Consider the following 57,671-nt stretch of genomic DNA (forward strand, 5'->3'; position numbering starts at 1 on the left):
TAGAAAGTAACGAAGACATCCACCTCAGTGCAGATGGGCAGATCAACCAGATTGCACAAGGAAGCATCAACACCAGCACGCAAGACAGCATCATCGGACATGCCAGCAAAAAGATCAGTTTATTTGCAGCGCAAGAAGGGGCACGACTCTATGCAGGCAAAGGCAAGATCGAGATTCAAGCTCAAGGGGATGGTGCTGATCTGATTGCAAGAAAGGGTGTGCAGATTATTTCGACGGAAGATCGAATTGAAATTAAAGCGGCAAAAAAAATAGTGTTGATCGGTGGTGGCTCACAGATTGAAATTAGCAGTTCGGGAGTTTTACCGACCACAGCTGGTAAGTTTGAGGTTAAGGCAGGGCAGCATCAATTTGTGGGGGGAGCAAAGGTGCCGTTGAATTTTCCACTCATGCCAAATGAAATAAGACAACAGATTGCAATTAAATATCATGATGATGAGCCTGTTAAAGGTGTAAACTTTAAAATGAAATACGCAAATGGTCAGATATTTTCAGGTGTGACTAATGATGAAGGGATAGCTGATATAAGAGATGCGCCTGATGGTGAAGCAGAGATTATTTTTGGGGAAGATGCTAGATCTTATGAAGTTGTAGCACAAGCAGAAGAAAATATTAATTTTAAAGCAGATTGGAACATCTCAGATCTAGAAGAATCATACCAACAAGCACTTAAGGATTCTAAAAAATGAGTGCAGAAAATAAAATAGCTATAATTCAAATTGGTTCAGAGCTTTGGTCGAATACCAAGGCTGCCGGCAGTTGGGTAGGTGGAGCCTTACAAGGTGAATTTAACGAAAAATCAACTTTAGGTCAGATCGTATTTGATGCAGTTATTAGTATGTTTCCTGTCGCAGGTGAAGCCACAGCTGTTAGGGATTTAATCGCTATTTCAAATCGCATGGCAGGTAGTGAACAAGAGAAAAATAAAGTCCTGAACTGGGTTAGTATTATTTTGTGTTTATTGCCACTCATTCCAATATTTGGTGGTGTGTTAAAAGGTATTGGGCGCTTACTCATTACTGTGATTAAAGATGCCAGTAAAGCCGCAGAAGTAGCAATTGCAATTTTGGCTTTTTTAAGAAAAATGGGTTATGGAGACCCAATTAAATTTATAAACGCACTTAAATTTTCAAAATACCAAACTAAAATATTATCCGAGTTTAAAAAATTTATTGCGCGATTAAAATCCTCGATTCAGTTTTTCTTATCAAAAACGAGAGTCGTTCTACCTAAGCATGTACAACAACAATTAAACTCATTTTTACCTGAGTTAGATAAGCTTGCCAAACTCGCAGATAAAATGATTCCTTCTGCAATTAAAGAGTTGGACAGTGCTTTAAATAAAGTCCGATCTGAAATGATCAACCAGATGAATAAAGCTGGTGCGAAGATAGGTGGTGGAGAAACTAAGGTTTTAACCACAGAAGCACGTTTAGCCTCTACGGCAAAAAAGACGATTGCAAGCAAAGGGCATAAACCTGCACCATTGAGTCATTATATTCATAAAGAGGGATGGCCAGATTTGAGGGCATATAAAAAAGATGGTCCCCTAGGTGAAAAAATTTTTCCAGATATTCACTCATTTAGTATTAAAGTGCCAATTCAACCTAAATTATTAAAAGCAGGTTCAAAAGTTCCACTATTTCGAGTGGTCGAAAGAGTAAATCCTAGCAAATCTGGGGGATATTGGGCAGAAAAAATGTCAGAAAATGGTAAAGCGTGGCGTTTGGACTGTGCAGTAAAAGGGGCATGGAGTACTAATGGTGCTTATGTTGTTTTAGATCATGTACCTACTATTGCTGAAATGAGAAAGTTAGGCATAAGAGTATCTGATGATTGGGATGGTTTACGTGTCTGGCGTGGAAAGATTGCAGAACAGCTTGATAATGAGAGTAGCTTAGAAAAAGGTCATCAAGCTACTAATCTGTTACTACCGGGTGGTGATATTCAAATTTTTATAAACTTTAGAGATCCTCATAATTTACCTGTTAAAGAATACATCGATAAAATCCTCAAAGAAAAACCGACAAACTGGAACGATTCAAAAATACCAACTCAAAGTGAAACAATGGTGGAGTATTTGGAAAAGCGTGAACGATCAGCGAAAATTGTACAACAAGGTCAAGTATTAAGAGGAATTTCTTCAACTACACGTGCAGGTGTTGAATATCAACAAAATAAACAGACTGAGAAGCGTTAATCTATGTTAAACCCAAAATTTATGGCACCAATGCAAGAGCAAGAATCACGAAATAAAGCATTTTATTTAATTAAGAAATACACGAGTTATACGTTTTTAGATCAGATACGTGTCTTATACCAACAATTTTTAGATGCTTTTGAAAGACAATTAAGAAATCCACCGAAAAAAGTGCTTCAACACCAATTCTCAGATCACCTACAAAAAAGACACGAAGGAGAATATATTCATTTTTTGGAGAAAATGGTTCAACTAGAACAAGGATTGAATTTATTAAAGACAACAAAATATAAGAAAGAAGCTTATATTACATTCTTAGGACCTGACATTTCAGACAGAATGTTTGATAGATATGCTGATGAAAATGGTATTGTTGATGATCCTTTTTATATTTTGCTGGGTTTGGGATATTCAAAAAGTACTGATCTTTTTATGCCAATAGATCCTAGAATGTATTCTGTATCCACTAAGGTGGATCACTCTAATTATGTAAATTTAGTTTTGATTGCATTAAGTTTGCGCAGTCTGTGTACAAGATCTCTAGCTTCTGTTAAAACAGATCGTGATCCTTTTGCATATTTAGATAAAGAGACTATGCGGGCTTCAATAAAATGGTCATATGAGACAATTTTTTTCTCTAAAGAATGGCCACCGTTAAGAGTTTATCCTGAACCGATTCCTATGTGTCCACCTTTTAATTTAGACTCAAAAGAAGAAATAGCTACGGGTGAAGAAGTATATATCACAGGTATTTATGAGCCATGGTTGCCAATTAATGGAAAAGTAGGTTGTCCTAACTATTTTTTGGAAGGTACTACAGCAACTCAATATCAGTTAGATGGTACTGACGATTGGTATGATGTTAAATGGCGTTTAATTTGGGAAGACAATCGCTATATAGATGGAACTATACCCGAGGAAGAAAAGAATTATATTTTTGATATAGAAAATATAGGAAAACAATCCAATCAACCCGAAACTGAATCAACTGAAAAATTAAGTATAGCGGCTGGGCAGGTTTGTCCTAAAGCTGGCTATTGGTATACAACAGCGAAATCAAATTCACGGCAATACTTTAAACAGGGTGAGATCTTTCCAAATTATGAAAGTGATTGGGGAGATGTGTATTGGCAGTTTGATGGAGAAGAATAAAACTATATCGTTCAAGGTGGAAACTTTCGCTTTGATGGAAGTTTAATAAAAAACCCGCTTTCGCGGGTTTTTTTGATCTCAACGAGATTACATATTCGGATAGTTCGGACCACCCGCACCCTCAGGTACAACCCAAGTGATGTTCTGTGACGGATCTTTAATATCACAAGTCTTACAGTGAACACAGTTCACAGCATTAATTTGGAAACGCTTAGAACTATCATCATTTTCCATGATTTCGTATACACCAGCAGGGCAGTAGCGCTGAGCAGGCTCACTAAGATTTTATCCGAGTTTAAAAATTTTATTGCGCCATTAAAATCCTCGATTCAGTTTTTCTTATCAAAAACGGGCGTTGTTCTACCTAAGCATGTACAACAACAATTAAACTCATTTTTACCTGAGTTAGATAAACTTGCCAAACTCGCAGATAAAATGATTCGTTCTGCAATTAAAGAGTTGGATAGTGCATTAAATAAAGTTCGATCTGAAATGATCAACCAGATGAATAAAGCTGGTGCAAAGATAGGTGGTGGAGAAACTAAGGTTTTAACCACGGAAGCACGTTTAGCTTCTACTGCTAGAAAAACGATTCCAAGTAAAGGGCATAAACCAGCATCTTTAAGTCACTATAATCATAAGGACGGATGGCCAGATTTAAGAAAGTTTTACAATACAGATAGTAAAAAATATGACGTAATTGCTTCTTTTAGTAAGAGTGCCAATATTGAAGCTAATATATATAAGCCGGGCACAAAAATTGATTGGAAGTGAATCATAGATAAACGATATCCAAATAAGTCTGGAGCATATTGGGCAGACAAAATGCCACATAATGGCACAGCATGGCGTTTCGACTATGCAGTAAAAAGTGGCTGGTCGAAGAATGGAATATTTGTTTCCTTAGATCGTATCCCTACAGTTGCCGAGTTGAAAAAATTAGGAATTCCCGTTCCTAAGAATTGGCAGGGACTTAAAACATGGGAAGGTAAAGTCGCAGAACAATTTGATATGGATAAGATGGAAGGAAGTAAATTACTTTTACCTGGAGGGGAAAAGCAAATTTATATTGATTTTAGGCATTCTGATAATGCACCAATTAAAGCGTATATCGATAAAATGATCGAAATTCAAAAAACCAATTGGAATGATGCCATTCTTCCAAAAAAATTAGAAGATACGGTTGCGTATTTGGCGGCAAGAGAAAAAGCACAGAAAACTGTTCAACAGGGTCAGGTAGCTCGTGGTGTGTCTGCGACAGGTCGAGCAAATACTAAGCATGAGCAAAGTAAGGCGAATTAAGGGAATTTATGATGTATATCATTGATCAGAAAGCGAGAGACCAAACTTTTTATCTCATGAAAAAATATACCAGTTATCGGTATTTATATGTTGCATATGAACTGGAGAAAGAATTTGTAGACGCATTTGAGCAACAATTAAGGCATCCTCCTCTAAACTTATTGAATGAACCTGAAGGCTTTAAGGAGAGTCATGAAGAAGAATTATTATATTATTTGAGTGATCTAAGTGATACAGAAAAAGGTTTAACGGAACTGAGAAAAAGCAAATTCAAAAAAGAAGCATATGATCTTTATTTTGAAGGGAATATTCAGGGGAGGATTTTTGGTCGCTATGGTGATGAACATGGCTTGCTATATGATGTTTTTTATCAAAACCTAGGCATAGGTCAAGAGCCAAATGGAAATATTTTTATTGAACATGACCACACACGACATATTTTAAAATTATTGATAGCAAGAGCTATGGAGGGTATCACAGTTAATACTTTGTATAACGTTTCATATGATGTACCAAATAATAATCGAATTTATTATAAGAAATGGAGCTATGAATCTTTATTTAGTAAACTAAACTGGCCACCATGTAAGCAAATCGTTGAACCGATCATCCCTTGCCCAAATTATAATGAAAGCTCAAAAGGTCAAATTCATTCAGGTGAAGAAATCCAAATTTCAGGCATTTATGAACCATGGTTCGAAAAACCTGTCTATCAAAAATTAACCAATGATTCTGACTATAATATTTATGTTGGATGTCCAAACTACTTTTTAGAAGGGACAGAAGCAACCCAATATAAATTGGAAGGGACCGATGATTGGTACGATGTTAAATGGCGTTTAATTTGGGAAGACAATCGCTATATAGATGGAACCATACCCGAGGAAGAAAAGAATTATATTTTTGATATAGAAAATATAGGAAAACAATCCAATCAACCCGAAACTGAATCAACTGAAAAATTAAGTATAGCGGCTGGGCAGGTTTGTCCTAAAGCTGGCTATTGGTATACAACAGCGAAATCAAATTCACGGCAATACTTTAAACAGGGTGAGATCTTTCCAAATTATGAAAGTGATTGGGGCGAGGTGTACTGGCAGTTTGATGGAGAAGAATAAAACTATATCGCTCAAGGTGAAAACTTTCGCATTGATGGAAGTTTAATAAAAAACCCGCTTTCGCGGGTTTTTTTGATCTCAAACGAGATTACATATTCGGATAGTTCGGACCACCCGTACCCTCAGGCACAACCCAAGTAGAGTAAAGCCGATTGGCGACGCTATTTTGCGGTATTTGCATCATGGAATCATAATGGTGAGGTTGTTAAATACCGAGTGCCAAGGGGTGGGATCAATGTATGGGAAGGTCCAGCCGCAAGTCAGACTTTTAAAAATAGTGCGGGTAAAGTTGAAAAAGTGAATAGCAAAGGCGAGATATTTGTACTTGAAGGTGGTGGCATACAAATTGTTCTGGACCCAAAAGATTTAGTACGAGCAAATGTAAGTAAGCGTGAAGCAACCCCTTGGGGCTATGACAGTGGTTTAATTGTTGAAACGAAAACCAGCATGGTTGGTGTGCCGCGTTTAGAGCAGAATTGGTATGGAGATAAAAAATAATGTCGCAATCATCTGAAATTCGTCCGCAGGAAATTTTCCTACTTGAACGCTATAGTTCGGCTGAATATTTTAAAGAACTGGTAGATGCTTTTAAAAATATGCTCGACGCAGCGGAAAATGCACTTGAGCTGTTTATGCAGGATTTACCTTATGATTATCGAAATCAACATATTTCACAACAACCTGACATAGTTTGGGGTGAGCATGTATTGCCTAATTTCAGATCAACTCTTGAGAGCTTGAATTATGGATATAAACGTTTATTAGAGGGTGATTTATCTGCTTTGCAATATGCAGGGAATGTGGTGACTGACTTTAGAAATCAAAGAATAGACTATTTCCCTGATTGGATGGATGAGGGTAATTTAGCCTTATTTGATCAATGGCAAAGTAAAGCTAGTAAGTTATCATCTAATATTAAAGCTACAGTTTTTGGTAGCTGGCCTATGACTTTTTTAAAAGAAGACTATGATTCAGATTATTTAGGAGAGTTAAACTTACCATCATCTTTACCAATATATAAGTTAAACCAAAATGTTACGGTAAAAACAGGCGAAACTGTGCCACAGGATGGTATTTACATTCCTGAAATACAGGAAGCAAGTGCACAGCTGCTGCTTAAAGGGCATGATGCGATAGAAGCATTAGTGGGACTTGATCCAGATTGCCCACAATATGATCATGAGGAAGATACGGAATGGGTATTGGTTGAACGAATTGCAGACGAGGGTGGGTCATCTGAGACTATTCAAGCTGAAAATTTAAAAGGTTTTGCTGGGCAGACTTGTCAACAGACAGGTAATTGGTGGAGTCCTGCAAATCAATTGCAATCCCGTTATTTTGAACAGGGAGAAGTATTTCCGAAGATTGAGAATAATAGCTGGGGAGAAACGATTTGGTATTTAGAAGTTACTAATAAGAAATAATTTATATATAAAAGATTGGATTGTCAAAATAATGATAAAGTTTTGATGAAGGTAAAATTCTATCTGAGATCAAATCTGATTGGGATAAGGAGTTTTAGTAGTTTGATAGTGATGACTAACTTATGCTTAGAAGCTGTTCTAAATTAACTCGTTTTCAAAAACAATCAATTGCCCTAATTTATTATGTTACTTCACGATCTTATTTGGAAATGTTACTGACCAAACTGGATGAGTTGATTCAACATACTGGTGGAGTAATTGATTTAGCTGATCAGCAGTATCGTGACCGTGTTTTATTGCAAGAAGGTTGGGGAATGGGGGATACTTCAGCTAATTGGAGTACCTATGCTTACCCATCTTTACTCGATTTCAGATTAGGTCTAATCAGAATTATTGAAGAAACGAAACAGGAAAAATATGGCTGGACACCTGCATATAATACAGCACGTATGTTAGGCGAGTTTCGACCGAACTGGATGTCAGAAGAAGAAGAAGCTGATTTTAAATTGCGTTTTGATGAATTATATAGATTATGTAGTTATTACGACTCTTGCGTAAAGCCTCCAAGATCATGGAGTTTATATGGTTTATTTGAAGTGATTAAAGAACTGGGAATTTTTGAATATAAAGTACCTAAATTTAAGCTTCGTACAGACATACGTGTAAATAGTGGGGAAATTATTCCAAAAACAGGGGTATATATTCCTGTGGGTGATCGATATGGCGTACCACAATTTGCTTGGACTTATCGTGATGAAAATAGTTTTACACGTGGGCAATTAGAAGAGTGTGAAACATTAAATGCTTTAGGAAAGGACTTATTTTCTAAGTTTAATGAATATACAGCATGGACTCCTTCTGAAGAGTTAAGGGCGTTCACAATTGAAAATATTAAAAATAAGCGAATAGAAGATGATTGGGATTATTTAAAATCAGATCGAGAAGTACAATTGGAACTAACCCCATCATTAATCTCAAGAAATGCATTTACTAGCTTTGATTCTAGCTGGTATTTCGTTGAGTTAATAGAAGGTGAGTTTGAGGAAATTGGTGGTGAGGATGTAGATACTTTTACTACACCTGATTTAAAAGTTATAGGTGGAGAATTATGCCCAAGAACAGGTTATTGGATTTTATCTAATGATAAAGGAAAACGACTGTATTTCACCAAAGGAACCATAATGAATAAATCTAGTAAAGATTGGGGCGAAGAATATTGGGTATATGACGGTGAAGAATAGAAAGTCATTCTAGGCTTTTATTTAATTGAAAGCTTTGCATGCTACCTCTTATGTTGAAATCTTTGAACTCAGAACAGATCAATGGGGGCAGTGCGTGCAGGAGAAGGTATACTCATCTCTACCTACAAACAGGAACAAGCGAAAGACCTCAGTGAAGTGGCAAAAATCAACAAACTGATCCACTGAGCTTACTCGAAAACCTACAGGGCTACCTCAAAAACTTAGAGATCGAGAGGACCAAAGCAAAGCCGCTATCTTCAAACAAGCGATCATGCTCTTGGCTTCACCAAGTTCAATTGCCGTAGAAAGTAACGAAGACATCCACCTCAGTGCAGATGGACAGATCAACCAAATTGCACAAGGAAGCATTAACACCAGCACGCAAGACAGCATCATCGGACATGCCAGCAAAAAGATCAGTTTATTTGCAGCGCAAGAAGGGGCACGACTGTATGCAGGCAAAGGCAAGATCGAGATTCAAGCTCAAGGGGATGGTGCTGATCTGATTGCTAGAAAGGGTGTGCAGATTATTTCCACGGAAGATCGAATTGAAATTAAAGCGGCAAAAAAAATAGTGTTGATCGGTGGCGGCTCACAGATTGAAATTAGCAGTTCGGGAGTTTTACCGACCACAGGTGGTAAGTTTGAGGTAAAGGCGGGGCAGCACCTGTTTAAAGATGGACAAAATCTATCAACTAAACCTCCAGCTCTTCCTGTCCCAAATCAACCTTATGTTTTGCAATATCTTGTGAAAAATAAAGAAAACGTTGCTATTCCTAATAAGCCTTATTTCATTATTGATCAAGACGGCAATTTACAGAAAGGTAGAACTGATGACTATGGTTTTATGAATCTTAAAACCACTGCTGAATCTCAATCTATTGCTACACATGTAATGATGAATGAAATTGAGGAAGCTCAAGATGCTGGAGAAGAAGAGTAATATAAAATGACTAAGAAATATTCTAAATTACAGCTCAAAGTAAATGCCCCATTAAAATTAAAAGATTTAATTTATAAGTTTTTGGTCACCAACAATTCACTTAAAAAAGTCACTTTTAGCGAATCCGGATATTTTGATAGTAATGGTTTTACTAAATCATATGAGATATATAACGAGAATACAGCGCTGATCTATGAAATTTATTATCGAGAGGAAGTGATCCAAAAGGTATCCGCTAAGGCCTATCCAAAACAAAACCAATGGAGCTTATATGAATTAAAAGTCACGACTGAGATGACTAAAAATATAAAAGAAAATCTCAAGGAAATACACCTTAATGATGGGGAAGTGGCATGGTACCTTGTCAAAAGTGACGAAAGTGTTCTGAGTTGGTCGAGACAAGTATTTAAAAAGCCTTTATCGCCATCTGATTGGGATATTCTTAGGGCAAATAACCCTCACATGCCTAATTTAATTTCAGTAGGTCTACTTCAACCAGGTCAATTAATCATTTTATCTAATTCAACGACAGCTAAAAAACTGCCTGAATATAAAAAATTAGCTCAACAGGCACAAAAAAACCTAGATGAGATGAATAGGGATAAGCATTTTGATGTACTGTTTTACGCGCAAAATTTTGAGTTTATCAATAGTGCGCTTTTAAATGATGACTATGTGGGGATGAGTACTGAGCCTGTTAATAACGCAGATGGTAGTATGATTGGCTCAATCTATACAACTGCAAAAAACGTTGTGGATGGCTCAATACTTTTCGTTGAAGAAGCTAAAAATAAAACTTTAGGTTCATACTCTCAAATTGTGAAGAATTATGTAGCTGAACATGAAAAAAAATCACGTCTATCAAATGATAAACATTTTGCAAAATTTCAAGCTGCCAACGCACCACTTTTTAAAGACTTTGAAAATAGGATTTCAAAAAATATATTTCAATGGGACACAGGAATTAAGACCAATAACTTACGACGCCAATTAAAAAATACAGCTTTTGTTAAAGGGGCTAACTATCAAGGGGGCATACCTGGATATTTGAAAAATATGAATGAGGTAGGTCGCATCAGTAAAAATCTGAGGTGGGGCGGTAATTTGATGATTGGTGTGAGTATTGGTGAAGGTGGCTATAATATTTACAAATCCGCAGAAACAGGAGATGCTAAGCAAATTAGAAAAGCTGTATTGGTTGAGCCTTTGAAAGTAGGAGGAAGTATATATGGAGGAACAAAAGGAGCTGCTATCGGTGCTGCTGCTTTAATAATTGGTGTAGGGACTGGTGGTATTGGACTAGTTGTTATAGGGGCTTGTGCTGTTTTAGGTGGATTAGGAGGAGGTATTATTGGCGGTAAAATCGGTGAAACTATAGGAAATGGTGCTGATCGTAGTATAAATTGGATGATAGATTAAAATGTTTGAAAAAACTTTGGAGATAATATTTGCTCTTACAGGTGCTCTTTGGCTTTCAATCTCATTGATAACAAGTTTCAAAAGCTATGCATACGTTAAAAAAAATCTAGGTTCTATCTCAGAATTATTGTTTGGCAATCCTAAGTATTTTAAAAAATTAGATTTAACTAATTTTTTTTTGATAGAGACAACAACAGCAATTATTGCAGCTGCTAGGTTTAGAGAATTAAAAATATTAAAACGAGACACTGTTTTCTCAAAAGGGCTATTTCCTTTAGCTCCTAATCTTAATGATAAAAATCTTAACTTATTATTAAAAAAACATGGGCAATGGTATAATTCTGTCGTAAAGAATATAATTATTTCAGCATTTTGTTTACTTCTATTAGGAACTATATTATTAATTTTAAAGTAAATAGTTAATAGCTTGAATGTTCTAATTTTTTCTGTAAAGCGAACAAGGTTTAGAAAGTATAATTAAATTTTCTATTTAAAAATGGCTTTGTTGCATAAATATGTAAGCATCTGATTTAAATAAATTTAATTTTGGATCAAAAAATAATCAAAACTTTTAAAATCATATAGTTATCAAATCTTTGTGCAACAAAGCCCTGTCAAACTAGAATATAAACCGAGATAAACAAGATAGAGAAAACTATGAATTACGAAGTAAATCCTAAAGCTGCATATTTATTAGAACAATTTAGCTCGTTAGAATTTTTTGATACTATGCGAAATAACTATGGTTTTTTTTAGATAGTTTAGAAGAACTATTTGAAATCTATATGCATAATTTACCCTATAATTTACGAAGTTTACCCTATCCAGAACAAGCAGATATTCAATGGGGTGGGACTGTTTTGCCTAATTTAAGAAATACGATGGATCGTATAGAGTCTGCGTACGCAAAAATAAAAACAGGTGATTTTACTTATTTACGTTGTACTGGAGAAATACGCTCTAATGATAAAGGTTTGAGTGAGTTTTCTCCACATTGGATGGATGATTTACCTACAGATAAAGTAAAACAATGTTGGGATTATTATTCAATTGCCAAAAGTTATGCTTCAATTATTTCAAATACTTATCCAACCTATTGGAATATTGATGAGCTTGTTATTGATTATCCTGAAGCTGATATATTTCATGAAATCAATCTAGTTTTACCTGACTCTTATCCAATTTATAGGATAAATCCAGAAATAATAGTTAAATCTAATGAGAACGTTGGGAAAACAGGTATCTATATTTGTGAAGAAGATAGAAACAGAATTGAGTTTATGGCAGCAAGTGAGGAGGAAGGTAGAGGAATAGGAAGTGTTATAGCTACTGGAATGGATCGTGAAACATTTGAGACTTTTTTTGGCGATTGTACTTGGGTACTAGTTGAACGCATTGCAGATGAAGGTGGTTCATCTGAGACAATTCAAGTTGAAAACTTAAAAGGTTTTGCTGGTCAGACTTGTCAACGGACAGGTAATTGGTGGAGTCCTGCAAATCAATTGCAATCCCGTTATTTTGAACAGGGAGAGGTATTTCCGAAGATTGAGAATAATAGCTGGGGAGAAACGATTTGGTATTTAGAAGTGACGAATAAGAAGTAAATATGTGTTATAGCGTAAATCCTAAAGCTGCATATTTATTAGAACAATTTAGCTCGCTAGCATTTTTTGAAACTATGCGAGATAACTACCGTCTTTTTTTAGATAGTTTAGAAGAACTATTTGAAATCTATATGCATAATTTACCATATAGTTTACGAAGTTTACCTCATCCTGAGCAAGCAGATATTCAATGGGGAGAAACTGTTTTGCCTAATTTAAGAAATACAATGGACTATATAAACGAGTGTTATGTAAAAATAAAATCAGGGGATTTTACATATTTGGATTGTGTGGGTGATGTTCGTTCCAATGATAAAGGCTTAAGTGAATTTTCTCCACATTGGATGGATGATTTACCTAAAGATAGAGTAGAAAAATGTTGGGATTACTATTCAATTGCCAAAAGTTATGCTTCGATTATTGGGAATACTTATCCCACATATTGGGAAAAAGGATTTTTGGAAGAAAATTTTCCAAGTTTAAGCAGATTTAATAATATAGATGTAATGTTACCAGTTTCTTATCCTATTTATAGGATAAATCCAGAAGTGAAAGTGGATTCTAGAGAAAAGATAATAAAAACAGGTATTTATGTTTGTAGTGGATTTGACAATAATTTAAAATTTTTAGCAGCTAGTCCAGAAGATGATAATGGTTTTGCTCCACGATATGAGATTCAAGATCAAGAAACTGGAAGAAACATATATTATGAGACCACATGGACTTTAGTAGAGCGCATTGCAGATGAAGGTGGGTCATCTGAGACAATTCAAATAGAAAACTTAAAAGGTTTAGCTGGTCAGGCTTGCCAACGAACAGGCAATTGGTGGAGTCCTGCAAATCAATTGCAATCCCGTTATTTTGAACAGGGAGAGGTATTTCCGAAGATTGAGAATAATAGCTGGGGAGAAACGATTTGGTATTTAGAAGTTACTAATAAGAAATAATTTATATATAAAAGATTGGATTGTCAAAATAATGATAAAGTTTTGATGAAGGTAAAATTCTATCTGAGATCAAATCTGATTGGGATAAGGAGTTTTAGTAGTTTGATAGTGATGACTAACTTATGCTTAGAAGCTGTTCTAAATTAACTCGTTTTCAAAAACAATCAATTGCCCTAATTTATTATGTTACTTCACGATCTTATTTGGAAATGTTACTGACCAAACTGGATGAGTTGATTCAACATACTGGTGGAGTAATTGATTTGGCTGATCAGCAGTATCGTGACCGTGTCCTCTTGCAAGAGGGATGGGGAATGGGGGATAGCTCAGCCAATTGGAGTACCTATGCTTACCCATCTTTACTCGATTTCAGAATAGATTTAATTAGGATTATAGAACAGACGAAACAGGAAAAATATGGCTGGACAGCTGCATATAATACAGCACGCATGTTAGGCGAGTTTCAACCCAACTGGATGTCAGAAGAAGAAGAAACAGATTTTAAAACGCGCTTTGATGAATTATACAGATTATGTAGTTATTATGATTCTTGTGTAAAACCACCAAGATCATGGGATTTATATACTTTATTTGAAGTGATTAAAGAACTAGGAATTTTTGAACATAAAGTACCTAAATTTAAACTTCGTACAGATATACGAGTAAATAGTGGAGAACCTATATCAAAGACAGGGGTATATATTCCTATGGGTGATCGATATGGCGTACCACAATTTGCTTGGACTTATCGTGATGAAAATAGTCCTACACGTGGGCAATTAGAAGAGTGTGAAACATTAAATGCTTTAGGAAAGGACTTATTTTCTAAGTTTAATGAATACACAGCATGGACTCCTTCTGAAGAGTTAAGGGCGTTCACAATTGAAAATATTAAAAATAAGCGAATAGAAGATGATTGGGATTATTTAAAATCAGATCGAGAAGTACAATTGGAACTAGGGCCATCTTTATTAGCAAATAATGTTTTTTCTAAGGCTGATTGTAGTTGGTACTTTGTTGAATTAGTAGATGGGGAGTTTGAAGATATTGGCGGTGAGGATGTAGATACTTTTACTACACCTGATTTAAAAGTTGTAGGTGGAGAATTATGCCCAAGAACAGGTTATTGGATTTTATCTAATGATAAAGGAAAACGACTGTATTTCACCAAAGGAACCATAATGAATAAATCTAGTAAAGATTGGGGCGAAGAATATTGGGTATATGACGGTGAAGAATAGAAAGTCATTCTAGGCTTTTATTTAATTGAAAGCTTTGCATGCTACCCCTTATGATGAAATCTTTGAACTCAGAACAGATCAAAGGGGGCAGTGCGTGCAGGAGAAGGTATACTCATCTCTACCTACAAACAGGAACAAGCGAAAGACCTCAGTGAAGTGGCAAAAAATCAACAAACTGATCCACTGAGCTTACTCGAAAACCTACAGGGCTACCTCAAAAACTTAGTGAGCGAAGACCAAAGTAAAGCAGCTACCTTTAAACAAGCGATGATGCTCTTGGCTTCACCAAGTTCCATTGCCATAGAAAGTAATGAAGATATACATCTAAGTGTAGATGGGCAGATCAATCAGAAAAACAATTTGATGAATATGGCAAATTAAATAATCAATCTAAACAATAAATAGAGTTAGTGGTATTACGGTTGGTGAAGGATTTAAGTTACCGTTGTTTCGTTATCCTGAAGATAAGTCACCAGAATCTAACGATGATAAGCCTCACGGTAATTCATCTAATAATGGTCGTGGAAGAAATTAAATAGCTTATTAATTAAGATTTGTAAATGAGCACATCAACTTTATTTTTGAATAATCAAGAAATAGAAGAGTTAGTTCAGGATATTCCTCTTGATACGTCAATAATTTACGGTGAAGAAAAAAAAGAATTCGGAGTATGTCCTTATATTTCATTTTATATTGATCAAACAAAAATAAATCCTCAAGCTTTTCTTGAGAAGGTAATTGATATATATCATGAATTCGAAAATCAAATAATTGATAAACCATTTAATTTAAGATTTCGATGCGATACAGAAATTTGGAAAAATGCAAGCTCATGGATAAAAAATCGTGACGAAATGTTAACGGAAATGACAAAGGTATATAAAAAACATTTTATTTACTACGTTGGTGCAACATCTGCAGAATCTCCTAATCAAAGTGCACGTTGGGCCCTAGGTGCTAAAATTAGAGACACAAATGAACGTTATTCTAGTATTAAATTAACTTTTGGTGATCAATGGTATCAGTCAAATAAAATTATTTGGCATGCTTTTGTTGAAAAAATAATAAAAAAAATAAATCCAATTCAAGCATATAGCGGATATGAAATAGGTAATACTGGACAGTTTGCATATATTTCACCTGAGTATGAAACTGTTGAGCGTACTTTTTCAGATTATTTCTACGGACTCGATATTGATCATCCTGGTATGGAATTTTCCCATGATAATATGTTTATTGCAGAAGATCGTGATGGTTTGGGCGGTGGTATTCGTACTCCTACATGGTGCTTTTTACTTTCTCCCTATTGGCTAGACAAACTAGGATTAAGCGAAGAACAAATCCGAGAAAAGCTGAATGATCCACGCATAGAAATCACAAAAATAGAAGATGCTAGTGATCCTACAAAATTTAGTCTTTGGATACGCTTAGGCGAATTATCACTTTATCCAGTGGAACAGGGTGTCCCAGATTTATTGGTTAAGGCGAATGAGTTTATAAAACCGATTCGGTGCGACAACTTAAAACTCACCACCTTAGATACATGGGCTGATGATCCAAATCCTAGATTTGACGCTATAAGTGCAAAACAATGGATTGCTCGATTTGATGAAGACAGCACATGGCCAGAGCTTAAACATGTTGAAATAGAACCAGAATATGAAGAAAGAATAGAGATCGTACTTGCAGGGGAACACTGTCCACATTCAGGTTACTGGTTTACGCATGTAAAAGAAAATTCACGTCAATACTTTAAACAAGGAGAAATATTTCCTGACTTTGAAAGTGATTGGGGAGACGTGTATTGGCAGTTTGATGGTGAAAAATAAAATTTATAAATTGTTTTCGTCTAGATGTGATCGCAGGATTCGTCAAAATAAATGGTAGATTGCTTGGTTATGGTCATAACATTCAATCAGATTTGACTCAGGCTGATTCAGAAGCCATTGAAGAATGGGCGGATGATGGAAGCTTTAAAACAACTTTAAAATGGCATCCTCGTCTGCGCCAAGTCGCTGTGTATGATGCTTACAACGTGCCGACTTATTACTACTTTGATTTAGATGGTTTTACTTATCGTATTCGATTAGCAGCTGGTTGTGAAAAATGGTATTCACGTGATCAACAAAAACGCATCACCCGAGAAATTGATTACAGTGGTCGTGAAATTCAACAGCAATACAATGAAGAAGGACAACTGAGTAAAATCATTCAACCAAATGGCGGAGTGATTCGATTTGCTTATGATGAACATAAAAATCTAACTGAAATAAAAGATCCTGAAGGTCATATTTGGAAACGCGAATACAATGCAGATGGCTTGATGACCAAAGAAATCAATCCATTGGGTCACACAACACAATATAATTACAATGCCGAAGGTCAATTGATTGAAATTACTGATGCCAAAGGTGGTGTTAAGAAAATCCAATACAACGACCTTGGACAAATGATCTCCTATATCGATTGTTCGGGTAAAGGAAGTGCTTGGCAATATGATGAGGAAGGGCTACTTAAGCAACAACAAGCCGCAGACCAAACAGGTGTGCAATACATCTATAGTGATCAAGGTATAGACAAAGGACAACTTAAATCCATCATCTATCCAGATGGACAAAAAGAACACTTTGAACATGACCAAGAAGGAAGCCTTCTCAAACACATTGATACCAAAGGACAGGTGACTCAATACCACTACCATGCAGTGGGTCTATTAGAAAAACGCCTTGATGCCAACAAACACCAAATTGCCTATCAGTGGGATAAACAAGGGCGTATACAGAAACTTATCAACCAAAACCATGCAGAATATGTATTCGAATACAACAGTTATGGTTATCTCACACGAGAACAAGCCTTTGATGATGAAGAAAAACACTATAGTTACGATGAGCTTGGTCAACTTAGCCACATTCAACAACCGAATATCATCACACAATTTGGCTACTATGAAGACGGACAAATTGCGTCAAAAACCTACATCCACCGCGAAAGCAAACAACACCAAACAGAAGAGTTTACTTACAATCTGAATAGCCAGTTAATTCAAGCAAAGAACCAACAGAGCCAAAACGACTTCTACCATAATGCGATAGGACAATTGGTTAGAGAACACCAACACTACCAAGTGCCAAATCTGAAACCAATGACTGCAGTACTACGCTATGAATACGATGAACTCGGCAATCTCATCAAAACTGTTCGTCCGGATGGTCAGGAAATTAGCCACTTAACTTATGGATCAGGACATATCTACGGTATTGCCCTAAATAAAAAAGACATGGTTGGTTTTAAACGTGATGACCTACACCGAGAAACAGAACGTTACCTTGCCAATGGTTTAAGCCAAAGCAACCAATACAACGACGTTGGATTACTGATTGCACAGCGCATATATGTAGAACAAGAAACAGCCAATAGAACACAACATCAGGCACAACGCCAATACACTTATGATGCCAACTATTTGTTGACTCAAGTTCAAGATAGTCAAAAAGGTAAACTTAGTTATCAATACGATGCGATTGGTCGCTTAATACAAGCGCAAAGCTCAAAGCAAACTGAACGTTAACATTTTGACCCAGCGGGCAACTTAATAGATCCAGTTGCAACGCAAAGTGCAGAAATCAAAAACAACTTGGTGAAACACTATCAAGGCAAACACTACAAATACGATGCCCAAGGTAATGTGATTGAAACCCAGCAGGCAGATCAACAGTTGAAACTGAAGTGGGACAACTTAAATCGCTTAATCGAAAGCGACCACAACGGGCAAATCACTGAATATGGCTACGATGTCTTTGGGCGACGCCTGTATAAAGCCAACAAAGCAAATAACAGCCTGACCTTATTTGGTTGGGATGGTGATTTAATGATCTGGGAATCAAAAACCAGTTTATATCCAACAGATAAAAACAACACAGAACAAGGCAAGCAAAGCTATACCAAACACTATATCTATGAGCCGAATAGCTTTGTACCGCTATTCCAAGCAGGGTATCAACACTTTATACAACTGATAGAAACACCGAATTACGAAAGATTTAAAACAGAACCCTACTCAATCCATAAAGACCCAGTATGGAGAACAAACACAAAAAAAAATAGAGCGAAGTTGGAAGGAATTGCGTTTTATCACTGTGACCAAGTAGGAACACCTCAAGCATTGAGCAATGAACAAGGTGAATGTATTTGGGAGTTAACGCTGAATACATGGGGACAAAAACAACAGATCTAAGTGAAGCACCAAGAGAACCCATTAGAACAAAGTGATATCCGTTTCCAAGGGCAATATTACGATGAGGAAACAGGATTACATTACAACCGTTACAGATACTATGAACCGTATAGTGCACGTTATATCAGTAAAGACCCGATAGGGTTATTTGGTGGTATGAACACATCGGCTTATGTAAGTGATCCGAATCAGTGGGTTGATCCAATGGGCTTGCAGCCAGAAGAAGGAAAAAAATCGGGATTAGGTATTGGCTTTCTATTCCCAAATACAATGTCTGGGTTTGCTAGAAAACCCGAGGATGCTCGTACTTTAAGATCATTAGGTGTAATACGTAATAATAACTTGGCGGCAGCATCTGTAGCAGGCTATGGACCTTATGTTGTGGCAGGAACTGCGGCAGCTGGATCTGCTGCTGCACCAGTTGTAGGTAGAGTGGCTGCACCAATTGCCCAGAAAGTAGCACCGCTTATTGGTACTGGAGCACAATTAGAAGGTGCAGGTTTAACTGCGGCTACAGTAGCTAAAGCAGCAGGTACTTCAGCGTTAGTAGGTGGCGGTATGGATGCTGGTATCCAAGCATATACTTGTAGATGCGTTAAAGATATTAATCTTGTACGTACTGGAGGAGTCGCTGCCGTTAGTGCTGTAACGAGTGGATGGGGAGCTACAACATCAGCAGCAGCTGGTTTTGGGCAAGTTGGTTGGAAAAGTGTGGCATTAAATACCCCAAATATAGGGAAGTTTGTTAAGAATAATACTTCAGGCATGGTTATTTTTGCGAATGAGCAAGTCATGGGGCAAGCTGGTTCAAGAGCAGTTAAAGCTGCAACTGAAAAAGAAAAATCAACTAATAAATAAGGTGAAGTAATGTTAACAATTTTAGTGGAAATAATCATGGGGGTATTTATAGCGAATTTCAAAGCTACAGAACATCCGATTATTAATATTATTATACGAGGTATTATTATTGCTGTAGTTATGTTTTTATTGATGGTCTTCTCAGATCTATCAAATAGTAAAGACAGTTCTATTGGGCTAGCACTAGCTATAAGTATTGGAGTAGGGTTAATAATTAGCTTAGGAGTTTTTTTAATTGAGATAATAGCAAATTATATTGATAAGAAATAGTGATGGAATATATTTTAAATTAGGGTTCTTTCATAAATCATTTTTTACTCAGTTCTAAATTATAAATCCCTGCGATTAAACTGAATCTTAATCCCAATCTTTTGCCACGGTTGCGATATCGCTCAGCAAGGATTTTGAAGGTCTTCAAAATCCCAAATACATGCTCAATACCAATTCTTCTTTTATTGATTTCTTGGTTATAAAGTTTTAGCTACAGGATGTAATTTACAGCGCTTTTTTGCTTTTAATGGCAATAGACTATTTGGATACACCGTATAAATCCCTTGATAGCCTTTATCTGAAAGGATAAAAGACCCTTTAAGAATTTGATTCAGGTTACGTTTGAAGAGCTCGAAATCATGTACAGCACCACGACTCGTGCATAAACTCAGAACTTGCTGTGTTCTATAATGGATAATGGCTTCTACTTTAAAAGTATGTGCCTTCTTCTTACCACCATAGCTTTTCTTCTGTTTTTTTAGGTCTTTGTATTGGAATTTCTGTAGCATCTACGATCACCACATTCCAGTCGATACCTTAGCCTTCAGGCAAACTCTTGGGTAAATTAAATAGATTGGACTTGATCAGGCAATCCTCTACGTGGCGGACGATTCTTGAAGCAGTCGGCTCTGACACACCATAACTCGTTGCGACATGAAACAATGTTCGATATTCACGCCAATAACTTAAGCACAGAAGGATTTGATCTTCTACACTTAACTTAGATGGTCTACCTTTAGCAGGTACAAGCATTTTTAGCTGTTCAGTCATTAAATCAAAGGTTGACCATGAGATGCCTGTATATCGCTTAAACTGTGTTTCAGAAAGCTTCTTTGAGTCGATGTATTTCATTCGCACATTATGCATGAATATTTAAAATTATTCGGTACAAATAGTCAGCAAGGGATAGATCGTTTTTTGATTTATGAAAGAGATCTGTTTAAGAATTCAACTGCAGAGAAAAGTTATGTTTGAAAATATTGATATTGATGCTTTAAAGAAAAAAATAAATTAGCATCGTCCTCTCTCCCCCTGCAATGGTAAAAAATCTACAATATGTATCACATTATCAAAGCAATAGTTTTTTCTCCATACTCAATTTTTCTAGAAGTTCCAAAATAACGAAAAACAATTTGCTTCCTATTTAAGGCATTTAGAATAAAATTGGAAAGGGTACTATCACTTAATGCAAGACTAACACTGCCAAAAATCTCTTTACAATTTTCTAAATACCATTCTTCAAGCTCATTATCAGAGAACTTACCATAATCATGTTCAACAAAGGCATCAAATTTCTTTAGATACGATGTAAGACAAAGAGTGAAATAAGGATCAAGTCTTTCGGTCGCCCCTAAATCAGTAAAATCAATTGTTTTGTCAACAATTTTTTCTGGAAATAAATATAAATGCCCCGCATCAAACCAGAACTCAATCGCTATATAATCCCAATCAAGCAATGTGATTACTTGCGAGAATTCTTCGAAAAACATATGTATAGCTTTTTTACAATCAGAAGATAACTCATCACTGCCTTGATCCAACCTACCGACATGATCACTACTAAAAGTTAAAGAGTCATCATATTTCTCAATATCATATAATGCCATTACGCTTACTCCAGTCTTGTCCCTTTCTTATCCATATTTCTCAAAGTTACTCTCATTTCACGATTAAAGTTAACAAGGTACTTTGCTGCCTCTTCATTCGTCATATTTGGATAGGTACGATTTACGTTATTCAAATAATTTTCAATCCTTATACTGTAATATTGATGTGGCCCCCTATGATTTGATAATCGCACACCATTCTCTGCGCCGTTTATATTAAACCCACCCTTTGAAGATTTTTTGTACTAATGAATGGCTTTGTTGCACAAAGCTATTCTTAAGGGCTTCTTCAGCCATATAATTTTCAAATGAAGAAGCCTACACACAAAATCTACCGCATGTAGTGGTTTAATAAAGTTGGACACTAAATTAGGTGATAATGTATTCACCAAAGAGGTGCTCAATGAAAACAAGACGAACATTCACTCCAGAATTCAAATTAGAGGCAGCTAGCCTTGTGCTTGATCAAGGCTATTCAATTTCTCAAGCCTGTCGTGCTTTAGATGTTGGACAAACAGCATTAAAACGTTGGGTCGATCAACTTCAACTGGAACGTACAGGTCAAGCTCCAACAGCCACTGCTTTAACTCCCGAGCAAAGAGAAATACAGCAACTTAAAGCTCGTATTCATCAACTCGAACAGGAGAAGATTATTCTAAAAAAGGCTACAGCTCTCTTAATGTCAGACGAATTCAAACATATGTCTTGATCGATCAATTAAGAAAGCTAAGCTCTGTTAAATTATTATGTCACGCCTTTGGTGTACTTCGTTCAAGTTACTACCATTACTGTTCAAAAAGTAAAAGTTCGAATCCAGATCGCATCAAGCTTAAAGTGATGATCAAGAGTCTTTTTAGACAGAGTCGTTGCTCTCTCGGCAGTCGTGGAATTCGATCAATGCTACTGAATCAAGGTATTAGTGTTGGGCGCTATTTGGTACGTAAGTTGATGCGTGAATTGGGGCTTGTTTCCAAACAGCGTAAGAGGCACAAGTATCAAAGCAATGTTGATGATATTCCTGTTGCCCCAAATACATTAAATAGGCAATTTAAACCTGCTCAACCTAACCATGCTTGGAGCAGCGATATTACATATATTTGGACAGGTAAAACATGGGCTTACCTTGCTATCGTTCTTAATTTATATGCACGTCGAATCATTGGTTGGTCTATATCAGCAAAAGCAGATCAGCATTTAGTGATTAAGGCTTTAGATGAAGCATGGCATCGTAGAGGAAAGCCTGTTGGTGTCATCTTTCATTCTCTTGCGAAGCAATGCTTCTCAGGTAGCCAATATAAAAGTCATCTCGTTCGACAGAGGTTAGAGCATTATGACATGCGACAAAGTATGAGCCGAAAAGGTAACTGTTGGGATAATGCTCCAACAGAACGAATCTTCAGGAGCCTTAAGACTGAATGGATTCCTAAACTCGGATATCACTCAATTGAAGAAGCAAAGCTAGATATCGGTCTGTATCTGATGAAATATTACAATCAGATTCGACGACATCAATTTAATGATGGCATCAGCCCTTGTAAGGCTGAACAAAAACTTAAAACTATGTCCAATATTTGTTGACCTCTACACTGAATAAAGTTACTACAGAGTTAAATCAAGATAAAATCGATTTAAATAATAGGGTAAATATAACACTCAATAAAAAAACCGAGCAAAAAAGCTCGGTTTTTTATTGTACGTAATTTTATTTTTCAACAAACGCACGTTCAATCACATAATCACCAAGAACACCCATACGTGGAGATTCTTTTAAGCCATGTTGGTCAAGAAGTGCAGCTACATCGTCAAGGAATGCAGGAGAACCACATAACATTGCACGGTCAGTTTCAGGATTAAAACGAGGTAAGCCGATTTTCTCGAAAAGAGCACCAGTTTCAATCGCAGTTGTAACACGACCTTGAGTATGGAAGTCTTCACGTGTAACTGTTGGGTAATAAATTAACTTTTCTTTCGCACCAAGTTCCCCAAAGAACTCATGGTTTGGAATTTCATTTTGAATAAGGTCTTGATACGCCAACTCTGAGATATAACGTGTACCGTGTACAACGATGATTTTCTCGAAACGCTCATAAGTTTCTGGATCACGGATAGTCGAAAGGAAAGGAGCTAAACCAGTACCTGATGATAAAAGATACAAGTTTTTACCAGGATTTAAATCATCAAGAACAAGTGTACCAGTCGGTTTTTTAGAAACTAAAATTTCATCACCAACTTTTACTTTTTGTAGGATTGATGTCAAAGGACCATCTGGAACTTTAATAGAGAAAAACTCAAGTTCTTCTTCATAGTTCGCGCTAGCAATCGAATATGCACGCATTAAAGGCTTGCCATTGACTTCTAAACCAATCATCACAAATTGACCATTTTTAAAACGCAATGCTGTATCGCGAGTCGTTTTAAAACTGAATAATGTGTCATTCCAGTGGTGTACGTGAGTAATCTTTTCGACGTTAAAAGCAGCCATTAAAGGTCTCAATAAATTATCAAATTAGAACAGCTTGCTATTCTAAACTAAAACCATTCTCGATAAACTGAATATATTTAATTGAGCTTATCAAAAAAAGTGATTATGAATGAGCTGACTTTACCTGTGATTGGTATAATGAGATCTCCCTACAAAGAAAAGTTTGGTATTCCACGTCAGCCAAATTTAGTAAATGTTGAAAGTTATATTGAACTATTGGCGCCATATAATGATGAACTGGCTTTTGAAGGTATACATGATTTCAGTCACTTATGGCTGATTTGGCAGTTTCACGATAATAAAAATCAAGATAATCAAAAATTTAAGCCTCAAGTCAGACCACCACGTTTAGGTGGAAATAAAAAAGTGGGAGTCTTTGCGACAAGAAGCATGTACCGTCCAGCACCTATCGGCATGTCAGTCGTACAATTCAAAAAACTTTTTAAAGAAGGTGATTCTTTGAGATTGTATGTGTCTGGCAGTGATTTACTAGATGGAACACCCGTTATCGATATCAAACCATATATTCAATATTCTGATGCCGTGGTTGAGGCGACGAGCGGTTATGCACAGGATAAGCCAATTCAAAAAAAAGTTGTTTGGTCAAAAACTGCTGAAATTCAGCGAAATCAACTGTTGGATCAACAATGTGTCGCTGAAAGTTTAATCAAGGAATTGGAACAAGTTTTGTCATTTGATCCAAGACCATCTTATCAAAATGATCCTGAGCGAATTTATGGGCTAAGTTTCGGCCCCTTAATTGTCAAATTTAAAGTGGATACTGAGGTTGAGATCGTTGCACTGGAACTTTGTTCAAACGAATAAATTGTTGGACTGATGTATTTAAAGCTGAATTTGATCTAATGAATTTAATTGTAAATTCTGAATAGGCTAAAGGCTAATGTTGAATAAAGAATTTGCTATAGTTGGGCTCAAGGAATGGGGCAATTTGAATGAATTTTAATTTTGAAATTGATACAACATGGTGTTTAGAACAACTACTAAAAGATGGTCGTATTTTAGAGCGAGATAAGTTGCTCATTCAAACCCGACACCGCCAAAAAGATCAATTTAAATGGCATCCATTGCAGTGGATTGCTCATTTTGAATTGGTAGATCAAGTTCAACCTCAACATAAGTTAACACTGCAACGCTTATGTGAGTGGTTAGCATTAAAAACACAACTCCAATATTATGTGATTGACCCGCTTAAAGCAGATGTTGCAGCACTGACTCAGGTCATGTCACAAGAATATGCATTCAAAAATAAAATTCTAGCGGTGGAGGTGCATCCTGATCAGATCTTAATCGGTACAGATCAACCATTCTTGGATGATTGGGTTAAGAATTTAGAAAAGAGCTTAAGTCCTAAAAAAATTGTTAAGGTTTTACTGAATCCAGAGCAGTTACAACGTTACTTGATTGAATATTATCAAGTGAGCCGAGCAGTAAACTCTTCTCAATATTCAGGAGCTTACGACCGACAGAGCCGAGGTGTTGAATCCCTTTTACAATTGGGTGATAGTCAAAATCCTGATGCCAACGATCAGCACATCGTAAAATTAGTCGACTGGTTGCTTCAATTTGCCTTTGAACAGGGTGCGAGCGATATTCATCTTGAGCCTCGTGCGGAGAAAGGACGTGTTAGATTCCGTATCGATGGTGTGCTGCATACGATTTATAACATGCCCAGTAATACACTCACGGCAGTAATTTCTCGTATTAAAATTCTGGGGCGTATGAACGTTGCAGAAAAACGACGTCCTCAGGATGGGCGTTTAAAAACGCGTACACCTAAGGGTCAAGAAACTGAACTGCGTTTATCAACTCTGCCTACTGCAGCAGGCGAAAAAATGGTAATGCGAATTTTTGATCCTGAAGTATTAGTGAGGAGTTTCCAACAACTGGGTTTTGAAGGAAAACTGCTAGAACAATGGAATGCCATTACCAAAAATAGTCACGGTATCATTTTAGTGACAGGTCCAACTGGTTCAGGTAAAACCACAACCCTATATTCATCAATGAAACAACTTGCGACTGAGCAATTAAATGTTTGTACGATTGAAGATCCTATCGAGATGATAGAGCCGAGCTTTAATCAGATGCAGGTAAACCCTGCAATTGATCTTCTTTTTGCCGATGGTGTACGTGCCCTCATGCGCCAAGATCCAGACATTATCATGGTAGGGGAAATCCGAGACCAAGATACAGCGAATATGGCGATTCAAGCTGCGTTAACAGGTCATCTCGTACTTTCAACACTTCATACAAACGATGCACCTTCAAGCTTGACTCGTTTACATGATCTAGGGGTGCAGCCATTTTTAACAGCGGCAACAATCTTAGGGGTTTTGGCGCAAAGGCTAGTCAGAAAATTATGTTCTCATTGTAAAGAAAAACGGGAAATTAATGCTCAAGAATGGGAGCATCTGACCTATGGGTATTTAGTAAAGATGCCTGCTCAAGTGTATCATGCCAAAGGCTGTGAACATTGTCGTCACACAGGGTATAAGGGGCGGGTGGGTATATATGAATTTATGCCTGTGTCTCTAGAAACAAAACAAAAAATCAGTGCTAATCTTAATTTAGATGAATTACGTGCTCACGCAAAAAAAGAAGGTGTAGAGCCGTTGCGTATTGCGGGTGCTCGAAAAGTCCTTGAAGGGGTAACGACATTAGAAGAGGTGCTAAGAGTCGTACCACTAAGTTAATTGTCAAAGATTAATAAATATTCATATTTCTTAAGATTCGCTTCAGCTTTGTTTGTTTTAATAGCTTCATCGAAACAAACATCACTTGAAAAGGTATAGAAAATGAAAATGTTTAATCAAGCTTTAATTGCGACAGCTTTAGTCGGTGCAACTACATTTGCAATGGCTAATACGGCAGTGAACCAAAGTGCTGTTAATCATGCAGCCATTGCACCACAAGCAATTACGACTGTTAAAAGTGCTTTAACTGCCAAAGATGATACGCCAGTGAAATTAAAAGGCTATATTGTTAAGGCAACTGGTGATGAAAAATATCAATTCCGCGATAGCACAGGTGTGATCACGGTGGATATTGATGATGAACTTTGGCAAGGTAAACCAATCTCTGCAAAAACACCTGTTGTTTTAATTGGTGAAGTGGATATTGATTATAAGCCTGCTAAGCGTGTAGAAATTGATGTAGATCAAGTTCAATTTTAATGAGCTATTTACTGAATTGAGTATTTGATTTATGGCTTTTAAGTACTCAAACCAAAAAAACCACATTCTCCAGAAATGTGGTTTTTTTATGCATCTTTTTTTGAAAAACTTTATAGTGAATGAATTGTGGCTTAGTGAAGAGAGACATGCGTATATTATTAGCAGAAGATGATGTGTCACAAGCTGAAAGTATCAAAGCTTGGTTAGAAATGGATGGATATAGTGTTGATTGGGTCGAGCGTGGAGATCATGCGATATTAGCAATTGAGCAGCATCAATATGATTGTTTATTACTTGATCGTGGATTACCGAAAGCAACTGGTGATGACATTCTGACACATTTAAGAAAACACCAACACAATACACCAGTTATTTTTATTACAGCCCAAGACAGTATCCAAGATCGTGTTGGAGGACTTGATTTGGGGGCTAATGATTATCTAGTTAAACCATTCAGTTTAGATGAGCTCTCGGCGAGAGTGAGAGCACAATTACGTACTCAGCACAAAGGCACGTCTCAAATCCTAATGTATGGATCCGTGAGTTTGGACCCCCAAACCAAAGTTGTTAAATTGAATTCAGAAATTGTCAATCTCACAGCGAAAGAGTACCAAATTTTATATAAGTTGATGCAACATCCTGAACGTGTTGTGACACGTGAACAACTAGAAGAGTCCTTATATGCTTGGGGTGATGAAATCGAAAGTAATGCAGTTGAAGTTTTTATTTATCAGATTCGGAAAAAAATAGGCTCAACCATGATTAAAACGATTCGCGGATTAGGTTATAGAATGAATTTAGATCAGGCTTAAGGTAGAACAGCGTTGCATCAGCACCCTATTTCTTTACAACATCGTCTTGTTAAGTCTTCAATGCTCAGTTCGATGTTGGCGGGCGTTATCGCATTAATTCTTTTATTTGTGATCTCGCTTTACCAAAACATGCAGACCCATGACAATATGATGGATGAAATCGCCGATTTGATTTTGGTCAGTGATATTTCAAGTCATGTGGGAAATGAGTTAGATGATTTAAGTGAACAATTTGATATCAAATATGAATTAAAGCTCGATGAACTTATTTTGATTGAATCCCATGACCTTGCTTTCAATCAAATTGGTTCCAAGGTGTTTTTTCAGAATGATCACTTTGGTTTTGTTTGGCTAGAAGGACGATTATTTCGTTATTACAGTGAGCAAAGTGATCAGCAAATTCTAACTATGCTTCAACCCATGTCAGCGCGTGTTGATCAGTTATTCAAAAGTTTGCTGGGCTACGGTGGTGTTCTCATTATTTTATGGGGCATTCAATGGTTTATTCTACACTTTATTATACGACGTCAGTTTCGATCTATTCACCAACTTTCAAAATTAATATCGCAAAAGACTGTTAAGGATTTATCACCGATTACACCCTCAAAACCAGAACTAAAAGAACTACAACCTATTGTGCATCAAATAAACCAAATGATGGAGCGTTTAGATCGTGCAATTACTGCGGAACAACGCTTTACAGCAGATGCATCCCATGAATTAAGGTCGCCACTTTCAGCGATTCAAATGCGGTTACAACTTTTAAAACGAAAATACCAGTCTGATCATGAGGATTTGTCACAAGACTTAGAGCAGATTCTAAAAGATGTGAGTAGGGGCTCAAATATTTTAGAAAATTTACTTTTGTTGGCCAGACTTGATCCGTCTTCAACGCAAGATGTACCGATACAGTCCATAGATTTAGACCGTTTGACGAAAGAGGTTTTACATTCAGTACAACCTTTGAGCCAAGAAAAAAATATTCAGTTTAAAACTGAGTTAGGAAATCATGCGATTAAGGCAAATCCTGAGTTAATGTTTAGCTGCATTCGAAATTTAGTCGATAATGCAATCCGCTATACGCCACAGAATGGAATCGTTGATATTTTAATCAAACAAAATAATAATGAAATTCTATTTGTGATTGAAAATGAAGGTCACGGCATTGAGCAAACAGTGATTGATCGGCTGGGAGAAAGATTTTATCGTCAGTTAGGCACACGTACAACGGGCTCAGGATTAGGATTATCAATTTGCCGTAAAATTGTCGAATTACATCAAGCCGAGATTGTATTTAAGAAATCGAAGTTAGGTGGTTTAAAAGTTGAAATAAAATTTCATTAAAACCAATTGTCTATAAAGTTGAAGAAATAAAATTAAAGAAGCAGTATGCGCTGATTCATACTGCTTAGTTCCACGATTATTATTATCAAATTTTAGAATTTTTATTTTGTCAAAATGAGTCGATTATTTCGTGTGAGACGAAGGCGATATTCTTCTCCTGCATGCATGATGCGAATTTCTCTGCCTAGAGCAAATAGATTATTTGAGTGAAGCATTGGTAATGCTTGGTGGTTTTCGTTATTACGTGTGAATAAGCTAAATGGTGCGTTCATTCCTTGGACTCCGTGGTATGTGGTGAACGATTTAAATGATAATCATTATCGAATAGAGCTGTCAACGATAATTTTTCTCATTTATAAAAAAACATAAAATGCTTACAATTAAGCACTCATTTTTTGAAAGATAATCATGTCAAAAAAAACTCTTAATGTTTCTATAGCGTTGTTATTCCACAAAAATCAAGTTCTTGTCGGGTGGAGAGAAGTCTCTTTACATCAGGGGGATAAAGCTGAGTTTCCTGGAGGAAAAGTGGAGTTAGGTGAAACTCCTGAACAAGCTTGCAAGCGTGAAGTTCAAGAAGAGGTGGGAATTTTTCTAGATCATGTCTATTTATTCGATATTATTACGCATGAATATGAAGATCTAATCGTAAAATTGCACATTTATCAGGCTTATGTAGATCAGTCTCTACTAGATCATATTGAAAGTCCTTGGACATGGCATGATCGTTCAGCACTAACCATTTTGAATTTTCCTAAAGCCAATGATGCCATTGTTAAACGACTACTCTGGCCGAATAAAATTGCAATAAAAAATATAGATCGTCTCGATACAACCATTGATCTTAATCAAGTTAGCTATTTGAGAACTGAAAATGCTTTAGATTTTGCGCTGCAACTCAACCAGTATAATCAACTGGATCAGCTCATTATCAATCGTGATGTGTGGATGGGATTATCAGAATCAAATCAGAAAAAAGTATTTGCCGTACAATTTAAACATGATCAGTTGATGCAATTAAATTCTGATTCATTTATGGAGGAATGGAAGGGCATTAAACGCATCGCATCCTGTCATGACCATTCTAGTGTCAGTCGAGCTGTAGCGTTAGGTTTTGATGCAATATTTTTAAGTCCAGTACTGTGTACAACATCGCATCCTCAGCAAGCACCCTTAGGTTGGACGCAGTTTGAATTGTTATCAAAAGATATACATATACCAGTTTATGCGCTAGGCGGTATGAAGCCTGAATTATTAGATCAGGCCATACAACATGGAGCTTATGGAATTGCTGGTATTCGTGCTTTTTAAAGGCATTAAAAAAGCAAAACTCATGCTTACATCAAAATTTCTTGATTTGGTTTTGTGCTTCTTGGATGAGTTTTTGATTTTTTTGGAGTTGACCTGATTTCAAAATAATTTGCCAAAGTTGTCGCTTCATCGTTGCTGTTTGAGCATAACTGAGACCTCGTTTTGCCAATGATTCAGCATTTTTTGCCTCATTTTTTTGATTGGCAATCATCGCGAGATACATATAGGTCTCTGCAGATTGAGGGGCAAGTCTTTGTGCTTGGAGTGCGGCTTTCTCAGCTTCACTCCATTTTGCTTGACGAAATGCATGATGGGTTTGTTGCATTAGATTTTTAAATGCGGGAAGTTGGCGGCCATCATCGAATTTTTGAGTTGAGCTTTTCTGTTCAGGAATAACAATTTGTAATTGTTCCCGTTTAATCTTGGGTCGATCATAAGGCGTAATTTTAATACCATCGGCATCTTTTTGAGATGGTGTTGTTTTAGTCTCAGCTTGTTTAGGTTTCTGAGACGGTTGTGAGTTTTGAGGGGAGGTTAAAGTTTGGCAACCGCCTAAGAGTAATATGCTGGCGAATAGTACGCTAAAATTCAGTTTTGTCATTAACCTTAACTCCTCCTAAACTTATTTTAAGGATTATAACTTCCACTCGAAAGTACTCGAGTGGCATTCGTATTTAAATCCCGTTCCATTTCTGTTTCGCTCTCACGAATATATTGGTCGATGCTGTCTTCTGCTGGAATTTCTTCTGCATTCGTTTCAGGAACGTAAGTCGGCTCTACTTGGTAGTGTGGTAAGCCACATGCTGTTGCGCGACGAGGAACAGTATATTTAAGTATCGGTACATAGAGCGCACCTTGACAACCTTGTGCTGAAAGCTCACCGCTATTTGAGTCAATCCAATGCCACTGTACTTCATCAGGTTGACGTAAATTGACAGGTTTTTGCTTCAGTTGCTTCATTACGTTGGTCCACACGGGTAAAGCGCCAGATGAGCCCGTTAAGCCTGTCACTTTATTATCATCTAATCCAAGCCAGACAACTGCCAAATGATTACCTGAATACCCCGCGAACCACGAGTCCCTTGTATCATTGGTCGTACCTGATTTACCCGCTAGATTTAGATTCGGAGCGAGGCCGTTATAAGCAGCACGTCCTGTACCTGCCGACATCACACGTTGTAATCCGTAATTTAAAATATAAGCAGCCGATGGGTCGATCGTTTGTTGAACATTTAAACTGTAGCGATTAATGAGCTGCCCATTGGTATCAACAACTGTTCGGATAGATTTTGTAGGATATTTAAACCCTCCAGTTGCAAAGTTGCCATAAATATTCATGATTTCCATAGGCGACATTTCAACAGCCCCTAAGAAAATCGATGGGTAATTTGGAATAGGTGAAGTCACGCCAAACTTCATTAAATGATTGGTAAATGAAGAAAGTCCAAATTCTTGTCCTAAGCGAACTGTAGATAGGTTATACGAATTGGCTAAAGCTTGAACCATTGGGACGTAACCATACGAAGTTCCGCTATAATTTTTGGGTGTCCAAGTCTGATTGCGATCGACTGGCACACTAATTGGCGAGTCTTCGATTGCCGTCGCCCAGTTATAACGACCAGATTCCAAAGCAGTTAGGAAAATAACAGGTTTTAATAATGAGCCTACCTGACGTTTTGCATCAACTGCGCGGTTAAAACCTGTGAAGTCAGATACTGAACCTACGGCTGCAATCAATTCACCATTTTCAGGGTGAGAAACTAATACCGCGCCTTGAAGCTCTTTCAAGCGTGCAGGATTGGTCTTAGACAGTCTTGATACTGAATCTGTAAATGATTTTTGTACTTTGATTTGTGCGATTGGATCTAATGTGGTGAAAATTCGAAGACCTTGTTTCGTTAAATCGCTTTCTTGGTATTCTGTTTTGAGTTGACGACGAACGATGTCTAGGAAATCAGGGAAGCGAGCTGGGCCTAAAGTCGGTTTTTTAATCACGTTTAAAGGTTTAGCTGACTCAGTTTCATATTGCTCTTCAGTCAAATATCCCATGACTAACATATTGTTTAGAACAACATTACGGCGTTTTAATGCACTTTCAGGATTTCTCCAAGGATTGTATAAGCTAGGACCTTGAACGAGTCCGACAAGGAAAGCCTGTTGCGCTATACTCAATTCTCTAAGTGGTAAACCAAAATAAAATTGAGACGCTAAACCATAGCCATTGATCGAGTAATTACCATTTTGTCCTAAATTAACTTCATTCAAATATGCTTCCAGAATTTCATCTTTGTCATAATGAAACTCAAGCAACAAAGCCATAAAGGCTTCATTTACTTTACGTTTGATTGTACGTTCAGGGGTCAAATAAAAGTTTTTAACCAATTGCTGCGTGAGTGTAGAACCACCTTGACGCTTACCACCAGTAACGTTGCTTACAACTGCGCGTGCTGTACCACGAAACGAGACGCCGTGATGGTGATAGAAGTTACGGTCTTCAGTGGCAATAAGCGCTTGAATTAAAGGTTTAGGAACACGATTGAGTTTAATGAGAACACGGTCTTCGTTGTGTTGAGGGTAGATTCCCCCAACTAACATTGGTTCTAGACGGGCAATCCCCGTACTCGATGGTTTTGTTGCTTTAATCTCTGAAATTTGACTAGCGCCAAAACTGACTTGGAGGATTTGTTCTGGTTCTACACTATCACCAAAATCGAAACCACGCGTGTGGACATAAATGGTATTACCTTGAACCAAAAAATTACCTGGCTTGGTATAGTCTTCAGCGTTTTTATAACCCAACAGACCTAGCTCTTGAATGAAGTTTTGTTGCTCAACGGGTGCATTAGCATAAACTTCCAAGGGACGTGCATATACTTTCGCTGGAATATCCCAACGATTGCCTTCAAATTTATCGCGAATAATATTATCTAAACGGATTAGATAAATACTAAAAGCCACAAATGCAGAAATCACCAGCACTGAGAAAATCAATGCAATTAAGCCAATACCACGTTCAAACTTCATAGATCAAAAAGCAAAACTCTGTTTTATTGCGCTCATCATGCGAAGCTTTTTTATAATTTGCAATAATTAAACTGTGAATTTATGCCTTTTTTAGATAAATGTAATGATTTATCTAATTCAATATTAAGGAGAAAATTAAGATTTTAAGTTGGGGAAATGTGAAATTATTCGTGAAATTCATAACATGAAACAGGCTTGAAATATGTAAGTCACAGAATGATGATGATATGATACTCAACAATTCATCTGGAGCCGTAGCATACGTGCAACTTTCAGCAAAGTCATTTCGTAATATTGGATTAATTGGACGACCAGATAAATCATCTGTGGTTGAGACTTTAAGTCTAATTCATGACCATTTGATTAGTTTAGGTTTGCATCCAGTTTTTGATTCAGAAACCGCTAAATTGGTCCCTTATAAAAATTCGCAAACGGTCAGTCGAGCTTTATTGGGTGAAGTTACAGATTTGGTGATTGTCGTAGGTGGTGATGGTTCATTGCTTCAAGCGGCTAGATCTTTAGTGAAATACAATACTCCCGTCATCGGGGTAAACCGTGGGCGTTTAGGTTTCCTAACAGATATCAAACCGACAGAAGTGTTATTTAAATTAGATCAAGTCTTGAAAGGTGAGTTTCAGCTAGATCGCCGTTTTTTATTAGAAGTCGAAGTTCGTAGTAAAAATGAACTGATTTATGATGCAATAGCATTGAATGATGTGGTTCTGCATTCAGGTAAGTCAGTCCATATGATTGAGTTTGATCTTCATATTGATGGTCAATATGTTTATCGCCAACACAGTGATGGTTTGATTGTATCGACACCTACGGGTTCAACAGCATACGCACTTTCTGGTGGCGGTCCAATTTTGCACCCAAGTATGGATGCGATCGCGCTAGTGCCAATGCACCCGCATACGCTTTCTTCTCGTCCGATTGTGGTGGGTGGTCAAAGTGAAATTAAAATTCAAATTTGTAAGAATCGAGTGTTGCCAATGGTGAGTGCTGATGGGCAACACAGTGTTTCTTTAAATGAAGGTGATTGGTTGCATATTCGCAAACATCCTTTCAAACTTACTTTATTACATCCACCTGGATACGACTTTTATATGGCATGTCGTACCAAACTAGGATGGAATCAAGATTACGATTCATTTCATCAGCAGGACTAAACATGAATATTGAACAAATGTTATCAGTTTTGGATGCAGACATCGTTGCTCGTTTAAGAACTGCCGTTGAAATCGGTAAATGGCCAAACGGTGTAGCTTTAACTCAAGAGCAGCGTCAGATTTCAATGCAAGCAGTCATTGCTTGGGAAGCTAAAAATCTGCCAGAAACAGAAAGATCAGGGTATATTGATAAAGGTCATAAAGAGGAAGGTGATGAATGTGATTCACATGTTCCAGAGCCAGAATTTCAACCTATACGTTTTGTATAATCTTCTATGTTAAAAAAGACACCTGATAGTGTCTTTTTTTAATCCGAATTTAAACTCGATGACGTGACTGCCAGTATTCTTGAGCCAAGGTCTGTGCTTGTGTAAATGTTTCAGCCACATTCATAGTGTAGATTGCGATTGCCATAGTTTCAATAACAGCCACCTCTCCATAGCTATGGTGGGCATCACCTAACCATACGGCATTGAAAGTATCTAAGTTCAACTCTTCTTCAATTGCTGAACGATCAGCTGTGAGTTTCGGAAGTTCAAGCTCATACAGTTCACCGTCTCGTATACCGCAAATTAAGGTTTTTGCATCTGGGTTTCGTTCAAATTCACCGCCTTCACCTTTAATCACCGCACTGTTAACGTAACCTAATTTGGCAGCAGTCTGTTGATGAGAACTGCGATACGCAGGGTGAAATATCGCTTGCAAAGTGGCTTTGGCATTGAAGGGATTGATGAGTCGTGAAAGCGTATGAATGGGTGAGCGTAAGCCCATGATATTGCGTAATGCAATTAAATCACTCAAGGTAGGTGAAATGACTTCGAGTGGTATATAGGCAAAGTTATGCTGATTCAGTTCTGATGCCACTTCGTTTTCATTTTGACAAATGGTATAACCTAAATACTGTAAAACTTGTTCTGTATATAATCGATTGATGGTATGTCCAGAAGCCCCATGCATTACAATACGATGACCATGTTTTGCTAAGGTTAACGCCGATAAGATAAACCACGGATAGTGTTTGCGTTTCCCCGCGTAAGAAGACCAGTCTAGGTCGACATCAATAGCTCTAAATTTAAGTTGATCACGAGTCGCTTGCACAAAGCCAGCCAGTTCATCTACAGATTCTTCTTTCACTCGTAAAAGCATTAAAAAAGCACCCAGCTGAACGTCTAATACCTCATTTTTTAAAATCATCTCAAATGCTTGATAGGCTTCTTCATAGGTCAGTGATCGCGCACCATTTTTTCCTTTGCCAAGAATACGAACAAATTGCGCAAATGGATGTTCAAAGTCTTTATATAAATTACGTTTTGTATTCATGATCAATGCAGTTGGATGTTCTTAATGACATTGTAACGTGGAATGATGCTTCGAATAAAAGCTAAATATCAAATTCAATGATCAAGCATTATTTTTAGCTTTTGAGACTGACCAAATTGTATGAATTTTCAAGCGCTTTTGTCCATGACAACTGGAAAAAAACGGGATAGCATGAAAACTTATAAAAAAATGAAGTGTAAGGAACACAAGAATGTTGGCATATGATGCAGATTTAGAATTATTCCGTGATAATTTCAAACGTTTTATGAGTGAGCACGTTGCTCCTTATTATGAGCAGTGGGAACGCGAAGGAAAAATGCCACGTTCAGTGTGGAATGCACTTGGTGAAAATGGCTTCTTGTGCGTAGATGTTCCTGAAGAATATGGTGGTTATGGTGTTCCAACAGAATATTCTTTAATGTTGGTTGAAGAGTCGGCACGTGCAGGTTATAGCGCATTATCGACAGGTATTTCATGTCACTCAGAAATTGCAGCACCATATATTCTACATATCGCGAACGAAGAACAAAAAAAATACTGGTTGCCAAAAATGGTTTCTGGTGAAGTGGTCGGGGCAATTGGAATGACAGAGCCAGGTGCTGGTTCTGATTTACAAGCCATCCGTACGAATGCCATTTTGAATGGTAATCATTATGTTTTGAATGGCTCTAAAACTTTTATTTCAAATGGTCAGCATGCAGACTTGGTTGTGCTTGCCGTTAAAACAGATCCTCAGGCACGTGCTAAAGGCGTCTCACTTCTATTGGTTGATACTCATTTAGAAGGGTTTAAAAAAGGCACAAATCTCGACAAAATCGGTTTGCATTCCCAAGATACTTCGGAACTCTTTTTTGACAATGTCAAAGTTCCAGCTGATCAGCTTTTAGGTCAAGCGGGTCAGGGATTTGCATATTTGATGCAAGAATTACCACGTGAACGGACAGCGATTGCTGCGACAGCATTAGGAGCAATTCGAGGTTCAATCGATGTGACAGTTCAATATGTCCAAGAACGTCAGGCTTTTGGTCAAAAAATTGGACAATTCCAAAATTCTCGTTTTGTTTTAGCACAAGCGAAAATCGATGAACTGGCTACAGCCGCGTTTTATAATCAAAACCTAGCATTGTATAAAGAAGGGAAATTGGATGTTGAAACAGCAGCTGCATTAAAAAGTTTCAGTACAGATATGCAAATGAAAGTGGCGGATAATCTACTGCAACTCTTTGGTGGCTATGGCTATATGACGGAATATCCTATTTCACGCTTCTTTGTGGATGCACGTATTCAACGAATCTACGGCGGAACCAACGAAATCATGAAAGAAATCGTAGCACGTGGCATGCTAGGACGTTAATTTTTATCCGTATTTACATCTCGCTTGAGGAATACAAGCGAGATGTATTCGAATGTGTTTTCAATTTTAAAACTTATAGAACGAACTGATTTTAAAAAAAAAGATTAAAGCTATCCTATTCAATGTTCTTGTCTTTTTTCTAATTTATAGCGCGTATTGGATTGATGATTATTTCAACTGTATATTTTTAAGTCTTATTGCCATAAAGTTTGGTTGCTTAACATTTGAAAGCTAACTATTGTTATACTGTTTACATAACTGATTCTGTAAGGCGACATTACAATGATCAACGATGATCAAAACACGACGAATTCTTTAGACTTAGCTAAAATCCGCGAAGATATCGACTCAGTAGATCAACAACTCCAACAACTGATTAACCGTCGAGCACGACTTGCTGAAGCTGTAGCAAAAGCAAAATTTGCTTCTGAAGAAAATCCAATGTTTTATCGTCCTGAGCGTGAAGCACAAGTTTTGCGTAATGTGATGGAGCGTAATGAAGGTCCTTTATCTGACGTGACGATGGCGCGTTTGTTTAGAGAAATTATGTCTGCGTGTCTTGCTTTAGAAGCACCACAAAGCATTGCTTTCCTTGGTCCAGTAGGAACTTACACCCATTCGGCAGTACTGAAGCATTTTGGACATGATGCGGTTGTGCGCCCACTTCCTACAATTGATGAAGTGTTCCGTGAAGTCGAAGCAGGCAGTGCACATTATGGTTTAGTTCCTGTTGAGAACTCATCCGAAGGTGTGGTTAACCACACGCTTGATTGTTTTAAAGCGTCACATTTAAATGTGATTGGTGAAGTTGAATTACGTATTCATCATCAATTTTTGATTTCTTCAAATACGCGTAAAGACAGCATTAAACAAATCTATGCGCATCAACAAACTTTAGCTCAATGTCGTGGCTGGCTCGATGCTCATTATCCAGGTGTTGAACGTGTGGCTTTGAGTTCGAATGCTGAAGCTGCTCGCCGTATCCGTAATGAATGGCATTCTGCGGCAATCGCATCTGAAACAGCTGCGAGCTTATATGATTTAGAAATCTTACATAGCAATATTGAAGATAATCCAGAAAATACAACACGCTTCTTAGTTATTGGGCGTGAAAAAGTACCACAAAGTGGTAATGATAAAACTTCTTTATTGATCTCTGCACATGACCGTGCAGGTGCGTTATTAGAAATTTTAGCGCCGTTCGCTAAACATAACATTAGCTTGACCAGTATCGAAACAAGACCTGCTTTGCCTGAAAAATGGGCTTATGTATTCTTTATCGATTTAGAAGGGCATATCGAACAAGAGAACGTACGTGCGGCTGTCGAAGAAATTCGTCCATTAGTCAAAGAAATCCGTGTTCTTGGTTCATACCCAATTGCGGTACTTTAAAAAGAGTTGAAACTTAGATATGTCTCAACCTTTATTTAAAAAAGTTGCATTTATTGGGCTAGGATTGATTGGATCAAGTTTAGCACGTGTCATTCAAGCACATGGTCTTGCTGAAAATGTTGTGGCATCTACGCGATCTGTTCAAACGTTAGAAGATGCTAAAGCTTTAGGTTTGATTAGTGAAGGATATGCTGATGCCAAAGATGCAGTGGTTGATGCAGATTTAATTGTTCTTGCTTTACCCGTGAGAGCTACACAATCTGTATTGAACTCGATCAAATCTGTGATTACTCCTGATACTATAATTACAGATGTGGGCAGTACCAAAGGCAATGTGGTTGAGGCTGCAATTGCGGTTTTTGGTGAGCATTTACCCGCAGGTTTTGTTCCAGGGCATCCAATAGCTGGTGCTGAACATACTGGTGTTCATGCAGGTAAAGTAGATTTATTTGCTAACCACAAAGTGATATTAACGCCGTTAGCAACAAGTGCTGAGTGGGCAGTGCAAAAACTGATTCAGTTATGGCAAGCTGCTCAAGCTGAAGTAATTTGTATGGATGTGGAAAAGCATGATGAGGTGCTTGCGCATACAAGTCATCTGCCACATTTAATGGCATTCAATTTGGTTGAGCAACTTGCAAATCGTGAAGATAATCTGGACATTTTCCGTTATGCAGCAGGTGGTTTCAGAGACTTTTCTCGCATTGCGGCGAGTGATCCACAAATGTGGCATGACATATTCTTTGCCAATAAAAAAGCGATTTTGAATGCTGTTGATGGATTTGAGAACCAATTGGCTCATATTCGACAGCTCATTGAAAACGAAGATTCAAAAGCACTCATGGGATTGCTTGGACATGCTCAAGCAGCACGCCAACATTTTAACCATATGCTTGCCAAGAAACCTTTAATGGAGAACAAAACTGTGACACAGCAATTTACTATTCTGCCGGGTGCTAAATCATTTACTGGAAAATTTAGCGTGCCAGGTGACAAATCTGTGTCACACCGTTCAATCATGTTTGGTGCGATCGCTGAAGGTACAACACATGTTACTGGTTTCTTAGAAGGTGAAGATGCCTTAGCAACACTTCAAGCATTCCGTGATATGGGTGTAAATATTGAAGGTCCAAAAAATGGTGAAGTCACGATTCATGGTGTAGGAATGTATGGCCTTAAAGCTCCAGCAAGTGAGCTTTATATGGGTAACTCTGGGACTTCGATGCGTCTTCTGTCAGGGATGTTGTCTGCGCAAAAATTTGACTCAGTAATGACTGGTGATGCATCGTTGAGCAAACGTCCTATGGAACGTATTGCAAAGCCACTCCGTGAAATGGGTGCTCAAATTCAAACAACAGGTGAGCGTGGCACACCGCCAGTATCGATCACAGGTAATCAGCAACTTAAAGGTATTCATTACGATTTACCGATGGCTTCTGCACAAGTGAAGTCTGGCATTTTGCTCGCTGGTTTATGGGCAGAAGGTGTAACGTCGGTGACTGAGCCAGAACCTACACGTGATCACTCTGAGCGTATGTTACGTGCATTTGGGTATGATGTGAAAACTGAAGGTAACCGTATTTCTTTAAAAGGTGGTGGTAAGTTAGTTGGCACGAATATTCAAGTGCCTTCAGATATTTCATCTGCTGCGTTCTTTATGGTGGGTGCTGCCATTACTGAAAATTCAGATGTAACACTTGAGGCAGTGGGTATTAACCCTACTCGTACTGGTGTGATCGAAATTTTGAAGCAAATGGGGGCTGATATTTCAGTCGAGAATGAACGAATTGCAGGTGGTGAACCAATCGCTGATATTCGAATTCGTGGCACTCGTACTTTGAAAGGAATCCACATGCCTGAAGATCAAGTACCTTTAGCGATTGATGAATTCCCAGCATTATTTATTGCTGCAGCTTGTGCTGAAGGTCAAACAGTGTTAACTGGTGCAGCTGAACTTCGTGTAAAAGAGTCTGATCGAATCCAAGTGATGGCTGATGGATTGAAAACAATGGGTGTTGATTGTACGCCTACGGAAGACGGTATTATTATTGAAGGTAAAGGTAAGTCTGGTGATTGGTCTGCTATCTTTACAGGTGGTGAAATTGAGTCACATCATGATCATCGTATTGCCATGAGTTTCTCCATTGCGGGTCTGCGTACTTCAGGCGCAATTAAAATTGTGGGAACTGAAACCGTTGCAACAAGTTTCCCAACATTTACTCAACTCACTGAACAAGCGGGTTTATCTATTCAAGTTAGTGAATAATACGACCAAAGATTTGTATATTTCTTTTCAAACAGCCAAGCAAAAGCTTGGCTGTTTTGTTTATATTGCTTATTCTAATTCTATATAATTAAAAAGCCTTTGGATGAGGAAATGAAAAAATTACAATTTTTAGTTGATCAAACGAAATACGCTAAGGCTCATTCAAGTCATTCTCATGATAATGCACAAACTTACGTTACAGCATTGTTATCTGAACAGTTGGTGCAACATGGATTTTACACTCAAACTACGAATCCGCATGAATTAGAAGTCAGTGTCTCTGATCACCCAATCGCTTTAGGGGTGAACTGTAATCAACCAGATGGCGAAGGACATTTTGTATGTGAAATAAGTGCGCATGCAGATGAGGAACAGGATTGGTTCCAAAAAATTGAGACGCAGAGTGTGATTAAACAACTTGCGCAAGCAGTAGAGCAGACATTAAGAGAAGATGAGTCATTCCAGTCGCTAGAATGGAAATCTTAACGAGGAATAAAACAAACCCAATGTAAAGAATCTACACTGGGTTTTTCTGAAACACGTAATATTTATATTAAGCCGTAAGGAAGCGAGTGATCGCGACGCGAAGTTGCTTCAAATAACCTGTGAAGAAGTGATTAGCACCAGGTAGCACTGTAATAATATGGCGTTGAGGCTTTGCCCATTCAATTAAATCGGATAATAAAGTGACTTCATCTGCCTCACCATGAATAAACAGGATATCACCTTTAATTGCCGGAGTAACATAGTGACGGATACCAGCAACTGTGGCTGTTGGTAAACCACATAGAATGACTTGTTCAGGTTGAATTTCTTGAGGTAGTGCATGATATGCCTTCGCCATAACGTGTGCACCAAAACTAAAGCCTCCAACGTAGAAAGGCAATGTAAGGTGTTTTGCACGTACTTGACGAATGACTTCTAAAATATCTTCTGTTTCACCAAATCCTTCATCGTGAACCCCTTCACTTTGACCTGATCCACGGAAACTTGGACGATAAACGATATAACCACGCTCAAGGAACATTTGAGCTAGCAGAGTGGGAACTTTGTGCTGAGGAGTACCACCTTGAAGCGGGTGAGGGTGACAAACGACCGCAAATCCTTTTACTTCAGACTGAGGATAATCTACAAAAACCTCAATTTTGCCAACAGGGCCTTGAATGAACATTTGTTCAGACATAAAAATACCGATTAACGTGCAGGAGAATCGTATATTTTAACGTCAATAATTAAAAAAAACACAATTGGAAATAAAATAAGTCTACTGTTATAGTTTGATTAATTGTTTTTTGATCAGGTTTCTATGTTTGCCTTAATTTCTCCTGCTAAGACATTAGATTATGAGTCTACACTTCCAACTGATGAACATACTTTACCAAGATTGCTTGACCACTCACAACAGCTTATAGACGTAAGTCGTAAATTGTCTGCTTCAGAAATCGCCAAATTAATGAGTGTAAGTGAAAAAATTGCGAATCTGAACGTGGAACGCTTTAGAGATTGGCAATCAGACTTTGATTTATCAAATTCACGCCAAGCAATCTTTGCTTTTAAGGGCGATGTTTATACAGGTCTGGATGCGTATTCGCTTACGCAAGCTGATTTAGAATATGCTCAATGCCATTTAAGAATGCTATCGGGTCTCTATGGATTACTTCGACCACTGGATTTGATGATGCCTTATCGTTTAGAAATGGGCACGAAATTAGCAAATCCACGCGGTCACAATCTTTACGAATTTTGGGGAGATGAAATTACCCAATTGATCAACCAAGATTTATCAGAAGCCAAGAGTGATTTATTGGTCAATATCGCATCCGATGAATATTATAAATCGGTGAAAGAAAGCAAAATTGAAGCTGAAATTATCAAGCCCGTGTTTTTAGACCAGAAAAATGGGAAATATAAAGTGATAAGCTTCTATGCTAAAAAAGCGCGTGGATTGATGGCACGTTATATTATCGAAAATAAACCTAATACTGTGGATGATCTTAAATCATTCAATACAGACGGCTATTATTTCGATGCTGAAAGTTCTTTGAAAGGTGAGCTCATTTTTAAACGTGATGAGCAGGCGGCTTAAAAATAAATAGGCGGTAGCGGGGCCAGGTGTCTGATGATTGATTCATACTTAAACCAGTTGAGAAGATACTGGGCGGCTACTGCACAACACCTTGAACTATCCTCAGAGGATTCCATATCAATTCTTGATAGATTAGAAGTTCATTACAGTGAGCCTCATCGTCACTATCATACAGTGCAGCATATCGTTGAATGTATCGATCACTTACAATTGGTTCTACCAAATTTAAAAGATCCTTTATCAGTCTCTATAGCTCTTTGGTTTCATGATGTCATTTATGAGCCTAAGGCACACGATAATGAACAACAAAGTGCTGATATGATGCTGAACATCATATCTCCCCACATGGAGATGAGGAGATGTGAGAAAATTTATCAGTGGATATTAGCGACCAAAGAGCATCGTGCTTCAGTTGATTCAGACCTTAACTATTTACTTGATATTGATCTTGCAATTCTCGGTTCAAACGCCAAACGTTTTGAAGAATATCAGCAGCAAATTCATCAAGAATTCAGTTGGGTACCCTCTGAAATTTATACATTAAAACGAAATGAAGTTCTTAATAGCTTTTATCAAATAGAATCCATTTATAAAACAGCATATTTTCTTGACACTTTAGAAAATCAAGCCAAACAAAATTTAGAACGAGCATTAGTTAGCTGATTTGAAAGCAGTTAATGCGCGCTGTCGACTCATCTTTAAATCAACAATAGGTTTTGGATAATTGAGTTTAAGATTCGGATTTTTAGCGTAAGGCTCATGAATGATTTTCGCATCAAGATGAGCTAATTCAGGTACCCATTTGCGAATATAATCACCTTGACTATCAAATTTTTGTGATTGACTAATGGGGTTGAAAATACGGAAATAAGGTACAGCATCTGTACCTGTTGAAGCACACCATTGCCAGCCACCATTATTTGCCGCTAAATCTCCATCAATCAAATGTTGCATAAACCATTGTTCGCCTTTACGCCAGTCGATGAGCAAATTCTTACTAAGGAACATGGCGACAATCATTCTGACACGATTGTGCATCCAACCTGTTTGAAGCATTTGACGGATTCCAGCGTCCACAATTGGAATACCCGTTTGTCCAAATTTCCAAGCATTTAATTCATCGGGTGCATCACGCCATGGCACATTAGACGTATTTAAATTGAATGGTTGATATTTCGATAATCTTGGAAAATCAAATAGGATGTGTTGATAAAATTCTCGCCATAATAACTCATCTAACCAAGTTTGTTGACCATCAGAGTAGAGATGAAAATTGCCGTTTGAGCGACTAAAAATTGCAGCCAAACATTGTCGAATCGAAATAATTCCTAGATTTAAATACGGTGATAATTGACTGGTTGCATCAATGTTTGGAAAGTCGCGTTGTTGTTTGTACGTCTCTAAATTCTCGTCAACAAATTTCTCGAGCATTTGTAGTGCAAATGACTCTCCAACAGGCCATTGATATTTAATCTGAGCATCAGGATAAAAATCATGTATCGATGGAATTTTGGAAGTATGAAAGCGTTGTATAAGCTCATGAGGCTGTACTTTCGGTACAGCGAGTGGTTGAGGAACAGAGATATTCAAGATTTCATAGCATGCACGTTTATAAGCACCAAAAACTTGATAAGGCTGGCGACTCTTATTGCGAATTGATCCAAGTGGGAAAATTGTGCGGTCATGATAATACTCGACAGTCACTTGATGCGATTCTAATAAGGTCTGGACTTGCGCATCACGATGTAACTCATTCACGCCGATTTCAATGTTGGCGTGTATCGCAGTAATTTGATATTTATTTGCGAAAGTTAATAATCTAGCTGGTACATCGTCCCATTGGGTAACGATTTCCACCACAAGTGGGATATTGAATTGCTTTAACTCACTTTCAAGTGATTTAAGTTGGCGAAGATAAAAGTCAATTTTAATCACTGCATCATCATGCAATTTCCATTGTTGAGGCGAAAGTATCACCACCGCACAAGTATTCCCATGCCGGTTTGCCTCCATTAACGCCGTGTTATCCCTAACTCTTAAATCCTGACGAAACCAAATGAGATTCATATGATTAATATCCAAATATCCTCAGGAAATTATAAGAATTTGAATCATTTAAATCGTTAAGCATTGTAATTTTTTGCATAAAAAAAAGGCGAAGCAGAAGCTTCACCTTTTTGTCCTAAAATCCGTAGATCTTAGTGGTGGTGACCACCTACACCGTGAACGTGACCGTGATCTAACTCTTCTTGAGTTGCTTCACGGATTTCAACGATTTCAACATCAAATGTTAAGTCTTGACCAGCAAGCGGGAAGTTAGCATCAACGATTACGTTTTCGCCTTCAACCGCTTTAACAGTCACAATTTGAACGCCATCATCAGTTTGCGCTTGGAATTGCATACCAGCTTCGATGTTGTCTACGCCTTGGAACATTTGTTTAGGTACTTCTTGAACTAAATCAGTGTTGTACTCACCATAAGCTTCAGCAGCAGGAATCGTTACTGTAAATTTGTCACCAGTCGTTTTACCTAACATTGCTTTTTCTAAGCCAGGGATAATGTTGCCAGCGCCTTGCAAATATGCAAGTGGTTCACCTTGAGATTGATCGAGAGTTTCACCCTCTGCATTAGTCAATTTATAGTTAAATAAAACCACAAGGTCATTTGCAATAACTGTCATGTTAATGATCCATTCAAATATTTTAAGGGTACATCATAAAGTGAAAACCAATTTTTGTAGACAATTTTCTAAAAAAAATGCAGTTTCGATAATTTATAACGCTTAAATATTACATTGGGGCGTCTTTTAGATTTTTCAATGCAATTTGATTTTAGGTGCTATTTTTCTGGTCACAAAATCTTTGGCTGTGAGTAACCCTGCCTGTGCATAACCATAAATCGTGGCTTGATGCAGTCGGTAAAGCGATACATACATCGACTTCGCCACAAATCCTTGAACATTGACCTGACCAAGTAATTCACCAACTGCTTTATTCTCACTTAAAGATACAAGTGAGCCTTTGTCAGAAAAATTGAACATCGGTTGTGATTTCCCTGAAATTCGCGCTTTCATTGCATCAACGAGGAAAGCAGCCTGTTGACTTGCAACTTGCGCACGCGGTCCTAAAGCTGTTTCACGGGCATCTAGAATACAGTATGCGCAATCACCGAATGCAAAAACATTCGGATCTGCTTTTGTTTGGAGTGTTGCAAATACGTGTAAGCGACCCATACGATCTTTTTCGAAGCCTTCTAGGTTTTGAATCACTGCTGGAGTTTTAATGCCTGCAGCCCAAACTTTTAATTGTGCTGGAATTGAACTTCCATCATTAAAGTAAATTTGATCAGCATCCACTTTTTCGACACGCTTAGACGTTAAAATATCCACATTCATGCGCTTAAGCTGCTTAGTGCTGTGGTCTGACATTTTTTCAGAAAGAGCCGGTAGAATACGATCCGCGCCTTCAATTAGTGAAATTTTGACGTTTTTAGGATCAATTTTATTAAGTCCATATTTAAAGAAGTTTTGTTTGGCTTGAACTAATTCCGCTGCAAGCTCAACGCCAGTTGCACCTGCACCTATAATGCCAATATGCAGCTCACGATGGTCATTATTATTTTGAGCTTCGATATAAAGATGAAGTAGATGCTGCTGGAACTGTTCAGCCTGTTTTGGATTATCTAAATAGTGACAATGTTCTTGCACACCTGAAGTATTGAAATCATTGGAAACCGAACCAACCGCCAGAATAAGAGTGTCATAACTTAGCGTTAAATGATCAGTCGATTGGTCATAGGTCGATGCAACAGGTTTGAGCAATTGAATGGTCTTGGCTTCACGATCTAATTGTTCGAATTTACCCAATACAAACTCATAATGATGCTTCGCAGCATGACCAAAATAATTTGTTTCTTCATCACTAGGGCTCAACGTACCTGCTGCAATTTCGTGTAAAAGTGGTTTCCAGATATGTGTGAGCTTTTGGTCCACTAATGTAATTTTTGCTTTTTTCGATTTGCCCAGCGTGTCACCCAGTTGTGTTGCTAGTTCTAAGCCACCAGCACCACCACCCACAATGACAATATGATGAAGATTCGACATTTAATATTCCTATTTTTATAGCGTCATAAATAAAAAAGAGATGGGGTTAATATGCCATCTCTTTTTTAAAAGAATTGTTCTTTTTGTATTACAAGTTACAGATTTACAATAAAAAACTGCAATCAGTTTAAAGGATAGATTTTTGCTTGATTTGTACTGCTAGATCCAAAACTAAATAATTGTTTAAACCAATTCAAAATACTTTCAAACCATGATGCTTCATCAATTTGAAGTTCATCTTCAATCAATACCGTTTGAATGAGTCTGTTATTTTGATAGATATGAATACGTGCCAACTGCTGAATTTGCGTGATAGGTGCGGTTAATGATTGTGTTAGTAGCTCGACGTTCATATGCGTTTGAGTTTGCTGTAAAGGCTCAAGAGCTGAAGTGAATCCAAAAGCATCTGCTTGAATCAAACGATGAGTTTGATTGTCAAAATTACGCATATCAATCATTTGATTCGCGTTATACAAAGAGGTCGTCACGATACTTGGCTTTTTAGTTTCGACTTTGAACCTTTTTAAGGTAGATGCGACTACAGGGAGTTCAGCAATTAGTTGCTTATTTTTAATTGCAATTTCATTGCGTGTATAGGCATAGGATAGGTTTAAAAGTTGATGTGCGATTTCAGCGCGTTTAAAGCCACTTTGAGCACCGAGTACCACAACAATAAGTCTTCTTTGATTGAGCTCAAATTGTTGAGTTGGTCGGTTGGCTGTAAGTGCAAGGTTATAGCCTGCAGCACGAGTAAACCCTGTTTTTAAACCATCAACAGTAGCATCTTGTTTTAGTAAGATATTCGTTGCACGGTGAAAATGCTGATTGTAAGTAAAACTTTGCTGTTTCGAGTAGTCAAGGTAATCGGGTGTTTCATTGGTGAGTGCTTGTGCGAGCACGGCTAAATCATGCGCTGTTGAATAGTGCATATCCATTGTAATGCCCGCAGGATTGGCAAAGTTTGTATCTTTCATGCCAAGTGCTTTGGCTTCTTGATTCATGCGTTGAACAAATGCAGGCACTGATCCTGAAATTCGTTCAGCCAATGTGACAGCAGCATCGTTGGCAGACATGATAATTAAGCCTGCTAAAAGCTGATCAATCGTAATTTGTTGAGTCGGCTTCAGATACATCTGAGACTCATCCCATTGAACTACATTGACAACTGGTGTGGCAGTAATAACTTCATTTTTGCTAATTTTACCCGCTTGAATGTCTTTCAGCGCGATGTAAGCCACCATCATTTTGGTTAACGAAGCTGGTGCACGTTGGACATGGCTATTGTGTTCAGTAATGACTTGACCTGATTGTGGATCTAAGACAGTCCATGCTTCAGCTTCTAAACTTTCTGGTGCAACTTTGAACAAGGAAGCATGTGTGATATTTACTATAAAAAAACTAAAAATTATGAGTAGAGCAGAGTAGAGTTTCAACGGGTTTACCTATATAAGCCAATCCAATGGCATAGATCATCAAGCACACCGCATGCTATGCCTTTTTTTTCTGAAACTCTAGTCAGATTTGTAGACAATTAATACGAATCGCGCAACTCCAAGTAAAAAAATGCTAATCTAAATACAAGTTGGTTCTATAGTTTCTCAATTAAGACATTATGTTGCATTATCAGATCGAATTTGACGACTTTCGTCAGCATCTCATTCACGTTACTGTTCGTTTCGTTGCTCAACCAACTCAAGTATTGAGCTTGCCAACTTGGATTCCAGGAAGTTATCTCATTCGAGAGTTTTCAAAACATATTGAGTCTGTTCGTGCCTATGATGAAGATGGTCGAATACTCAAGATTCGTAAAAATGAAAAAAATAAGTGGCAGTTATTTAATACTGATTTTGAGCTGATTACGGTTGAGTACGACGTCTATGCATACGACCTCTCAGTACGTGGTGCTTATGTTGATGAAACACGCTTATATGTGAATCCTGCTTGTGCATGTTTAGGTTTAGAAGGACAAGAAGATAAAGCGGTAGAAGTTGAGTTATTTTTGCCAGATGAATTGAAACATTTCCAACTCGCTACAGGATTGGCATCTAAAAGTTTAGTGCGTGGTCGCTATACGCTTAAGGCAAAAAACTACGCTGAATTGATTGATGCACCATTTGAGCTTGCAGATCAAACTCGTTTTGCTTTTGAAGCAAATGGTATTCCACATGAGTTTGTGGTTTCTGGCAAACATGCGATGAATGTCGAACGTATGAAACAAGACATTGAGAAAATCTGTGCGACAGAAATATGCATGTTTGGTTCAGCACCATTTGAAAACTACACCTTTATGACCATCGCGACGGGTAACAGTTATGGTGGTTTAGAGCATCCGAACTCAACCAGTTTGATTTCTCCACGTGATGATCTACCTAAGTCCAATGAGCCTGTTGAACCTTCCGCTGATTATCAGCGATTCTTAGGTTTGTGTAGCCATGAATATTTTCATTCATGGTTGGTGAAATTTATTCGCCCTGAAAATTTTGTGAATTATGATTTAGACAAAGAAGGCTATACCTCTTTGTTATGGATTTTTGAAGGCTTTACGTCCTACTATGATGATTTGATTCTACTGCGTAGTGGTGTGATTTCTCAGGAATCTTACTTGAAGTTGTTAAAGGCGCAGATCGATCGTTATTTGCAAAATCCAGGTCGTTTTGTTCAAACTGTTGCAGAGTCAAGTTTTGATGCATGGGTCAAATTCTATCGTCAAGACGAAAACTCTAACAATGCTGGCACAAGTTACTATAACAAGGGTTGCTTAGTAGCGCTGTGTCTAGATTTAGGTCTACGTTTAAGAGGTTCAAGTCTTGATGCATTGATGCGTAAGCTGTATGAAAATGCGCAAAAGGGTATACAGGTTCATGAACGTACCATCTATGAATTATGCCAAGAATTAACAGGTGATGATTGGTCTGAACAAATTAATCATTTGATTAATACCACGGATGAGTTACCGCTTGATCAATTGTTCCCTGAATTTGGCTTAGACTATGTTTTAAAGCATGATAAATCTTTACCATTTGGTTTAAAACTTGTAGATAAACCTGAAGGTGTATTAATTCAGTCTGCTCGTCGTGATGGCGCAGGTGTTAAAGCTGGGCTTTCTGCTCATGACATTATTATCGCAGTTGATGGTTTAAAGGCGACCACTAAGCAACTCGATAAGTATGCAAAATTGGAAGGTACTTTTAATGTGCATGCTTTCCGTCGTGATGAATTAATGCAATTTGAAGTTCAATCGGGTGCTAGTGAACTCACTGAAGTAGATCTTAAGGTTTCAGATCAATCTAAAGCTGAGAAATGGCTTAAAGCTTAATTTGCCTAGGTCATAAAATTCATGAAAAACCCATGCTTAGCTATGGGTTTTTCATAACTCCAGTTCTCGTTTTAGAACTTCCAAACGCTTTTCAAATATTGTTTTGTCTTTTGAGTATTTTTCAAAAGCAATTTGAACCTTTTTTATAGATTCTTTTCTTCTGTTTATGTCGGTTTCTGAGGCGTAATTTTGACCATAATTTACCTCACTTAAATGAGCTTCTGAAACAAGTCTATGAGCAGAATCTATAGCAGTTTCAAAAGTTCTTAAAACTTCTTTAAAATCTTTATGCTTGTTCACATTTTTTTCTTGATTAAGCCACTGTTGAAGATTTATTAATTTGTCGTAGTAATACAGATTATTGAATTTATCTTCGTATTTTTGCTCTTCTAAATCAAATGAGCTGTATAATTCATGACCTTTAGCGCGGATGAGTGAGTTTTTTAATTGGTATAAGATGGTGTGATATTGATTTGAAATAATCTTGAGTTCTTCAAACTTGGATAAAGTTTCAATTGCTCTATGGAATTTATAGGCATCTTTCCATGATTCTAGGGACTTCAGTACGAAATATAGGCTGATCCAAGCTGTGATTATCCCAAGAAATTCAGCTAAAGATAAGATTTCAAGACAAATATAGTTATCACAATAGTGAGATAACTTGTTTTCATTCAATGCATAAAAGAAGTAGTAAAGAATTGATAAAAATAAAAGAAGCGTAATAGCCTTCAGGAAAGCTTTTTTTATGTTCATAAGAAATCCTTATTCTTTTGAATAGGATAATTAAACTTTTAAAATTAATAAAGAAATAAAAAAGCTCACATAATGTGAGCTAAATTTGTGTCATAAATGATCAACAAAAAACATTAGTTCCCTCGATAGGTTGAATAACCATATGAACTTAATAACAACGGAATATGGTAATGATCTAAACTACCATCAATCAAAAAAACCACTGGCACTTCTGGGAAGAAAGTACGCTTGTTGTTTGCTTTAAACCAGTCACCAGTTTTAAAAGTTACTCTGTAAACACCTTTTTGAAGATCTGTTTCAGCTGGATATAGAGCCTTGATACGACCATTTTCATCCGTTTTAGCTTCGTTGAGCTTTACCCATTTTTCACCCTGCTGCGCTTCAAGGGTAACTGCAATATTTGAGGATGGAAGACCAGTTTCTTGATTAAGCACATGAACACTTAAAGGATTTGCCAAAGTGAATGTTGAAAATGCAAAACCTGAAAGAGCAAGCGTAAATTTTTTCATAAGTATCAACTCACAATAAGCAAATAATCGAAAAAGTGTACTTAAAATGAGAGATTATTTAAGTTAATTTATGTATAAAAAAAGGATGCAATCGCATCCTTTTTACTTTTTATACAATAGCTTGAGCTTAGCGTGCGCGTCCACGTGGAGCTTTTGTATTTGGGCGAGTAGTACCATTGGTCTTACGACGTGGTTTCTCATGTTCTTCCATTTGCCAAATACGTTTAGTACCCGATTTTTTCTTAGTACCATCTTTATTGACTTTCTTATTAATCGGCTTGCCACCTGTACCGCCTGGTTTCTTCACATAAGAGCGTGAGCGGTATGGCTCTTCTGCAGGAACATTTTGAAAGTCAGGATAAAGTAATGGTTCAATTTCTCTAGTTTCGCCAGATTCAAGACCCATCTGTACTAAGTCTATTGATCCAATTTTAGTGCGAATAAGACGTAAAGTTGGGAAACCTACTGCTGCAGTCATACGTCGAACTTGGCGGTTACGACCTTCGCAAATCGAAATTTCAACCCAAGAAGTAGGTACAGAAGCACGGAAACGAACAGGAGGATCACGATCCCATAACCACTCAGGCTGTTCAACTTTTACAGCTTTTGCGGGTAGAGTCATACCGTCTTTAAGCTCTACACCTTTACGAAGCTGTTCTAAAGCCTCTTCAGTCACATCACCATCAACTTGAACCAAATAAGTTTTAAATTTCTTATTGGCAGGGTTGGTAATATACTGATTTAAACCACCATGGTCGGTTAAAAACACTAGACCTTCAGAGTCCATGTCTAAACGTCCAGCAAGACGTAAAGTCGGATCGTCAACGAAATCAGACATTGTCATATGCGCTTCGTCTTTACGAAACTGGGAGAGAACGCCATAAGGTTTATTGAGAATGACGATTTTCATATAAAAACTTCAATAATGTGCAAATAGTGAAAGGTCTGACTTATCAAGAATTTATGAACATCCTGAATTGATCTGAGGATTCGATCATTGAAGTCAAACAAAATAAATCGGGGAATTGGTGACTATTATGCGTGATTCAAAAAAGAAAGTATCGTATTGATCAAAAAAAATATGTAATTCTGACGATTTAATCGGTATAAGCAGGCTTTTATTGGTTTCTGACAAGTGCTTTTAATTTAAACAATACAATGCAAACGTCGATCAGACGCTAAAATTTAACTTAATTTAAGATATTAGGTTGTATATGAAAAAAAGGATTATCGGATCACTCATTGCAATCAGTTGGATGCTTACTGCTTGTCAGCCCCCAAATTCAGGCGCAACAGCAGGAATACAATATCCATATTTATACTGGAAACTTCAACAGCAAGCGTTGACAGAGCCGTTGGCGATACCCGTTGAAGGAGTCAAAGTAACTCAAATAGCAGATACTTGGGGGGCGGCACGTTCAAATGGTCGTACACATCAAGGAATTGATATTTTTGCCAAACGAGGTACGCCTGTATTGAGTACAACACAAGGTATTGTAAGTCGTATAGGCACAAATAGTTTGGGAGGTAAAGTCGTCTGGGTGGTTGGACCTCAGTTAAGTCGCCATTACTATGCACATTTAGATGAATATGCAGCACACATCCAAGAAGGTGACTGGGTTGAAGTCGGTGAAGTATTAGGATATGTGGGAAATACTGGCAATGCGATCAATACACCTCCGCATTTACATTATGGAATTTATTTAACGAATGGTGCTACAAATCCATATCCATATTTAAAACCAGAGGAATAAGTCTCGTTAATACAAGTAAACAAATGAGAGAGCCTTGTAAGCCTCGTAACACGTATCAATTTTAATCCTCTGAAATTTATATAGCTTACAGAATGAAAGTTACGATGCAGTATTTTGATACAGCTCTATGCTCGCAGTTTCATGCAAAAGGGTTATGGTTATTTGTACTGGTCTAATTCAAGTGAAAAAGAATTCAAGATCAGTATCAAAATCTGATAATCATGGAGATATGAAATGAGTAATCAATACAATCAAGATCAAAATGAGCAACAGCAACAAAATCACCAGCAACGTCAACAAGGTCAACAGCCACATCAACAGCAACCCAATCAGCAGCAACAGCAACAAGATCAACAGCAACAGAATCAGCAACAGTCCCGTCAACAATCACAACAGCAATCTGATTTAGATCAACAAAATCGTTAAATCATTAATCTTAAATCGAATGGGAATTTAGGGATGAAGCCCCATTCTTGTCAGTAAATTCAAGCATTAACAATTTAAAGTGAATGACACGAGGAAGATAAGATATGGCGAATAAGTCCAAGTTAAAAATTAAAGATTTAAAAGATCAAATTAAATCGAGACTTAAGAAAATTTCTAAACATGAATCTAAGTTAAAAGATTTAAAGAAAGCGCTCAAAAAGCGTAAATAGCAAAAGACCCTCATGTGAGGGTTTTTTTATGGAAGATCATTAGAAATATACAGTTTATGAACGAATCTTTGTGAAGCAATAATTTATAGTCAAGATTGAAATTAATCTATTATCTGAAATAATAAAAGATTATTATTCTCAATTAGATGTTTGGAAATATTAGGGTGTATTTATGAAAATGTATCAAGTTGATGCCTTTACTACAGCGTTGTTTAAGGGGAATCCTGCAGCTGTAGTGGTCAGTGAAGAATGGCTTGATACATCACTCATGCAAAATATTGCATTTGAAAATAATTTGGCTGAAACGGCTTTTGTTAAAATTATTGATGATGAAAATTATGAAATCCGTTGGTTTACACCTAAAGTTGAAGTCGATTTTTGTGGTCATGCCACTTTAGCGAGCAGTTATGTACTTTTTAATGAGTATACTCAAGCGAAAAACATTAAATTTCATGTTAAAGATTTAGGAATTTTTACCATCACGCGACAAGACGATGGAAAAATCACAATGAATTTCCCAGTTCGAATCCCTCATTTAACTGAAGAGTTTCCTGAATTATTAAAAGAAGTGGTCGATCGCCCAATCAAGGAAATTTATCTAAATCAACAAGCTTATATTTTAGTCTTGGAAAGTGAACAAGATGTGCTTAATGCCAAACCTAATTTAGCCAATATTAATGCAATTGCTGAAGCATATGAGGTTAGCACTTGTATTACAGCATCCGATCATCCCGATATTGCTATAACTGCAGCATCAGAACAATATGATTATGTGGCTCGTTATTTTGCACCACATAAAGGCATCAATGAAGATCCCGTAACAGGTTCTATGCATACAGGATTAGCGCCTTTATGGGCTGAGAAATTGGATAAAACAGAACTTGTTGCTTTTCAAAGCTCAGAACGAGGTGGCGTGTTGTATTGCCAACTTAAAGAGAATCAAAGAATTGAAATTTCTGGCTATGCGAAACTTTATATGAAAGCTGAAATTTACCTTTAAAACATAAACCCTATTGATCACACCCTTGACAGGCGTGTGATCAATTTTTTTATATCAATAATTGGAAGAACAATGCTAACTCGTTTTAAAAAACTTTCACTTACTTTAATGATCGTTGCGGTCAGTTCTAGCGGTTTAGCACAACCTATTTTGGTCAAGACTGAACAAAATATTGAAGAATACAAACTAGAAAATGGTTTGCGGGTAATTTTGGCACCGATACCTAAAGAAAATAAAATTTTTATGAATATGGTGTATTTAACGGGAGCTTTGAATGACCCACAAGGTAAAGGTGGTTTAGCACATTTACTTGAGCATCTCGCGTTCAAAGGCACAGAAAATGTAAAAGGAGATGAGTTTCAACGTCGTCTAGATCAGCATACGCTCATGAGTAATGCGATGACTGACTACTATTCTACCCAGTATATGAGTGTCATCCGTCCAGAAAAAAAAGCCATTGATGAAATGTTGTATCTGGAGGCAGAGCGAATGGATAAGCTCGTACTTCAGGAAAAATTTGTTCCGTCAGAAATCGCAATCGTAAAACGAGAGCGTGAGGTTCGAATGGATCAACCTTTTTCAGTATTGATGGATCAAATTTGGAAATCTGCTTACGGAAATCAGTATCTAGGTCGTCTACCGATTGGTGATTTAACTGAGCTTCAGTCAATCAACATGAAGGAACTGAATCAATTTTACCGACAATGGTATGCACCGAATAATGCAGTTCTAGTGATTGCAGGTAAATTTGATAAAGCGGATATTCTGAGAGCAGTGGATAAAAATTTTAATCAAATTCCTGCGCGTCAAATTCCTGAGTCAACCAAAGTTCCAATGCTTGATTCGACCAAGATTAAAGATCGTCAATTTATCGTGCAAAAGGGAAGTGATTTAGGTAAATACAATATTTATCTCAATGGTGTCCAGCAAAAAACACAGACTGCACTCGCTTTAGCACCTTATTTATTTACAATGCAACCTAGTGGTCACTTGTACAAAGATATTGTAGAAACAGGTACGGCTACACAGGTTCAATCGACGACATGGTTAACACCAGATTTTAATCTTGTTTTTATGGGGGCAGTGTATGCTCCTAATCATGATGAGAAAAAAGTTGCCCTTTCTCTAGAGAAAGGAATTGAGAAAAAGCATCAATTTAATGAAACAGAATTAAATCGTGTCAAAAACATGATTAAAAATGGTCAAGAGAGCATGATGACCAATGCCTCTTCTGTGGGTGGTTTCATTAGTGATTATGTGGTTTCATCCAATGGGGATTGGACAAAATATTTTAAAGACCAAGCAGAGATACAAAGTTTAAATGTCGATCAGGTTAATCAGGCAATAAATCAATTCTTGGTTGCTGAGCATCGTATTTCGGGAGACATACAACCTACGCCTGAGGATCAAAAAAAGGCACTCGAGCTAGACGCTCATGAGCAAGAATCAAAAACTTTAGATCAAGTGACAACTCAAGAAGAGCCTTTAAAAGACCCAGCTGTGTATAAAGCTGAAGTGGCTGAGCACTTAAAAAATTCCAAACAGTATGTTGAAAAGTTAGAGAAAAAAATCAAGCGTGGTACTTTGAAAAATGGGATGCAGTATGCACTATTCCCAACGTCAACACGCGATGACAAAACTTACGCATCGATATCTTTAAATTTCGGGACAGCACAATCACTCAAGCATCAAGGTGAAGCACTAGGCTTTATGTCTTATTTGCTATTGAGAGCATCTGAGCAGTATAGCCTGCAAGATATTGCAGACAAATCAATCGAGGCGGGTGGTCGAGCATCTGCTTCAGCTGTTGATAATGGTATTGTGATTAACGTATCTGCGAAGAAAGAAAAATTTACAGAATTCTTCAAGTTTATTGTCGACGTTATGAATAATCCGAAATTTGAGCAAAGTCAGTTTGACCTCATCAAATCGCAAACATTGTCGTCATTAAATCGACCATATACAGAGCCTGAAACTGTTGCAGGACTGACTATCGCTAGAATCGTAGAGCGATATGAACCAGGTGATTTGCGATATCATTTTGAACCTAAGCTGGCAAAGCAGCAAATTGAAACCATCACCAATGATCAAATTAAAGCTTTGTACCAAAAGTATTTTACAACTCAAAATGGTCAAATATCGGTGACTGGTGATTTTGATGATAAAGCCATTCTGAAATATTTGAATTCATCTTTAGGTCAGTCTAAGACAAAAGAACCATACCAACGTTTGCAGGGCAGTCATATAG

The 57,671-nt window shown here is 37.4% G+C and carries 54 protein-coding genes and 5 pseudogenes (1 of these 59 running past the window's edge); 40 read left to right on the forward strand and 19 right to left on the reverse strand.

Annotation, left to right across the window (positions count from 1 at the left end; all coding sequences use genetic code 11):
- From AC1M9M_RS06290 to AC1M9M_RS06300, 3 genes are all read left to right on the forward strand, one after another.
- Positions 1 to 707: DUF2345 domain-containing protein (locus AC1M9M_RS06290; protein WP_481595894.1), on the forward strand; the 707-nt coding region annotated here is incomplete at its 5' end.
- Entirely contained in the window at positions 704 to 2,218 is a 1,515-nt protein-coding gene (locus AC1M9M_RS06295) for a hypothetical protein (protein WP_481595895.1), read from the forward strand. The genes AC1M9M_RS06290 and AC1M9M_RS06295, both read left to right, overlap by 4 nt.
- Positions 2,219 to 2,221: 3 nt before the next feature.
- Complete coding sequence (locus AC1M9M_RS06300; protein ID WP_481595896.1) at positions 2,222 to 3,370, forward strand: Imm72 family immunity protein; 1,149 nt, start codon at positions 2,222 to 2,224, stop codon at positions 3,368 to 3,370.
- An 87-nt stretch (positions 3,371 to 3,457) separates the two neighbouring features.
- On the opposite strand, the pseudogene AC1M9M_RS06305 reads toward AC1M9M_RS06300, so the two are convergent.
- A pseudogene (locus AC1M9M_RS06305) lies at positions 3,458 to 3,646 on the reverse strand (4Fe-4S dicluster domain-containing protein); the annotation flags it as partial.
- A gap of 159 nt (positions 3,647 to 3,805) precedes the next feature.
- Here AC1M9M_RS06305 and AC1M9M_RS06310 point away from each other — a divergent pair.
- The 16 genes and pseudogenes from AC1M9M_RS06310 to AC1M9M_RS06385 all read left to right on the forward strand — a co-directional run bounded on the left by AC1M9M_RS06310 (position 3,806) and on the right by AC1M9M_RS06385 (position 19,974).
- A complete protein-coding gene (locus tag AC1M9M_RS06310; protein ID WP_481595897.1) occupies positions 3,806 to 4,144 on the forward strand; it encodes a hypothetical protein in 339 nt (112 codons plus the stop codon).
- A gap of 51 nt (positions 4,145 to 4,195) precedes the next feature.
- Positions 4,196 to 4,672, forward strand: coding sequence for a hypothetical protein (locus tag AC1M9M_RS06315; RefSeq protein WP_481595898.1), 477 nt, complete (start codon positions 4,196 to 4,198; stop codon positions 4,670 to 4,672).
- 11 nt (positions 4,673 to 4,683) lie between these two features.
- Entirely contained in the window at positions 4,684 to 5,790 is a 1,107-nt protein-coding gene (locus AC1M9M_RS06320; protein WP_481595899.1) for an Imm72 family immunity protein, read from the forward strand.
- A 216-nt stretch (positions 5,791 to 6,006) separates the two neighbouring features.
- Positions 6,007 to 6,288 carry a hypothetical protein gene (locus tag AC1M9M_RS06325; RefSeq protein WP_481595900.1) on the forward strand — a complete coding sequence of 94 codons (282 nt, stop codon included), beginning with the start codon at positions 6,007 to 6,009 and terminating at the stop codon, positions 6,286 to 6,288.
- A complete protein-coding gene (locus AC1M9M_RS06330; protein WP_481595901.1) occupies positions 6,288 to 7,214 on the forward strand; it encodes a hypothetical protein in 927 nt (308 codons plus the stop codon). Before AC1M9M_RS06325 ends, AC1M9M_RS06330 begins: the two co-directional genes overlap by 1 nt.
- A gap of 122 nt (positions 7,215 to 7,336) precedes the next feature.
- Positions 7,337 to 8,455, forward strand: coding sequence for a hypothetical protein (locus AC1M9M_RS06335; protein ID WP_481595902.1), 1,119 nt, complete (start codon positions 7,337 to 7,339; stop codon positions 8,453 to 8,455).
- A gap of 55 nt (positions 8,456 to 8,510) precedes the next feature.
- Positions 8,511 to 9,398, forward strand: a pseudogene (locus tag AC1M9M_RS06340) (DUF2345 domain-containing protein); the annotation flags it as partial.
- Positions 9,399 to 9,404: 6 nt separating this feature from the next.
- Positions 9,405 to 10,817, forward strand: a complete 1,413-nt coding sequence (locus tag AC1M9M_RS06345) for a hypothetical protein (protein WP_481595903.1) — start codon at positions 9,405 to 9,407, stop codon at positions 10,815 to 10,817.
- A 1-nt stretch (position 10,818) separates the two neighbouring features.
- Positions 10,819 to 11,232 (forward strand): hypothetical protein, encoded by a 414-nt coding sequence (locus tag AC1M9M_RS06350; protein WP_168369763.1) that lies wholly within the window; start codon positions 10,819 to 10,821, stop codon positions 11,230 to 11,232.
- A gap of 370 nt (positions 11,233 to 11,602) precedes the next feature.
- The gene (locus AC1M9M_RS06355; protein WP_481595904.1) at positions 11,603 to 12,421 is read left to right on the forward strand and encodes a hypothetical protein; all 819 of its coding nucleotides are present in this window, start codon (positions 11,603 to 11,605) and stop codon (positions 12,419 to 12,421) included.
- Between the two features lie 2 nt (positions 12,422 to 12,423).
- Positions 12,424 to 13,368: a hypothetical protein gene (locus AC1M9M_RS06360; RefSeq protein WP_481595905.1), complete on the forward strand. Its 945-nt coding sequence runs from the start codon at positions 12,424 to 12,426 to the stop codon at positions 13,366 to 13,368.
- A 122-nt stretch (positions 13,369 to 13,490) separates the two neighbouring features.
- On the forward strand, positions 13,491 to 14,609 hold the full coding sequence (locus AC1M9M_RS06365; RefSeq protein ID WP_481595906.1) for a hypothetical protein: 1,119 nt from the start codon (positions 13,491 to 13,493) through the stop codon (positions 14,607 to 14,609).
- A 55-nt stretch (positions 14,610 to 14,664) separates the two neighbouring features.
- A pseudogene (locus AC1M9M_RS06370) lies at positions 14,665 to 14,960 on the forward strand (type VI secretion system Vgr family protein); the annotation flags it as partial.
- A gap of 209 nt (positions 14,961 to 15,169) precedes the next feature.
- On the forward strand, positions 15,170 to 16,438 hold the full coding sequence (locus tag AC1M9M_RS06375) for a type VI immunity family protein (RefSeq protein WP_481595907.1): 1,269 nt from the start codon (positions 15,170 to 15,172) through the stop codon (positions 16,436 to 16,438).
- Positions 16,439 to 16,503: 65 nt separating this feature from the next.
- Positions 16,504 to 19,704, forward strand: a pseudogene (locus AC1M9M_RS06380) (RHS repeat-associated core domain-containing protein); the annotation flags it as partial.
- Positions 19,705 to 19,713: 9 nt separating this feature from the next.
- Positions 19,714 to 19,974 carry a hypothetical protein gene (locus tag AC1M9M_RS06385; RefSeq protein WP_481595908.1) on the forward strand — a complete coding sequence of 87 codons (261 nt, stop codon included), beginning with the start codon at positions 19,714 to 19,716 and terminating at the stop codon, positions 19,972 to 19,974.
- A 37-nt stretch (positions 19,975 to 20,011) separates the two neighbouring features.
- On the opposite strand, the gene AC1M9M_RS06390 is transcribed toward AC1M9M_RS06385, so the two are convergent.
- The 5 genes and pseudogenes from AC1M9M_RS06390 to AC1M9M_RS06410 all read right to left on the reverse strand — a co-directional run.
- Positions 20,012 to 20,122, reverse strand: coding sequence for a hypothetical protein (locus AC1M9M_RS06390; protein ID WP_481595909.1), 111 nt, complete (start codon positions 20,120 to 20,122; stop codon positions 20,012 to 20,014).
- 49 nt (positions 20,123 to 20,171) lie between these two features.
- Positions 20,172 to 20,483, reverse strand: coding sequence for a transposase (locus AC1M9M_RS06395; RefSeq protein WP_481595910.1), 312 nt, complete (start codon positions 20,481 to 20,483; stop codon positions 20,172 to 20,174).
- Between the two features lie 28 nt (positions 20,484 to 20,511).
- Entirely contained in the window at positions 20,512 to 20,826 is a 315-nt protein-coding gene (locus AC1M9M_RS06400) for a helix-turn-helix domain-containing protein (RefSeq protein ID WP_481595911.1), read from the reverse strand.
- Between the two features lie 209 nt (positions 20,827 to 21,035).
- Positions 21,036 to 21,581, reverse strand: coding sequence for a hypothetical protein (locus AC1M9M_RS06405; protein ID WP_481595912.1), 546 nt, complete (start codon positions 21,579 to 21,581; stop codon positions 21,036 to 21,038).
- A 5-nt stretch (positions 21,582 to 21,586) separates the two neighbouring features.
- A pseudogene (locus AC1M9M_RS06410) lies at positions 21,587 to 21,799 on the reverse strand (AHH domain-containing protein); the annotation flags it as partial.
- A gap of 185 nt (positions 21,800 to 21,984) precedes the next feature.
- Between AC1M9M_RS06410 and AC1M9M_RS06415 the strand changes: the two are divergent.
- A protein-coding gene (locus AC1M9M_RS06415; RefSeq protein WP_481595913.1) for an IS3 family transposase occupies positions 21,985 to 23,159 on the forward strand; the annotation gives its coding sequence in 2 pieces (ribosomal slippage) (positions 21,985 to 22,237 and positions 22,237 to 23,159; 1,176 coding nt in all).
- 124 nt (positions 23,160 to 23,283) lie between these two features.
- Here AC1M9M_RS06415 and AC1M9M_RS06420 read toward each other — a convergent pair.
- The gene (locus AC1M9M_RS06420) at positions 23,284 to 24,063 is read right to left on the reverse strand and encodes a ferredoxin--NADP reductase (RefSeq protein WP_035267346.1); all 780 of its coding nucleotides are present in this window, start codon (positions 24,061 to 24,063) and stop codon (positions 23,284 to 23,286) included.
- Between the two features lie 105 nt (positions 24,064 to 24,168).
- Here AC1M9M_RS06420 and tsaA point away from each other — a divergent pair, with 105 nt between their 5' ends.
- The 5 genes from tsaA (at position 24,169) to AC1M9M_RS06445 (ending at position 29,410) form a co-directional block, all read left to right on the forward strand.
- Positions 24,169 to 24,888 carry a tRNA (N6-threonylcarbamoyladenosine(37)-N6)-methyltransferase TrmO gene (gene tsaA, locus AC1M9M_RS06425; RefSeq protein ID WP_481595914.1) on the forward strand — a complete coding sequence of 240 codons (720 nt, stop codon included), beginning with the start codon at positions 24,169 to 24,171 and terminating at the stop codon, positions 24,886 to 24,888.
- Between the two features lie 128 nt (positions 24,889 to 25,016).
- Positions 25,017 to 26,774: a type IV pilus assembly ATPase TfpB gene (gene tfpB, locus AC1M9M_RS06430; RefSeq protein WP_481595915.1), complete on the forward strand. Its 1,758-nt coding sequence runs from the start codon at positions 25,017 to 25,019 to the stop codon at positions 26,772 to 26,774.
- A 108-nt stretch (positions 26,775 to 26,882) separates the two neighbouring features.
- A complete protein-coding gene (locus tag AC1M9M_RS06435) occupies positions 26,883 to 27,254 on the forward strand; it encodes a NirD/YgiW/YdeI family stress tolerance protein (RefSeq protein WP_373683345.1) in 372 nt (123 codons plus the stop codon).
- A gap of 146 nt (positions 27,255 to 27,400) precedes the next feature.
- The gene (locus tag AC1M9M_RS06440; RefSeq protein WP_481591355.1) at positions 27,401 to 28,066 is read left to right on the forward strand and encodes a response regulator transcription factor; all 666 of its coding nucleotides are present in this window, start codon (positions 27,401 to 27,403) and stop codon (positions 28,064 to 28,066) included.
- 60 nt (positions 28,067 to 28,126) lie between these two features.
- The gene (locus AC1M9M_RS06445; protein ID WP_481595991.1) at positions 28,127 to 29,410 is read left to right on the forward strand and encodes a sensor histidine kinase; all 1,284 of its coding nucleotides are present in this window, start codon (positions 28,127 to 28,129) and stop codon (positions 29,408 to 29,410) included.
- A gap of 101 nt (positions 29,411 to 29,511) precedes the next feature.
- Here the strand turns inward: AC1M9M_RS06445 and hemP are convergent, their stop codons facing one another.
- Positions 29,512 to 29,682: a hemin uptake protein HemP gene (hemP, locus tag AC1M9M_RS06450; RefSeq protein WP_035267337.1), complete on the reverse strand. Its 171-nt coding sequence runs from the start codon at positions 29,680 to 29,682 to the stop codon at positions 29,512 to 29,514.
- Between the two features lie 136 nt (positions 29,683 to 29,818).
- Here hemP and AC1M9M_RS06455 point away from each other — a divergent pair, with 136 nt between their 5' ends.
- Positions 29,819 to 30,721 carry a thiamine phosphate synthase gene (locus AC1M9M_RS06455; RefSeq protein WP_481595916.1) on the forward strand — a complete coding sequence of 301 codons (903 nt, stop codon included), beginning with the start codon at positions 29,819 to 29,821 and terminating at the stop codon, positions 30,719 to 30,721.
- 31 nt (positions 30,722 to 30,752) lie between these two features.
- Here AC1M9M_RS06455 and AC1M9M_RS06460 read toward each other — a convergent pair whose 3' ends face one another.
- Together AC1M9M_RS06460 and mrcB are read right to left on the reverse strand one after the other, a co-directional pair.
- Positions 30,753 to 31,322: a tetratricopeptide repeat protein gene (locus AC1M9M_RS06460; RefSeq protein ID WP_481595917.1), complete on the reverse strand. Its 570-nt coding sequence runs from the start codon at positions 31,320 to 31,322 to the stop codon at positions 30,753 to 30,755.
- 26 nt (positions 31,323 to 31,348) lie between these two features.
- Positions 31,349 to 33,745, reverse strand: a complete 2,397-nt coding sequence (mrcB, locus tag AC1M9M_RS06465) for a penicillin-binding protein 1B (RefSeq protein WP_092767169.1) — start codon at positions 33,743 to 33,745, stop codon at positions 31,349 to 31,351.
- 227 nt (positions 33,746 to 33,972) lie between these two features.
- Here mrcB and AC1M9M_RS06470 point away from each other — a divergent pair, with 227 nt between their 5' ends.
- Together AC1M9M_RS06470 and AC1M9M_RS06475 are read left to right on the forward strand one after the other, a co-directional pair.
- Positions 33,973 to 34,914 carry an NAD(+) kinase gene (locus tag AC1M9M_RS06470; protein WP_481595918.1) on the forward strand — a complete coding sequence of 314 codons (942 nt, stop codon included), beginning with the start codon at positions 33,973 to 33,975 and terminating at the stop codon, positions 34,912 to 34,914.
- Between the two features lie 2 nt (positions 34,915 to 34,916).
- Positions 34,917 to 35,183, forward strand: a complete 267-nt coding sequence (locus AC1M9M_RS06475) for a YeaC family protein (protein ID WP_035267325.1) — start codon at positions 34,917 to 34,919, stop codon at positions 35,181 to 35,183.
- 49 nt (positions 35,184 to 35,232) lie between these two features.
- On the opposite strand, the gene AC1M9M_RS06480 is transcribed toward AC1M9M_RS06475, so the two are convergent.
- On the reverse strand, positions 35,233 to 36,234 hold the full coding sequence (locus tag AC1M9M_RS06480; protein WP_180028570.1) for a glycosyl transferase family protein: 1,002 nt from the start codon (positions 36,232 to 36,234) through the stop codon (positions 35,233 to 35,235).
- Positions 36,235 to 36,445: 211 nt separating this feature from the next.
- Between AC1M9M_RS06480 and AC1M9M_RS06485 the strand changes: the two genes are divergently transcribed.
- The 4 genes from AC1M9M_RS06485 to AC1M9M_RS06500 all read left to right on the forward strand — a co-directional run bounded on the left by AC1M9M_RS06485 (position 36,446) and on the right by AC1M9M_RS06500 (position 41,732).
- Positions 36,446 to 37,588 (forward strand): acyl-CoA dehydrogenase family protein, encoded by a 1,143-nt coding sequence (locus AC1M9M_RS06485; RefSeq protein WP_481588981.1) that lies wholly within the window; start codon positions 36,446 to 36,448, stop codon positions 37,586 to 37,588.
- Between the two features lie 282 nt (positions 37,589 to 37,870).
- Positions 37,871 to 38,980, forward strand: coding sequence for a prephenate dehydratase (pheA, locus tag AC1M9M_RS06490; protein WP_035267321.1), 1,110 nt, complete (start codon positions 37,871 to 37,873; stop codon positions 38,978 to 38,980).
- A gap of 19 nt (positions 38,981 to 38,999) precedes the next feature.
- A complete protein-coding gene (locus AC1M9M_RS06495) occupies positions 39,000 to 41,246 on the forward strand; it encodes a bifunctional prephenate dehydrogenase/3-phosphoshikimate 1-carboxyvinyltransferase (RefSeq protein ID WP_481595919.1) in 2,247 nt (748 codons plus the stop codon).
- Between the two features lie 111 nt (positions 41,247 to 41,357).
- A complete protein-coding gene (locus AC1M9M_RS06500; RefSeq protein ID WP_481595920.1) occupies positions 41,358 to 41,732 on the forward strand; it encodes a hypothetical protein in 375 nt (124 codons plus the stop codon).
- Between the two features lie 67 nt (positions 41,733 to 41,799).
- On the opposite strand, the gene AC1M9M_RS06505 is transcribed toward AC1M9M_RS06500, so the two are convergent.
- Positions 41,800 to 42,429 carry an alpha/beta hydrolase gene (locus AC1M9M_RS06505; RefSeq protein WP_035267316.1) on the reverse strand — a complete coding sequence of 210 codons (630 nt, stop codon included), beginning with the start codon at positions 42,427 to 42,429 and terminating at the stop codon, positions 41,800 to 41,802.
- Between the two features lie 123 nt (positions 42,430 to 42,552).
- Between AC1M9M_RS06505 and yaaA the strand changes: the two genes are divergently transcribed.
- Positions 42,553 to 43,332, forward strand: coding sequence for a peroxide stress protein YaaA (gene yaaA, locus AC1M9M_RS06510; protein ID WP_481595921.1), 780 nt, complete (start codon positions 42,553 to 42,555; stop codon positions 43,330 to 43,332).
- A gap of 33 nt (positions 43,333 to 43,365) precedes the next feature.
- Positions 43,366 to 43,995 (forward strand): HD domain-containing protein, encoded by a 630-nt coding sequence (locus AC1M9M_RS06515; RefSeq protein ID WP_481595922.1) that lies wholly within the window; start codon positions 43,366 to 43,368, stop codon positions 43,993 to 43,995.
- Here AC1M9M_RS06515 and AC1M9M_RS06520 read toward each other — a convergent pair.
- The 4 genes from AC1M9M_RS06520 to AC1M9M_RS06535 all read right to left on the reverse strand — a co-directional run bounded on the left by AC1M9M_RS06520 (position 43,984) and on the right by AC1M9M_RS06535 (position 48,868).
- On the reverse strand, positions 43,984 to 45,399 hold the full coding sequence (locus AC1M9M_RS06520) for a cryptochrome/photolyase family protein (RefSeq protein ID WP_481595923.1): 1,416 nt from the start codon (positions 45,397 to 45,399) through the stop codon (positions 43,984 to 43,986). The two genes, AC1M9M_RS06515 and AC1M9M_RS06520, sit on opposite strands and share 12 nt — an antisense overlap.
- A gap of 131 nt (positions 45,400 to 45,530) precedes the next feature.
- On the reverse strand, positions 45,531 to 46,013 hold the full coding sequence (locus tag AC1M9M_RS06525) for an FKBP-type peptidyl-prolyl cis-trans isomerase (protein ID WP_092767151.1): 483 nt from the start codon (positions 46,011 to 46,013) through the stop codon (positions 45,531 to 45,533).
- Positions 46,014 to 46,148: 135 nt separating this feature from the next.
- Positions 46,149 to 47,435, reverse strand: a complete 1,287-nt coding sequence (locus AC1M9M_RS06530; RefSeq protein WP_035267310.1) for an NAD(P)/FAD-dependent oxidoreductase — start codon at positions 47,433 to 47,435, stop codon at positions 46,149 to 46,151.
- 122 nt (positions 47,436 to 47,557) lie between these two features.
- Positions 47,558 to 48,868, reverse strand: a complete 1,311-nt coding sequence (locus tag AC1M9M_RS06535) for a D-alanyl-D-alanine carboxypeptidase family protein (protein ID WP_481595924.1) — start codon at positions 48,866 to 48,868, stop codon at positions 47,558 to 47,560.
- Between the two features lie 179 nt (positions 48,869 to 49,047).
- Here AC1M9M_RS06535 and AC1M9M_RS06540 point away from each other — a divergent pair, with 179 nt between their 5' ends.
- Entirely contained in the window at positions 49,048 to 50,751 is a 1,704-nt protein-coding gene (locus AC1M9M_RS06540; RefSeq protein ID WP_481595925.1) for a M61 family metallopeptidase, read from the forward strand.
- Positions 50,752 to 50,802: 51 nt separating this feature from the next.
- On the opposite strand, the gene AC1M9M_RS06545 is transcribed toward AC1M9M_RS06540, so the two are convergent.
- From AC1M9M_RS06545 to AC1M9M_RS06555, 3 genes are all read right to left on the reverse strand, one after another.
- Positions 50,803 to 51,504, reverse strand: coding sequence for a hypothetical protein (locus AC1M9M_RS06545; protein ID WP_481595926.1), 702 nt, complete (start codon positions 51,502 to 51,504; stop codon positions 50,803 to 50,805).
- 113 nt (positions 51,505 to 51,617) lie between these two features.
- Positions 51,618 to 52,013, reverse strand: coding sequence for a hydroxyisourate hydrolase (gene uraH, locus AC1M9M_RS06550; RefSeq protein WP_481590269.1), 396 nt, complete (start codon positions 52,011 to 52,013; stop codon positions 51,618 to 51,620).
- A gap of 127 nt (positions 52,014 to 52,140) precedes the next feature.
- Positions 52,141 to 52,923, reverse strand: coding sequence for an rRNA large subunit pseudouridine synthase E (locus AC1M9M_RS06555; RefSeq protein WP_035268720.1), 783 nt, complete (start codon positions 52,921 to 52,923; stop codon positions 52,141 to 52,143).
- A 304-nt stretch (positions 52,924 to 53,227) separates the two neighbouring features.
- Here AC1M9M_RS06555 and AC1M9M_RS06560 point away from each other — a divergent pair, with 304 nt between their 5' ends.
- From AC1M9M_RS06560 to AC1M9M_RS06580, 5 genes are all read left to right on the forward strand, one after another.
- Positions 53,228 to 53,767 (forward strand): M23 family metallopeptidase, encoded by a 540-nt coding sequence (locus AC1M9M_RS06560; RefSeq protein WP_481595927.1) that lies wholly within the window; start codon positions 53,228 to 53,230, stop codon positions 53,765 to 53,767.
- 234 nt (positions 53,768 to 54,001) lie between these two features.
- Positions 54,002 to 54,193: a hypothetical protein gene (locus AC1M9M_RS06565; protein ID WP_035268717.1), complete on the forward strand. Its 192-nt coding sequence runs from the start codon at positions 54,002 to 54,004 to the stop codon at positions 54,191 to 54,193.
- Between the two features lie 104 nt (positions 54,194 to 54,297).
- A complete protein-coding gene (locus AC1M9M_RS06570) occupies positions 54,298 to 54,423 on the forward strand; it encodes a hypothetical protein (protein ID WP_257219857.1) in 126 nt (41 codons plus the stop codon).
- A gap of 172 nt (positions 54,424 to 54,595) precedes the next feature.
- Positions 54,596 to 55,423, forward strand: a complete 828-nt coding sequence (locus AC1M9M_RS06575) for a PhzF family phenazine biosynthesis protein (protein WP_481595928.1) — start codon at positions 54,596 to 54,598, stop codon at positions 55,421 to 55,423.
- A gap of 72 nt (positions 55,424 to 55,495) precedes the next feature.
- On the forward strand, positions 55,496 to 57,671 hold the 5' portion of the coding sequence (locus tag AC1M9M_RS06580) for a M16 family metallopeptidase (RefSeq protein ID WP_481595929.1). Its footprint extends 614 nt past the window's final position; 2,176 of the gene's 2,790 nt are visible here — the first part of the coding sequence; the start codon lies at positions 55,496 to 55,498; its stop codon lies off the right edge, out of view.

This window comes from Acinetobacter sp. ANC_7503 (genome assembly GCF_056780035.1).

What these genes read in the sequence shown, in the direction of transcription:
- AC1M9M_RS06295 (WP_481595895.1), top strand. Translation starts at nt 704, where the DNA reads ATGAGTGCAGAAAATAAAATAGCTATAATTCAAATTGGTTCAGAGCTT.
- AC1M9M_RS06300 (WP_481595896.1), top strand. Translation starts at nt 2,222, where the DNA reads ATGTTAAACCCAAAATTTATGGCACCAATGCAAGAGCAAGAATCACGA.
- AC1M9M_RS06310 (WP_481595897.1), top strand. Translation starts at nt 3,806, where the DNA reads ATGATTCGTTCTGCAATTAAAGAGTTGGATAGTGCATTAAATAAAGTT.
- AC1M9M_RS06315 (WP_481595898.1), top strand. Translation starts at nt 4,196, where the DNA reads ATGCCACATAATGGCACAGCATGGCGTTTCGACTATGCAGTAAAAAGT.
- AC1M9M_RS06320 (WP_481595899.1), top strand. Translation starts at nt 4,684, where the DNA reads ATGTATATCATTGATCAGAAAGCGAGAGACCAAACTTTTTATCTCATG.
- AC1M9M_RS06330 (WP_481595901.1), top strand. Translation starts at nt 6,288, where the DNA reads ATGTCGCAATCATCTGAAATTCGTCCGCAGGAAATTTTCCTACTTGAA.
- AC1M9M_RS06335 (WP_481595902.1), top strand. Translation starts at nt 7,337, where the DNA reads ATGCTTAGAAGCTGTTCTAAATTAACTCGTTTTCAAAAACAATCAATT.
- AC1M9M_RS06345 (WP_481595903.1), top strand. Translation starts at nt 9,405, where the DNA reads ATGACTAAGAAATATTCTAAATTACAGCTCAAAGTAAATGCCCCATTA.
- AC1M9M_RS06350 (WP_168369763.1), top strand. Translation starts at nt 10,819, where the DNA reads ATGTTTGAAAAAACTTTGGAGATAATATTTGCTCTTACAGGTGCTCTT.
- AC1M9M_RS06355 (WP_481595904.1), top strand. Translation starts at nt 11,603, where the DNA reads ATGCATAATTTACCCTATAATTTACGAAGTTTACCCTATCCAGAACAA.
- AC1M9M_RS06360 (WP_481595905.1), top strand. Translation starts at nt 12,424, where the DNA reads ATGTGTTATAGCGTAAATCCTAAAGCTGCATATTTATTAGAACAATTT.
- AC1M9M_RS06365 (WP_481595906.1), top strand. Translation starts at nt 13,491, where the DNA reads ATGCTTAGAAGCTGTTCTAAATTAACTCGTTTTCAAAAACAATCAATT.
- AC1M9M_RS06375 (WP_481595907.1), top strand. Translation starts at nt 15,170, where the DNA reads ATGAGCACATCAACTTTATTTTTGAATAATCAAGAAATAGAAGAGTTA.
- AC1M9M_RS06385 (WP_481595908.1), top strand. Translation starts at nt 19,714, where the DNA reads ATGTTAACAATTTTAGTGGAAATAATCATGGGGGTATTTATAGCGAAT.
- AC1M9M_RS06395 (WP_481595910.1), bottom strand. Translation starts at nt 20,483, where the DNA reads ATGCTACAGAAATTCCAATACAAAGACCTAAAAAAACAGAAGAAAAGC.
- AC1M9M_RS06400 (WP_481595911.1), bottom strand. Translation starts at nt 20,826, where the DNA reads ATGAAATACATCGACTCAAAGAAGCTTTCTGAAACACAGTTTAAGCGA.
- AC1M9M_RS06405 (WP_481595912.1), bottom strand. Translation starts at nt 21,581, where the DNA reads ATGGCATTATATGATATTGAGAAATATGATGACTCTTTAACTTTTAGT.
- AC1M9M_RS06420 (WP_035267346.1), bottom strand. Translation starts at nt 24,063, where the DNA reads ATGGCTGCTTTTAACGTCGAAAAGATTACTCACGTACACCACTGGAAT.
- tsaA (WP_481595914.1), top strand. Translation starts at nt 24,169, where the DNA reads ATGAATGAGCTGACTTTACCTGTGATTGGTATAATGAGATCTCCCTAC.
- tfpB (WP_481595915.1), top strand. Translation starts at nt 25,017, where the DNA reads ATGAATTTTAATTTTGAAATTGATACAACATGGTGTTTAGAACAACTA.
- AC1M9M_RS06435 (WP_373683345.1), top strand. Translation starts at nt 26,883, where the DNA reads ATGTTTAATCAAGCTTTAATTGCGACAGCTTTAGTCGGTGCAACTACA.
- AC1M9M_RS06440 (WP_481591355.1), top strand. Translation starts at nt 27,401, where the DNA reads ATGCGTATATTATTAGCAGAAGATGATGTGTCACAAGCTGAAAGTATC.
- AC1M9M_RS06445 (WP_481595991.1), top strand. Translation starts at nt 28,127, where the DNA reads ATGCTCAGTTCGATGTTGGCGGGCGTTATCGCATTAATTCTTTTATTT.
- hemP (WP_035267337.1), bottom strand. Translation starts at nt 29,682, where the DNA reads ATGAACGCACCATTTAGCTTATTCACACGTAATAACGAAAACCACCAA.
- AC1M9M_RS06455 (WP_481595916.1), top strand. Translation starts at nt 29,819, where the DNA reads ATGTCAAAAAAAACTCTTAATGTTTCTATAGCGTTGTTATTCCACAAA.
- AC1M9M_RS06460 (WP_481595917.1), bottom strand. Translation starts at nt 31,322, where the DNA reads ATGACAAAACTGAATTTTAGCGTACTATTCGCCAGCATATTACTCTTA.
- mrcB (WP_092767169.1), bottom strand. Translation starts at nt 33,745, where the DNA reads ATGAAGTTTGAACGTGGTATTGGCTTAATTGCATTGATTTTCTCAGTG.
- AC1M9M_RS06470 (WP_481595918.1), top strand. Translation starts at nt 33,973, where the DNA reads ATGATACTCAACAATTCATCTGGAGCCGTAGCATACGTGCAACTTTCA.
- AC1M9M_RS06475 (WP_035267325.1), top strand. Translation starts at nt 34,917, where the DNA reads ATGAATATTGAACAAATGTTATCAGTTTTGGATGCAGACATCGTTGCT.
- AC1M9M_RS06480 (WP_180028570.1), bottom strand. Translation starts at nt 36,234, where the DNA reads ATGAATACAAAACGTAATTTATATAAAGACTTTGAACATCCATTTGCG.
- AC1M9M_RS06485 (WP_481588981.1), top strand. Translation starts at nt 36,446, where the DNA reads ATGTTGGCATATGATGCAGATTTAGAATTATTCCGTGATAATTTCAAA.
- pheA (WP_035267321.1), top strand. Translation starts at nt 37,871, where the DNA reads ATGATCAACGATGATCAAAACACGACGAATTCTTTAGACTTAGCTAAA.
- AC1M9M_RS06495 (WP_481595919.1), top strand. Translation starts at nt 39,000, where the DNA reads ATGTCTCAACCTTTATTTAAAAAAGTTGCATTTATTGGGCTAGGATTG.
- AC1M9M_RS06500 (WP_481595920.1), top strand. Translation starts at nt 41,358, where the DNA reads ATGAAAAAATTACAATTTTTAGTTGATCAAACGAAATACGCTAAGGCT.
- AC1M9M_RS06505 (WP_035267316.1), bottom strand. Translation starts at nt 42,429, where the DNA reads ATGTCTGAACAAATGTTCATTCAAGGCCCTGTTGGCAAAATTGAGGTT.
- yaaA (WP_481595921.1), top strand. Translation starts at nt 42,553, where the DNA reads ATGTTTGCCTTAATTTCTCCTGCTAAGACATTAGATTATGAGTCTACA.
- AC1M9M_RS06515 (WP_481595922.1), top strand. Translation starts at nt 43,366, where the DNA reads ATGATTGATTCATACTTAAACCAGTTGAGAAGATACTGGGCGGCTACT.
- AC1M9M_RS06520 (WP_481595923.1), bottom strand. Translation starts at nt 45,399, where the DNA reads ATGAATCTCATTTGGTTTCGTCAGGATTTAAGAGTTAGGGATAACACG.
- AC1M9M_RS06525 (WP_092767151.1), bottom strand. Translation starts at nt 46,013, where the DNA reads ATGACAGTTATTGCAAATGACCTTGTGGTTTTATTTAACTATAAATTG.
- AC1M9M_RS06530 (WP_035267310.1), bottom strand. Translation starts at nt 47,435, where the DNA reads ATGTCGAATCTTCATCATATTGTCATTGTGGGTGGTGGTGCTGGTGGC.
- AC1M9M_RS06540 (WP_481595925.1), top strand. Translation starts at nt 49,048, where the DNA reads ATGTTGCATTATCAGATCGAATTTGACGACTTTCGTCAGCATCTCATT.
- AC1M9M_RS06545 (WP_481595926.1), bottom strand. Translation starts at nt 51,504, where the DNA reads ATGAACATAAAAAAAGCTTTCCTGAAGGCTATTACGCTTCTTTTATTT.
- uraH (WP_481590269.1), bottom strand. Translation starts at nt 52,013, where the DNA reads ATGAAAAAATTTACGCTTGCTCTTTCAGGTTTTGCATTTTCAACATTC.
- AC1M9M_RS06555 (WP_035268720.1), bottom strand. Translation starts at nt 52,923, where the DNA reads ATGAAAATCGTCATTCTCAATAAACCTTATGGCGTTCTCTCCCAGTTT.
- AC1M9M_RS06560 (WP_481595927.1), top strand. Translation starts at nt 53,228, where the DNA reads ATGAAAAAAAGGATTATCGGATCACTCATTGCAATCAGTTGGATGCTT.
- AC1M9M_RS06565 (WP_035268717.1), top strand. Translation starts at nt 54,002, where the DNA reads ATGAGTAATCAATACAATCAAGATCAAAATGAGCAACAGCAACAAAAT.
- AC1M9M_RS06570 (WP_257219857.1), top strand. Translation starts at nt 54,298, where the DNA reads ATGGCGAATAAGTCCAAGTTAAAAATTAAAGATTTAAAAGATCAAATT.
- AC1M9M_RS06575 (WP_481595928.1), top strand. Translation starts at nt 54,596, where the DNA reads ATGAAAATGTATCAAGTTGATGCCTTTACTACAGCGTTGTTTAAGGGG.